This is a genomic window from Streptomyces sp. NPDC001153, assembly GCF_053598315.1.
Genome location: NZ_JBSFJZ010000027.1, coordinates 56,894 through 114,316, shown reverse-complemented (window position 1 = coordinate 114,316; position 57,423 = coordinate 56,894). Strand labels below are relative to the sequence as shown.

At 69.0% G+C, this 57,423-nt stretch carries 46 protein-coding genes and 9 pseudogenes (2 of these 55 only partly in view); 31 read left to right on the top strand and 24 right to left on the bottom strand.

All coding sequences use genetic code 11. The annotated features are described in order from the left end of the window. The 3 genes from ACWDEN_RS28595 to ACWDEN_RS28585 form a co-directional block, all read left to right on the top strand. Positions 1–1,008: the 3' portion of a cytochrome P450 gene (locus tag ACWDEN_RS28595; RefSeq protein WP_351602243.1), read on the top strand. It extends 267 nt beyond the left edge of the window; only the last 1,008 of its 1,275 coding nucleotides appear in the window; its start codon lies beyond the left edge, outside the window; it ends in the stop codon at positions 1,006–1,008. 23 nt (positions 1,009–1,031) lie between these two features. After that, complete coding sequence (locus tag ACWDEN_RS28590; RefSeq protein WP_450860571.1) at positions 1,032–2,075, top strand: NAD(P)-dependent alcohol dehydrogenase; 1,044 nt, start codon at positions 1,032–1,034, stop codon at positions 2,073–2,075. 222 nt (positions 2,076–2,297) lie between these two features. Continuing rightward, on the top strand, positions 2,298–2,975 hold the full coding sequence (locus tag ACWDEN_RS28585; RefSeq protein ID WP_351602237.1) for an HdeD family acid-resistance protein: 678 nt from the start codon (positions 2,298–2,300) through the stop codon (positions 2,973–2,975). A gap of 395 nt (positions 2,976–3,370) precedes the next feature. Here ACWDEN_RS28585 and ACWDEN_RS28580 read toward each other — a convergent pair whose 3' ends face one another. After that, positions 3,371–4,474 carry an AI-2E family transporter gene (locus ACWDEN_RS28580; protein ID WP_351602234.1) on the bottom strand — a complete coding sequence of 368 codons (1,104 nt, stop codon included), beginning with the start codon at positions 4,472–4,474 and terminating at the stop codon, positions 3,371–3,373. Positions 4,475–4,969: 495 nt separating this feature from the next. Here ACWDEN_RS28580 and ACWDEN_RS28575 point away from each other — a divergent pair, with 495 nt between their 5' ends. From ACWDEN_RS28575 to ACWDEN_RS28560, 4 genes are all read left to right on the top strand, one after another. Beyond that, the gene (locus tag ACWDEN_RS28575) at positions 4,970–5,899 is read left to right on the top strand and encodes a diacylglycerol/lipid kinase family protein (protein WP_450860569.1); all 930 of its coding nucleotides are present in this window, start codon (positions 4,970–4,972) and stop codon (positions 5,897–5,899) included. Positions 5,900–6,218: 319 nt separating this feature from the next. Then, on the top strand, positions 6,219–8,681 hold the full coding sequence (locus ACWDEN_RS28570) for a SpoIIE family protein phosphatase (protein WP_450860567.1): 2,463 nt from the start codon (positions 6,219–6,221) through the stop codon (positions 8,679–8,681). 67 nt (positions 8,682–8,748) lie between these two features. Further along, positions 8,749–11,187 carry a SpoIIE family protein phosphatase gene (locus ACWDEN_RS28565; protein ID WP_450860565.1) on the top strand — a complete coding sequence of 813 codons (2,439 nt, stop codon included), beginning with the start codon at positions 8,749–8,751 and terminating at the stop codon, positions 11,185–11,187. Between the two features lie 579 nt (positions 11,188–11,766). Continuing rightward, the gene (locus ACWDEN_RS28560; protein ID WP_450860563.1) at positions 11,767–12,861 is read left to right on the top strand and encodes an IS110 family transposase; all 1,095 of its coding nucleotides are present in this window, start codon (positions 11,767–11,769) and stop codon (positions 12,859–12,861) included. 204 nt (positions 12,862–13,065) lie between these two features. Here ACWDEN_RS28560 and ACWDEN_RS28555 read toward each other — a convergent pair whose 3' ends face one another. After that, positions 13,066–13,659, bottom strand: coding sequence for a TetR/AcrR family transcriptional regulator (locus ACWDEN_RS28555; protein WP_351602347.1), 594 nt, complete (start codon positions 13,657–13,659; stop codon positions 13,066–13,068). Between the two features lie 259 nt (positions 13,660–13,918). On the opposite strand from ACWDEN_RS28555, the gene ACWDEN_RS28550 reads away from it, so the two are divergent. Next, on the top strand, positions 13,919–15,088 hold the full coding sequence (locus ACWDEN_RS28550) for an FAD-dependent oxidoreductase (protein WP_450860561.1): 1,170 nt from the start codon (positions 13,919–13,921) through the stop codon (positions 15,086–15,088). On the opposite strand, the gene ACWDEN_RS28545 is transcribed toward ACWDEN_RS28550, so the two are convergent. Then, positions 15,080–15,935 (bottom strand): IS5 family transposase gene (locus tag ACWDEN_RS28545; RefSeq protein WP_450860606.1). Its coding sequence is split into 2 segments (ribosomal slippage): positions 15,080–15,763 and positions 15,765–15,935, totalling 855 coding nucleotides; the frame shifts between segments, so codons are not numbered across the junction. The genes ACWDEN_RS28550 and ACWDEN_RS28545 overlap by 9 nt on opposite strands. Before the next feature lie 207 nt (positions 15,936–16,142). Then, complete coding sequence (locus ACWDEN_RS28540; RefSeq protein ID WP_351602216.1) at positions 16,143–16,562, bottom strand: MarR family winged helix-turn-helix transcriptional regulator; 420 nt, start codon at positions 16,560–16,562, stop codon at positions 16,143–16,145. A gap of 92 nt (positions 16,563–16,654) precedes the next feature. Between ACWDEN_RS28540 and ACWDEN_RS28535 the strand changes: the two genes are divergently transcribed. Together ACWDEN_RS28535 and ACWDEN_RS28530 are read left to right on the top strand one after the other, a co-directional pair. Next, positions 16,655–17,575, top strand: coding sequence for an alpha/beta hydrolase (locus ACWDEN_RS28535; protein ID WP_351602213.1), 921 nt, complete (start codon positions 16,655–16,657; stop codon positions 17,573–17,575). Next, positions 17,572–18,360 (top strand): SDR family NAD(P)-dependent oxidoreductase, encoded by a 789-nt coding sequence (locus tag ACWDEN_RS28530; RefSeq protein WP_351602210.1) that lies wholly within the window; start codon positions 17,572–17,574, stop codon positions 18,358–18,360. Before ACWDEN_RS28535 ends, ACWDEN_RS28530 begins: the two co-directional genes overlap by 4 nt. Positions 18,361–18,460: 100 nt before the next feature. Here the strand turns inward: ACWDEN_RS28530 and ACWDEN_RS28525 are convergent. The 3 pseudogenes from ACWDEN_RS28525 to ACWDEN_RS28515 form a co-directional block, all read right to left on the bottom strand. Further along, positions 18,461–18,852, bottom strand: a pseudogene (locus tag ACWDEN_RS28525) (YbhB/YbcL family Raf kinase inhibitor-like protein); the annotation flags it as partial. A gap of 65 nt (positions 18,853–18,917) precedes the next feature. Further along, positions 18,918–19,176 (bottom strand): annotated as a pseudogene (locus ACWDEN_RS28520) (Tn3 family transposase); the annotation flags it as partial. Continuing rightward, a pseudogene (locus tag ACWDEN_RS28515) lies at positions 19,074–19,682 on the bottom strand (helix-turn-helix transcriptional regulator); the annotation flags it as partial. The pseudogenes ACWDEN_RS28520 and ACWDEN_RS28515, both read right to left, overlap by 103 nt. On the opposite strand from ACWDEN_RS28515, the pseudogene ACWDEN_RS28510 reads away from it, so the two are divergent. After that, positions 19,676–20,344, top strand: a pseudogene (locus ACWDEN_RS28510) (DNA glycosylase AlkZ-like family protein); the annotation flags it as partial. The pseudogenes ACWDEN_RS28515 and ACWDEN_RS28510 overlap by 7 nt on opposite strands. 283 nt (positions 20,345–20,627) lie before the next feature. Here ACWDEN_RS28510 and ACWDEN_RS28505 read toward each other — a convergent pair. After that, a complete protein-coding gene (locus ACWDEN_RS28505; protein WP_351602207.1) occupies positions 20,628–21,680 on the bottom strand; it encodes an amidohydrolase family protein in 1,053 nt (350 codons plus the stop codon). Positions 21,681–21,776: 96 nt separating this feature from the next. Here ACWDEN_RS28505 and ACWDEN_RS28500 point away from each other — a divergent pair, with 96 nt between their 5' ends. Beyond that, positions 21,777–22,523, top strand: coding sequence for a TetR/AcrR family transcriptional regulator (locus tag ACWDEN_RS28500; protein ID WP_450860558.1), 747 nt, complete (start codon positions 21,777–21,779; stop codon positions 22,521–22,523). 111 nt (positions 22,524–22,634) lie between these two features. Here ACWDEN_RS28500 and ACWDEN_RS28495 read toward each other — a convergent pair whose 3' ends face one another. Both ACWDEN_RS28495 and ACWDEN_RS28490 read right to left on the bottom strand, forming a co-directional pair. After that, positions 22,635–23,177 (bottom strand): GPP34 family phosphoprotein, encoded by a 543-nt coding sequence (locus ACWDEN_RS28495; RefSeq protein ID WP_450860557.1) that lies wholly within the window; start codon positions 23,175–23,177, stop codon positions 22,635–22,637. Positions 23,178–23,587: 410 nt separating this feature from the next. After that, positions 23,588–25,243: an FAD-dependent monooxygenase gene (locus ACWDEN_RS28490; protein ID WP_450860555.1), complete on the bottom strand. Its 1,656-nt coding sequence runs from the start codon at positions 25,241–25,243 to the stop codon at positions 23,588–23,590. 87 nt (positions 25,244–25,330) lie between these two features. On the opposite strand from ACWDEN_RS28490, the gene ACWDEN_RS28485 reads away from it, so the two are divergent. Together ACWDEN_RS28485 and ACWDEN_RS28480 are read left to right on the top strand one after the other, a co-directional pair. After that, positions 25,331–25,939, top strand: a complete 609-nt coding sequence (locus tag ACWDEN_RS28485) for a TetR/AcrR family transcriptional regulator C-terminal ligand-binding domain-containing protein (protein WP_351602200.1) — start codon at positions 25,331–25,333, stop codon at positions 25,937–25,939. 760 nt (positions 25,940–26,699) lie between these two features. Further along, positions 26,700–27,515 (top strand): alpha/beta fold hydrolase, encoded by an 816-nt coding sequence (locus tag ACWDEN_RS28480; protein ID WP_450860553.1) that lies wholly within the window; start codon positions 26,700–26,702, stop codon positions 27,513–27,515. 257 nt (positions 27,516–27,772) lie between these two features. On the opposite strand, the gene ACWDEN_RS28475 is transcribed toward ACWDEN_RS28480, so the two are convergent. Then, positions 27,773–28,195: a winged helix-turn-helix transcriptional regulator gene (locus ACWDEN_RS28475; protein ID WP_450860551.1), complete on the bottom strand. Its 423-nt coding sequence runs from the start codon at positions 28,193–28,195 to the stop codon at positions 27,773–27,775. 131 nt (positions 28,196–28,326) lie between these two features. Between ACWDEN_RS28475 and ACWDEN_RS28470 the strand changes: the two genes are divergently transcribed. Continuing rightward, on the top strand, positions 28,327–29,199 hold the full coding sequence (locus ACWDEN_RS28470; protein ID WP_450860549.1) for an aldo/keto reductase family oxidoreductase: 873 nt from the start codon (positions 28,327–28,329) through the stop codon (positions 29,197–29,199). 56 nt (positions 29,200–29,255) lie between these two features. Here ACWDEN_RS28470 and ACWDEN_RS28465 read toward each other — a convergent pair. From ACWDEN_RS28465 to ACWDEN_RS28455, 3 genes and pseudogenes are all read right to left on the bottom strand, one after another. Then, positions 29,256–29,413, bottom strand: a pseudogene (locus tag ACWDEN_RS28465) (IS5/IS1182 family transposase); the annotation flags it as partial. Positions 29,414–29,531: 118 nt separating this feature from the next. Next, positions 29,532–29,752 (bottom strand): annotated as a pseudogene (locus tag ACWDEN_RS28460) (transposase); the annotation flags it as partial. A 304-nt stretch (positions 29,753–30,056) separates the two neighbouring features. Then, positions 30,057–31,109, bottom strand: a complete 1,053-nt coding sequence (locus ACWDEN_RS28455; protein ID WP_351602191.1) for an Lrp/AsnC family transcriptional regulator — start codon at positions 31,107–31,109, stop codon at positions 30,057–30,059. Between the two features lie 173 nt (positions 31,110–31,282). Between ACWDEN_RS28455 and ACWDEN_RS28450 the strand changes: the two genes are divergently transcribed. The 5 genes from ACWDEN_RS28450 (at position 31,283) to ACWDEN_RS28430 (ending at position 36,754) form a co-directional block, all read left to right on the top strand. Then, complete coding sequence (locus ACWDEN_RS28450) at positions 31,283–31,999, top strand: SDR family NAD(P)-dependent oxidoreductase (protein WP_351602188.1); 717 nt, start codon at positions 31,283–31,285, stop codon at positions 31,997–31,999. Positions 32,000–32,068: 69 nt separating this feature from the next. Beyond that, positions 32,069–33,043, top strand: coding sequence for an amidohydrolase family protein (locus ACWDEN_RS28445; RefSeq protein ID WP_450860547.1), 975 nt, complete (start codon positions 32,069–32,071; stop codon positions 33,041–33,043). A gap of 391 nt (positions 33,044–33,434) precedes the next feature. Continuing rightward, a complete protein-coding gene (locus ACWDEN_RS28440) occupies positions 33,435–34,679 on the top strand; it encodes an FAD-dependent oxidoreductase (protein ID WP_351602185.1) in 1,245 nt (414 codons plus the stop codon). Between the two features lie 228 nt (positions 34,680–34,907). Then, positions 34,908–36,125, top strand: a complete 1,218-nt coding sequence (locus tag ACWDEN_RS28435; RefSeq protein ID WP_351602182.1) for an FAD-dependent oxidoreductase — start codon at positions 34,908–34,910, stop codon at positions 36,123–36,125. A 269-nt stretch (positions 36,126–36,394) separates the two neighbouring features. Then, positions 36,395–36,754: a hypothetical protein gene (locus ACWDEN_RS28430; protein WP_351602179.1), complete on the top strand. Its 360-nt coding sequence runs from the start codon at positions 36,395–36,397 to the stop codon at positions 36,752–36,754. Between the two features lie 62 nt (positions 36,755–36,816). Here ACWDEN_RS28430 and ACWDEN_RS28425 read toward each other — a convergent pair whose 3' ends face one another. Further along, the gene (locus ACWDEN_RS28425; RefSeq protein WP_351602176.1) at positions 36,817–37,767 is read right to left on the bottom strand and encodes a LysR family transcriptional regulator; all 951 of its coding nucleotides are present in this window, start codon (positions 37,765–37,767) and stop codon (positions 36,817–36,819) included. 231 nt (positions 37,768–37,998) lie between these two features. On the opposite strand from ACWDEN_RS28425, the gene ACWDEN_RS28420 reads away from it, so the two are divergent. Further along, complete coding sequence (locus ACWDEN_RS28420) at positions 37,999–38,901, top strand: SDR family oxidoreductase (protein WP_351602173.1); 903 nt, start codon at positions 37,999–38,001, stop codon at positions 38,899–38,901. A gap of 18 nt (positions 38,902–38,919) precedes the next feature. Further along, positions 38,920–41,064: a DUF6351 family protein gene (locus ACWDEN_RS28415; RefSeq protein WP_351602170.1), complete on the top strand. Its 2,145-nt coding sequence runs from the start codon at positions 38,920–38,922 to the stop codon at positions 41,062–41,064. Positions 41,065–41,314: 250 nt separating this feature from the next. On the opposite strand, the gene ACWDEN_RS28410 is transcribed toward ACWDEN_RS28415, so the two are convergent. After that, positions 41,315–42,046, bottom strand: a complete 732-nt coding sequence (locus ACWDEN_RS28410) for a MerR family transcriptional regulator (protein WP_450860543.1) — start codon at positions 42,044–42,046, stop codon at positions 41,315–41,317. A 54-nt stretch (positions 42,047–42,100) separates the two neighbouring features. Here ACWDEN_RS28410 and ACWDEN_RS28405 point away from each other — a divergent pair, with 54 nt between their 5' ends. From ACWDEN_RS28405 to ACWDEN_RS28395, 3 genes and pseudogenes are all read left to right on the top strand, one after another. After that, positions 42,101–42,388 carry a hypothetical protein gene (locus tag ACWDEN_RS28405; RefSeq protein ID WP_351602165.1) on the top strand — a complete coding sequence of 96 codons (288 nt, stop codon included), beginning with the start codon at positions 42,101–42,103 and terminating at the stop codon, positions 42,386–42,388. 77 nt (positions 42,389–42,465) lie between these two features. After that, positions 42,466–43,599 carry an IS630 family transposase gene (locus ACWDEN_RS28400; RefSeq protein ID WP_450860541.1) on the top strand — a complete coding sequence of 378 codons (1,134 nt, stop codon included), beginning with the start codon at positions 42,466–42,468 and terminating at the stop codon, positions 43,597–43,599. A 98-nt stretch (positions 43,600–43,697) separates the two neighbouring features. Continuing rightward, a pseudogene (locus ACWDEN_RS28395) lies at positions 43,698–44,806 on the top strand (IS630 family transposase); the annotation flags it as partial. Between the two features lie 83 nt (positions 44,807–44,889). Here ACWDEN_RS28395 and ACWDEN_RS28390 read toward each other — a convergent pair. Both ACWDEN_RS28390 and ACWDEN_RS28385 read right to left on the bottom strand, forming a co-directional pair. Further along, positions 44,890–45,267: a nuclear transport factor 2 family protein gene (locus tag ACWDEN_RS28390; protein WP_351602343.1), complete on the bottom strand. Its 378-nt coding sequence runs from the start codon at positions 45,265–45,267 to the stop codon at positions 44,890–44,892. 81 nt (positions 45,268–45,348) lie between these two features. Then, on the bottom strand, positions 45,349–46,341 hold the full coding sequence (locus ACWDEN_RS28385; protein ID WP_450860539.1) for a 4,5-dihydroxyphthalate decarboxylase: 993 nt from the start codon (positions 46,339–46,341) through the stop codon (positions 45,349–45,351). Between the two features lie 97 nt (positions 46,342–46,438). Here ACWDEN_RS28385 and ACWDEN_RS28380 point away from each other — a divergent pair, with 97 nt between their 5' ends. Then, entirely contained in the window at positions 46,439–47,080 is a 642-nt protein-coding gene (locus tag ACWDEN_RS28380; protein WP_351602157.1) for a TetR/AcrR family transcriptional regulator, read from the top strand. Between the two features lie 153 nt (positions 47,081–47,233). Next, entirely contained in the window at positions 47,234–47,626 is a 393-nt protein-coding gene (locus ACWDEN_RS28375) for a group II intron maturase-specific domain-containing protein (protein ID WP_450860537.1), read from the top strand. Positions 47,627–47,753: 127 nt separating this feature from the next. Here ACWDEN_RS28375 and ACWDEN_RS28370 read toward each other — a convergent pair whose 3' ends face one another. Then, complete coding sequence (locus tag ACWDEN_RS28370; protein WP_351602152.1) at positions 47,754–48,191, bottom strand: glutaredoxin domain-containing protein; 438 nt, start codon at positions 48,189–48,191, stop codon at positions 47,754–47,756. A 109-nt stretch (positions 48,192–48,300) separates the two neighbouring features. On the opposite strand from ACWDEN_RS28370, the pseudogene ACWDEN_RS28365 reads away from it, so the two are divergent. The 3 genes and pseudogenes from ACWDEN_RS28365 (at position 48,301) to ACWDEN_RS28355 (ending at position 51,984) form a co-directional block, all read left to right on the top strand. Continuing rightward, positions 48,301–49,784: pseudogene (locus ACWDEN_RS28365) on the top strand (NF041680 family putative transposase). Between the two features lie 305 nt (positions 49,785–50,089). Further along, a complete protein-coding gene (locus ACWDEN_RS28360) occupies positions 50,090–51,463 on the top strand; it encodes a M20/M25/M40 family metallo-hydrolase (protein ID WP_450860535.1) in 1,374 nt (457 codons plus the stop codon). Then, complete coding sequence (locus ACWDEN_RS28355) at positions 51,352–51,984, top strand: M20/M25/M40 family metallo-hydrolase (RefSeq protein ID WP_450860533.1); 633 nt, start codon at positions 51,352–51,354, stop codon at positions 51,982–51,984. The genes ACWDEN_RS28360 and ACWDEN_RS28355 overlap by 112 nt, the downstream gene beginning before the upstream one ends. A gap of 119 nt (positions 51,985–52,103) precedes the next feature. Here the strand turns inward: ACWDEN_RS28355 and ACWDEN_RS28350 are convergent. Both ACWDEN_RS28350 and ACWDEN_RS28345 read right to left on the bottom strand, forming a co-directional pair. Continuing rightward, positions 52,104–52,742, bottom strand: a pseudogene (locus ACWDEN_RS28350) (S1 family peptidase); the annotation flags it as partial. Between the two features lie 115 nt (positions 52,743–52,857). Further along, a complete protein-coding gene (locus ACWDEN_RS28345; protein ID WP_450860532.1) occupies positions 52,858–53,088 on the bottom strand; it encodes a hypothetical protein in 231 nt (76 codons plus the stop codon). A 256-nt stretch (positions 53,089–53,344) separates the two neighbouring features. Between ACWDEN_RS28345 and ACWDEN_RS28340 the strand changes: the two genes are divergently transcribed. Further along, positions 53,345–53,779: a hypothetical protein gene (locus ACWDEN_RS28340; protein ID WP_351602144.1), complete on the top strand. Its 435-nt coding sequence runs from the start codon at positions 53,345–53,347 to the stop codon at positions 53,777–53,779. 308 nt (positions 53,780–54,087) lie between these two features. On the opposite strand, the gene ACWDEN_RS28335 is transcribed toward ACWDEN_RS28340, so the two are convergent. The 3 genes in view from ACWDEN_RS28335 to ACWDEN_RS28325 are tightly spaced (at most 11 nt apart) and all read right to left on the bottom strand, a layout consistent with a single transcriptional unit that may run on beyond the window. After that, on the bottom strand, positions 54,088–54,852 hold the full coding sequence (locus tag ACWDEN_RS28335) for an SDR family NAD(P)-dependent oxidoreductase (RefSeq protein WP_450860604.1): 765 nt from the start codon (positions 54,850–54,852) through the stop codon (positions 54,088–54,090). 11 nt (positions 54,853–54,863) lie between these two features. Then, the gene (locus ACWDEN_RS28330) at positions 54,864–56,315 is read right to left on the bottom strand and encodes a condensation domain-containing protein (protein ID WP_450860530.1); all 1,452 of its coding nucleotides are present in this window, start codon (positions 56,313–56,315) and stop codon (positions 54,864–54,866) included. Continuing rightward, positions 56,312–57,423, bottom strand: partial view of a type I polyketide synthase gene (locus ACWDEN_RS28325; protein WP_450860529.1) — the end only. Its footprint extends 4,273 nt past the window's final position; the window shows 1,112 of its 5,385 coding nt (coding positions 4,274–5,385); its start codon lies off the right edge, out of view; it ends in the stop codon at positions 56,312–56,314. The genes ACWDEN_RS28330 and ACWDEN_RS28325 overlap by 4 nt, the downstream gene beginning before the upstream one ends.

The following is a 57,423-nucleotide window of genomic DNA, read 5'->3' as shown; positions in this document are numbered from 1 at the left end:
GAGCCGAACATCATCACCCAGGATCCCCCCGAGCACGATAGGGACCGCCGGACGATGATGCCGCATTTCGTCGGGCCTCCCCGTTCCCCTCACCTGATCTCCGACCTGGAGCCCGAGATCCATCGCATCGTGGCCGGGCTCCTGGACGGCATGAAGGGCAAGAACCGGATCGACGCCGTCGACGACTTCGCCTACCCCCTGCCGGTGACGGTGATCTGCAAGGTCCTGGGCGTGCCGCTGGAGGACGAGCCACGCTTCCACCACTGGATCGAGACCGCCCTGGACGCCCTGGACTTCGGCCCCGAGGCCGCGTCCGAAGAGATCCGGAGCCGGCTGGCCGGCGGACGGCGGGCCGTGCAGGACTTCGGGCAGTTCGCAGCCGACCTGCTCGACCGGTACGCCGACCAGCCCGGCCCGGGCATGCTTTCGGCCATGGTGAACGAGGACGGCACGGAGGGACGGATGTCCAAGGGCGTGCTCGCCAGCAACGCCCTGCTCCTGATCTTCGCGGGACACGAAACCACCGTCAACCTGATCGCCCACAGCGTGCTCACGCTGCTGAGGCACCCCGAAGCGCTGGAGGAGCTGCGCCGCCGTCCGGAGCTGATCGTGCCCGCGGTGGAGGAACTGCTGCGCTTCGAGTCGTCCGTGCAGTTCTGGCACACCCGCTCCGCACTGGAAGACATCGACATCGCCGGCACCACCATCCCCAAGGGGGCTCCGATCTTCCTGGCGTACGGGTCGGCGAACCGCGACCCGGAACGGTTCACCGACCCCGACCGGCTCGACCTCGAACGCCGCGACAACGAACACCTTGGGTTCAGCCAGGGCATCCACTTCTGCTTCGGCGCCCCGCTCGCGCGACTCGAGGTTCAGATCGCGGTCGGCGAGTTCGTCCGCCGGGTACAGAACCCCCGGCTCGTCGAGGATCCGCCGCCGTACCGCCACAACCAGATCTTCCGCGGACCCCGCCACGTCCTCGTCGACATCGACGGCATCCGCGACTGACCAGCGTCGCGTAAAGGATCGCCATGCGGGCTTTTCGACTCGTCGGCTGGCGGCAGCCGCCCGAGCTGCGCGAGGTGCCGACACCGGAGCCCGGGCCGGCACAGGTCCTGGTGAAGGTCGCGGGTGCCGGTGCCTGCCACTCCGATCTGCACATCATGCAGGCACCCGGACCGCTGCCCGGCTTCACGAATCCGCCCTTCACGCTCGGGCACGAGAACGCCGGGTGGGTGGAGCGGCTGGGACCGGGCGTCACTGGGTTCGCGCCCGGGGACCCTGTGATCGTTTACGGCGCCTGGGGCTGCGGAGGGTGCGCCAACTGCCTAGAGGGCAGGGAAAACTACTGCCAGAAGTGCGCGGGTGAGGGACCGGGCCTGCGCGGTGGACACGACGGCGGCATGGCCGAGTACCTGCTGGTCCCGGCGGCGCGCTACCTGATTCCGCTCGGCACCCTCGATCCCCGCCAGGCCGCCCCGCTCAGCGACGCCGGACTGACCGGCTATCACGCTGTGAAGCGGTCGCTGCACCTGCTGGGACCGGGCTCGACCGCGGTCGTGATCGGGGCCGGCGGTCTGGGCCAGATGACCATCCAGATTCTGCGCGCGCTCAGCGCGGCGACCACCGTCGTCGCCGTGGACACCGACGCCGGCAAGCTGGAGACCGCCCAGCGCTTGGGCGCCGAGGAGGCTCTGCTGTCGGGCGACGAGGCGATCGCGCGCATCAGGGACATGACGGAGCAGCAGGGCGCTCAGCTCGTGCTGGACATGGTGGGCATGGACGCGACCCTGCGGATGGCTGCCCGGGTGGCCAGGATGCTCGGGCACCTGACCATTGTCGGCCTCGGCGGCGGAGCCCTGCCCGTCGACTTCTCCAGCCCGCCGCACGAGTGCTCGGTCGCCTCGCCCTACTGGGGGTCCCTCACCGAACTGATGGAAGTGATCACCCTCGCCCAGCAGGACAAGATCAAGATGCTGGTCGAGCACTTTCCGCTGCAGCGCGCCAACGAGGCTTACCAGCTCCTGCACGACGGCAGGATCCAGGGACGCGCCGTCATCACCCCACACGTGTGAATGCCGTCGTCAACCCGAACGGGACACCACGACTGGGCCTGGCCGCCGGCATCGGACGGTCCGGCGGATACGCACCCCGGCTCCCGCAGGGCGGAGGAGTTTGCCCGGAACACCTCATGCGCCACGGTCCCCTGCCCTTTCCGCCGAGCGACATGAGGCTGATGGGGTGACGATGGACATGTAGTGACGTGGCCATGCTGCTCGCAGAAGGAGGTAGGTGCCATGACATATCCTTCCGATTCCTCCGGTTCCGTTCCGCCACGTGGCACCGACCCACAAGAAGGTCCTGCGGCCGAAGGCATCGCCGCTCTGGCGAACATGGGCTGGCAGTTCCTGCTCACCATGGGCCTCGCCACCATCGCCCTGGGCGTCATCGCCCTGGTCTGGCCGGGCGAGACGCTCCGCGTCGTCGGCGTGCTCTTCGGCGTCTACCTGCTGGCCACCGGTGTCTTCCAACTCGCCGCCGCCTTCGGCACCCACGTTCCCCGGCATCTTCGCGTACTGCACTTCATCACCGGCGCGGCCTCCATCCTGCTGGGACTGGTCTGCCTCCGGGGCCCCCTCGAGTCGGTCTTTCTGCTCGCCCTGTGGATCGGCTTCAGCTGGCTGCTTCGGGGCACCTTGGAGACGGTCGCGGCGGCCTCCGACCAGACCATGCCGGCGCGCGGCTGGCACGTGGCCTTCGGCATCATCGGCACCATGGCCGGCATCGTGATGATCGTCATGCCGTTCGCCTCCATCGCGACACTCACGCTGGTAGTGGGCGTCATGGCCATCGTCGTCGGCCTGACCGAAGTGGTCCGTGCCATCAGGACACGCGTCGAGATCGGCCATCTGGCTGCCGGCACGGCCCCCCAGCGGCGCCCCCTGTTCCACGCACGTCCGCACCCCCAGCACTGACCGGCCGAGCCGGATCGACCGGACGCGGCGAGCAGCGACATCGCGCGACGTCCGCGGGCCGTCGGCGGCGAGCGGTCCTTCACGCTCATCGCAGTGGACGCGGCCGTGATGGCGACGCTGGCGTCGTGCGGCGCGCCCAACTGGGCAGGGCGATCTCGGGCATCGGCTCATTCATCAGGGCCGCACCCACGTTCCGCCCGAGCCGGAGAAGCGGAGAAGCCCTCCCGGTGACCACCGCAGCGGCAACCGAGGTGTTTGGTCAGTCCGACGTCCAGGGCCGCTCGAACACTGACCGTGTCTGCCTGTCAACCTTCTTTCGCCTGACGGAGAAAGGCGCAGTCGTCGACCTGAGCGAACTGCTCGTTGCGCTTGGGCTGCCGGATTCCGTTAGGCCGTTATTCGGGGGCGTCGGAACGGTCGGCGTTCTCGGGGTTGTTGTCTGTCCGTGTCGGCAGCCCCAGTGTCCGACCGCCGCGGTGAGCCCAGATGTCACCGAGGACGACCTGGACGATGCCGGTGACGGGAATCGCCAGCAGGGCACCGAGGATCCCGGCGACTTCGGCGGCGATCAGGGTGGCCAGCAGCACGGTGAGGGGGTTGAGTTTCACCGTCCGAGACAGGATGACCGGTTGCAGGAGGTGGTTTTCGGCCTGCTGATAGACGATGAAGAAGATGATGGCCCCGATGCCGGCCGGCAGGGAGTGGACGAACGCCACTGCGGAGGCGACGACAGCTCCTATGGTGGCTCCCACCAGGGGAATGAGGTCGGTCACGGCGACGAAGAGGGCCAGCAGGCCGGCGAACGGCACTCCGGAAACCAGCAGCACGACGTAGGTCAGAAGCCCACAGATGACGCTGATCAGCAAGTTCCCGGTCAGATAGCCGTTGACGGTACGGGCGCACGCGGCTCCGACGCGGCGTATGCGGGCCGCGGGCGCCTCGTCCACGAGGGCCAGGGACCGGTCTATGGCCTTGGGGCCCTCCAGCACCATCAGATAGGCCAGCACGAAAATGGTGAGAGCGCCCGCCGCGGTGCTCGCTGCACCGCGGAGGAACTTCGCGACGGGCGTGCTCAGTCCGGTGGCGAATGTGTGGATCTGCGCCTGATGGTGCTGGACATACTGCAGAGCGTGCGTCCGTTCCAGCAGGTTGCCGACTGGCCCGCGGCCGGCCTGGGCGTCCCTGATCATCGCGGGCAGGCGACCGGCGAACCGGCTTCCCTCCTGGGCCAGGGGGATGACGAACAGGGCGATCACCGCGCCGACGGCCGCGGCCGCAGCCAGGAAGACCAGCAAGGCGGCCACCGACCGTCGGCACCGCGGCGCCCGTCGCTGCAGGGCTTCGACCGCCGGATGAAGTGAGACGGCCAGGAACAACGCGATGACCGCCCAGATCAGGACCCGTCGAGCCTGGACCACCAGCTCGAGTACGACGTAGGTGGCGAGCACCAGGCCAATGGTGGCGAGGATGGTTCGCACCGGAACCGGACGCGTCGCCATGGGCATCGGGTGCCCAGCCCCGGTCACGGGAAAACGAGGAGACCTCTTCGCCCGGTGGGCGATATTTCCCGGCGCTATCCTACGTGACCCCCGTCTACTTCGGGCTGCGGTAATGGATGCTTCGGCCGTCCCCAACGGATCGCCCCCGAGGCTGACGCGTCCGTCACTTCCTGGGCGTATTCGCCTCGGTGCGGCTGGCGCTGGAGAAGGGCCCCGGTCGGACTCTCAACCGGGGAGTCGGCGTCGGCTCGGGGGTGGTGAAGGCGTTCGGGGCACCGCCGTATCCCAGGTGCGGATCCCCAGGCCGAGCTGCAAGCTGATGCCGTAGGCCGTAACTGTCGAAGGAAGTGTCATGGTGGCGGTGGCCGCAGGCGCAATCGCCGGACCGTCGGCCCGGTGGGGGAGGGAGCCGTCAGGTGCGGGCGTGATCGCGGCAGTCGTGCTGTCGCCAGTGAGGTGCGCCCGGTTGATGCATGCGGCTTTCGGGTACGCGCCGTGACCGAGAGCGCGCCGCGGCCGACGACTGGCGCGCGGCGGCCCTGCCTGGTCGTGAATCCGCGTTCGGGTGGAGGGAAGGCGAGCCGGTTCCGGATCGCGGAACGCGCCCGCACGCTCGGAGCCCAGGTGGTCCTGATCGATCGTTCCCTCCCCCAGGACCTGGCGACGGTAGCCCGACGCGCGGTGGACGACGGTGCGGATCTGCTGGGCGTGGCCGGCGGAGACGGTACCCAGGCGCTTGTCGCCGAGGTGGCCGCGGAGAGCGGCCTGCCCTTCGTGGTCATTCCGGCGGGTACCCGCAACCACTTCGCCATGGATCTCGGCCTGGACCGTGGGGACCCCTCGGCTGCGCTGGAGGCCCTCACGGATGGCGTCGAGCTGCGCGTGGATCTGGGGTACGCAGGCGAGCGGGCGTTCGTCAACAACGTCTCGTTCGGTGCTTATGCCGCCCTGGTGCAGGACCCGGCTTATCGGGACGACAAGCTTGGCACGGCAGTGCGCATCCTTCCGGAATTCCTGGCCCGGCACGAGGGCCCGGAGCTGGTGGTCCGCACCGGGCTGCTCACCGTTGACGGGCCGGATGCCGTGCTGGTGAGCAACAATCCCTACCAGTTCGACGACCCGGTCGGGCTCGGCAGGCGGGCGCACCTCGACTCCGGCCTCCTGGGAGTACTGGCCGCCAGGGCGGAGACGCCCGCCGAGACGGCCACGAGGCTGCGCAGCGGGCAACCGCACGGCCTCACCCGTCTCGCCACGCCCGACGACGTCGTCGTCTACGCCGACGTCCCGGCCCTCCCCGCCGGGCTGGACGGCGAAGCCGTCAGCCTGCCGACTCCCGTGCGGTGCCGCATCAGCCCTCGGGCACTCCGGGTATGGGTTCCCCGGCATCGTCCCGGCGCCCAGCCTGCCGAGCGATCGCCAGGGTGAGCCGCCATTCGCCGGGTGGTCTGAACCTTGGGGAGCCGCTCCCGCCCGCCGCGCATGCCCGGCGGAACCCGCTACCCGTCCATTCACCTGCGAAGCCGTGACCTGGAGCCCCAGCATCTGACTTTTCGATCACCTATGAGGGTCTTGACGTCCAAGCCATTACATCTGATGATTTCATCAGAAAGAGCGAATTTCTCTGATATGACACATACCGCACCGTGTGCCGCTCACCGGGACATCGCTGTTCACCACCGCTGCACACAGGGTCGCCGGACCACATGCCGACGCTCCTACTTCCGCACCGATGGGATGGACCGCGATGACCAACACTGACCACACCCTCCTCGCCGAGCCGGTGAGCCTCCCCGAGGTGCCCGATGCCGCGATAGCGATGATCGATGCCGAGGGCATCGTCGTGGGGTGGACGCACGCCGCCCAACAGCTCGTCGGTTATGCCGCCGGGGAGGTGGTGGGCCGGTCCGCCGTACACGTGCTGCCGCCTCCCGAGGACGCACGGCGGGCTTCGGCGTTCGCCGAGCAGTGCCGTGCGCGGGGCGGCTGGTCCGGCACCGTCGCGATACGCCGCCGCGACGGCCACACGCTCAGGATGACGCTGCGGGTCTCGCTGCTACGGGGACAGGGCGACGACACCCGGTGGCTGGCGTCCGTGACGGACATAGGATCTCTGTCCTCGGGGGCGACCGGGGGACCGGTGCGCGAGTCGCTCCTTGCCCGAGCCCCGATCGGCATCGTCGTCTATGACGCGCAGCTGCGCTGTGTCTGGGTGAACGACGCCATGGAGCGGCACGACGGCGTGCCTCGTCACCGACGCTTCGGGCGCGGTCTGAAAGACTCACTGCCCGCCGTCGAGGCCGAAGCGCTCAAGGTCGTGATGCGACAGGTGCTGGAGAGCGGTACGACGACGGTGCACGAGTACCGTGCGTGGCCGCCTGCGGACCGGCCCCGCGAGCACGCGTTCTCCGCCTCCTTCTTCTGTCTCCAGGGCGCGGACGGCACCCCGTTGGGCGTGTGCTCCATGACCGTGGGCGTCACCGGAAACAAGCGGGCGCGCGAGCGCCTCGCCATCCTCAGCGAGGCCAGCACGCACATCGGCAGCACCCTCGACGTGATGCAGACCGCCCAGGAACTGGCAGAGCTCACCGTGCCCCTGCTGGCCGACCACGCCGTCGTCGACCTGGTGGAGTCGGTTCCGTTCGGACTCGAGCCCGCCGCACGGATCGGCACGACGAGCGGACGCCGCCCTGTGTTGCGCCGTGCCGGGGTGGCCTCCGTCGACCAGGGTGTCCTGGAGATGCCAGCGGTGCGTGAAGAGGTGATCCACGTCCCCCCGACCTCGTCGTTCGCCGCCGTCCTGCGCACGGGCAGATCTCACCTGGAACCGGTGCTGGACACTCATGCCGGCCCCTGGGTCGACCACGATCCGACGCGTGCGCAGAAGGTACGCGACAGCGGCGTCCACTCCTTGATGGTCGTACCCATCCGTGCCCGGCGCTGCGTGCTGGGACTGGCGCTGTTCGGCCGTTCCACGGAACAGACGCCGTTCCAGGAGGACGACCTGCTCCTCGCCGAGGAGCTGGTCACCAGGGCCCCGCTCTGTTTGGACAACGCGCTCCAGTACGCGCGCGAGCGCACCGCCGCTCTTGCGCTGCAACGCGACCTGCTCCCTCACCGGGTGCAGGGCGGTGCTGCCATCGAGGTCGCCTCGCGCTATGTGCCCGCCGACATGGACCACGGTGTGGGGGGCGACTGGTTCGATGTGGTCGAGCTGTCCGGCGCACGGGTGGCCCTGGTCGTCGGCGATGTGGTGGGACACGGCATCAACGCCGCGGCGACCATGGGCAGGTTGCGCACCGCCGTGCGCACGCTCGCGGACCTCGACCTGCCCCCGGACGAACTGCTGGCGCACCTCGATGACACGGTCCGGCGACTGAACGACGAGGACGCCGACGACACCGACCGGCTTCCCGCGGTCGTCGGTGCCACCTGCCTGTACGCCGTCTACGACCCGGTCTCCCGACGGTGCACGCTGGCACGGGCCGGGCATCCGCCGCCCCTGGTCGTCGACGCACAGGGCGGGGTCACCGTCCCCGACCTGCCGGCCGGAGCCCCGCTGGGCCTCGGTCTCGGCCTGGTGCCTTTCGAGTCCGTGGAACTGGAACTGCCCGAAGGAAGCGTGCTCGCCCTCTACTCCGACGGCCTGGTGGAGTCCCGCGGCGAGGACATCGACGTCGGCCTGCGGCGTCTGGGCGCCGCCCTGGCACAGCCCGGTGCCGCCCTGGAGGACCTGTGCTCGCGGGCGATGGAGACCTTGTCGGCGCAGGCACCGGCCGACGACGTCACCCTGCTCCTTGCGCGGACGCGCGCCCTGCCACCCGCCCAAGTCGCGTCCTGGGATCTGCCGAACGAACTCGTCACCGTCCCGACGGCCCGGCGTCTGGCCGCCCGTCAACTCCGTGAATGGGGTCTGGAGCCGCTGGTGACGGCCGTGGAGTCGCTCGTCAGTGAACTGGTCACCAATGCGATCCGCCACGGCGACGGCCCGATCCGCCTACGGCTCATCCAGCACCGGGTGCTTACCTGCGAAGTCTCCGACACCAACACTGGTCAGCCACGCTCCCGCCATCCCGGCAATCTCGACGAGCACGGCCGCGGCCTTCACCTGGTCGGTCGGCTGTCGCACAGGTGCGGTTTCCGCTCCGTGACAGACGGCAAGGTCGTCTGGGCCGAACAGGACCTGCCATCCCCAACAGGTGCCCGCTGAGCGCCGACAGCCGCCACAGGATCCCCATCTGCCGTAGTCGCGGAACCTCGTAATGAAAGCCAGAGACATGGACCCATCGGATGTTGAAATCGCCGACCCGGCAGGCGCCTTTCGAGGTGCGACGAGCGTCTTCGGCGCCGACCCCGGCGGCCGGCCGCCCGCCTTCGACGGTCTGGCCGCGGCAGTGCTCGACGATCGGGGCACGGTGGTGGGGTGGACCGGCACAGCACAGGACCTGACCGGGTTCTGCGCCGACGAGGTTCACGGCCGCCCCGTGCGGGAGCTCGTGGCCGACCTCCCGCACGACCCGCGCAGTGCCGCACAAGTGCCGGCGACCGGCCGGGTACGACTGCGTCACCAGTGCGGCAACACGATCGACGTTACATTCCGGACCACACGGGTGAGCGGCTCGGCGGACTTCCTCGTGCTCGCAGCCCCCACTCCTCACGTCGCCGACCACCGGCACGGCGCAGCCCTCCTGCGCGCACTGACCGCGCAGAACCGGATCACGATCGCCCTGCACGACACGGATCTCACCACCGTGCAGACGAACGCCATGCCGGACACTCCCGACGGCCGTCCCATACAGCCCGGCGCCCGACTGAGCGACGTGCTGTGGGCCGAGGACGCCGAGACCATCGAAGTGGTACTGCGGCAGGTGCTCGAGACGGGCGTCCCGGTGATCCACAGGCACCAGCGAGTGAGCTGGCGACACCATCCGGCGCGGCGACACGCGCTGTCGCTGTCCGCCTTCCGACTGGAGGACGCGCGAGGACGCCCTGCAGGAGTCGCAGCCCTGTACATAGACGACACCGACCAACTGCGTGCCCGCCGACAGCTGGATCTTGCCCACGCGGTCGCCGAGCGGGTGGGGGGCTCCCTGGATGTCTTGCGGACCGCCCAGGATCTCGCGGACGTCCTTGTACCCACCTTCGGTGATCTCGCAGCAGTCGACCTTGCGGAAGCCGTCTTTGACGGTGACGAACCCGCCGAGCGGCTGGGCGGAGGAGATCCGCATCGACGCAACGCGGCCCTGGCGCCGGCCACCGCGGACTGGCCGCCCGGCATCCAGCGCGGCAACCTCGTCCCATCCCTGTCCGACCACCCCCTCCTGCGCCGCTTCCAGCACGGCGAGACGGTCGTCTACGACCGGGACGACTACATCGCCCTGATCGGCGGTCCACATTCGGCCGAGCAGTTCCTCCCGCACGACGTCCAGGCGGTGATGGTGGCACCGCTGCACGCCGGCGGCCTCACACTCGGAGCGATCGTGGTCTGGCGAACCGGCCCCTCCGAACCGTTCACCGCGGACGAGGTGGATCTCATGAGGCAGATCGCCTCACGGGGAGCACTCGCCATCGACAACGCCCGCCGCTACACGCGCGAGCACAGAGCGGCCATGGCCCTGCAGCAAAGACTCCTTCCCCCGGCCACGACCGACACTCCGGCAGCCGAGACCGCCGGCGTCTACCTGCCCACAAACCGTGGGGGCGGCACCAGCGGCGACTGGTACGACGCCATACCCCTGCCCGCTCTCCGGCTGGCCCTCGTCGCCGGAGACGTGATCGGCCGCGGCATACCCGCCAGTGCCACCATGGGCCGTCTGCGCGCTGCCATCCAGACCCTCGCCGACCTCGAACTGGAGCCGGACGAGTTGCTCACGCGGATCGCCGACCTGGTTCAGCGCCTTGCGGCGGAAGCACCGCCTGGCGACCACGACGGCACGGGCGCTACCTGCCTGTACGCGGTCTACGACCCGGTCACACGACGCTGCGCCATGGCCAGTGCCGGGCACCCGCCGCCCGTACTCGTACGGCCCGACGGTAGTGCCGAAGCCGTCGACATCCTGCCGGGGCCACCCCTCGCCGTCTGCGGCATGCCGTACGAGACGACCACGATCGATCTCGAACCGGGCAGCGTCCTCGCGCTCTACACCGACGGCCTGGTCCACCGAGGTGCGCACGACGTCGGCGACGGGCTCCAGCGGCTGACCGATGCGCTCGCCACCTCCTGCCGCCCGGACCGCGCCCTGGACGAGACCGGCAGGGCCCTCCTCGACAACCTGGTGGACGCAGCACCGCGTGACGACGCGACCCTGCTGCTGGCACGTACCCGCGCCGTACCGGCCGAGGACACCGCTCACTGGCGGATATCGGCTGATCCGGCTGCCGTCTCGGGCGCTCGGGCATGGGCGACCCGCCAACTCACCGCGTGGGGGTTGGACGACCTCCTCTTCCCCACCGAACTCATCGTCAGTGAACTGGTCACCAACGCGATCCGCTACGGTCGTCCGCCGGCGGAGCTGCGACTGATCCGCCACCACGTTCTGGTCTGCGAGGTCACCGACTCCAACACCGCCCAACCCCGTCTGCGCCGCGCTCACACCACCGACGAGGGTGGACGCGGCCTGTTCCTCGTCGCCCAACTCGCCGAGCGCTGGGGCTGCCGCCACGGCCAGAACCACAAGACCATCTGGTCCGAACAGCCCATCGCGCGCGCCCACTGATCACGCCCGGAGCCGGCTGACGTGGCTGCAAGCCGGATAGACAGAGAACACCAGGTGGGTGCTGCCCTACGGTGGGGTCTGACTCCTGAGGTCGCCGGTCCAGTGGAGCCTTCCTTTCAGCGCGGTCCGTGGAAGTGCGGGCAGGCCGGACCGTGACGCTCGTTTGACGCTCCGAGAGATGGTCGATGGAGGGCGACCGTAAGGCGGCCCAGACCGCTGTCCGCCATTGCCGGTCACGAGTGGGCGGGCAGTCAACTCATTCTCAGCCTGCTCCGGCCAGGTTGGGCATTGGTTCGGGCGAAGCCATCCGGCTGTGGTCGGGACGTGCCGATGCGCCGGGATCGATGGGACGGTTGCGCGATGCCGTCCCGGACGGGGGTCTGACTCTTGAGATCTTTGACCGAAGTGTCCAGTCACAGGCTTGTCGACCGTCGTTGCGGGATGGCTTCTGCTGTCACCGAGCCACAGGGCGTGTCCCAATAGGGGCCCTGCCGAGTTCCAGGCGCCATCACGGTTCAGACCGCCCGAGCGGGCCGGTGCCATCCACCCAGCACGTCACCACGTGGGAGGCGAACCACCATGACGACCAGAGAGCGCAGTACCTCCAGCACGGATCCGCCCAATCGGAGTGAGGTCGTCCTGGGCGTGGACACGCACGGCGAGGTTCACGTCGCCGCCGTGGTCTCCCCGCTGGGGAAGGTCCTGAGCACAGAGTCCTTTCCGGCGACGGCCGTTGGCTACCGTCGGCTGTTCGTGTGGGCCCGCAAGCGGGGGACGGTGCGCCGGGCCGGTGTGGAGGGCACCGGTACCTTCGGCGCGGGCCTGTCCCGCTACCTGCTGACCCAGCAGATCCAGGTGTTCGAAGTGAACCGGCCCGACCGCACGGCCCGCCGTCTGCTCGGCAAGTCGGACCCGCTCGATGCGCAGGCCGCAGCGCGAGCCGTGCTCAGCGGTCGCACCCGGGCCCAGGCCAAATCCGGCGACGGACCCGTGCACAGCGCCCGGATCTACAAACTCGCCAAGGACTCCGCAGTCAAGGCCCGCACACAGGCGATCAACCAGCTCAAGGCCGTCCTAGTGGTCGCCGACCCCGCCCTGCGGGAACGGTTGTCGAGCTTGGGCAATGCCGAGCTGTTCCGCACCTGCGCGACCCTCAGCCCACCCGATGGTGGGGGAGACGAGGACGCGGTGGCCCAGGCCACCCACATGTCATTACGCATGCTCGCCGAACGCATCGAGCAGCTCACCGGGCAGATCAACGAGCTGAACCAACGCCTGACCCGGCTCGTCGAACGCCACGCGCCGCAACTGCTCGTACCGATGGGCATCGGCCCGGACAGTGCCGTCACTCCCCTGATCACCATGGGGGACAATCCCGAGCGGCTGTGCTCCGAGACGTCCTTTGCTGCCCTTTGCGGAGTCAGCCCCATCGAATACTCCTCCGGCCGGCGGAGCACGCGCCGGCTCAACCACGGCGGCGACCGGCAGGCCAACGCCGCCCTGTACCGCATCGTGTTCACCCGCCTGCGCCACGACCCCCGCACCCAGGCGTACTACGAACGCCGCACGAAGGAGGGCAAGACGCGACCTGAGATCATCCGATGCCTCAAACGGTATGCCGCCCGCGAGGTCTTTAACCTGGTCAGACCGGTGCCCAGCACCCCCGCGTTATAGGGGCGTCTGTGAGAGCGGCACTCGATGAGAAGCCCCGCGGGTGCGGCCTGGCGGGGCTTCTGAACAGGTGGGTTACAACGCCGGACACACGACCCAGGGACTTGATGCGATCAATGACGGGCTGCCAGTTCTCGTTGCCAGGCAGGGGTGGGTGCGGCCAAGACGCGCGGTGGGGGCGGGCGGGCTCAGGAAACAGCCCAGGCGCTACGGCGTGGGCGGCTTGCTTGGCGGTTCCCAGCCCTGGGTGAGGATGTCGAAGATTTCCTCGACGGCGGCCCGGCGGTCCTGCCGGCCGCGAGCGAGAACCGGGATCTGGAGTACGAATCGAGCAAGAGCCGCACATGCGAGGTTGTCGTGGTCCACGCCGATCTCGTCGGCGATGGCTGCACTGAGGCCGTCGGTGTGCCGGGTCCACATGCGTTCGGCGTACTCGCGTAGCGCCGGCGTTGAGTCGACCAGGTTGGTGAACTCGGCCATCTGTGGATGCGCCGCGATCGGCAGCCAGGTGTCGAGGACGTGCTGTCGGAGGGCATCGAGGATGCTCTGGCCGGATGCCCGCTGCCGCACTGCGGCGGTCAGTTCTGACTCCCGGTCCTCGTCCTCGTCGAACACCAGCGCTTCCTTGCCGCTGAAGTGTTTGAACACCGTAGCGGTCGACACGTCGGCGGCGTCGGCGATGTCACGGATGCCCACCTGATCGTAACCGCGCTCCAGAAAGAGCTGCAGCGCGGCGTCGGCGATCGCCTGTCGGGTGGCCGCCTTCTTGCGTTCGCGGCGGCCGACGGGGGGAACGGTCATGACTTGAGTGTATCCGATAGTCGAACCATTAGAAAAGTTGACTCGTTGCACTTTTTGATTTGATCTGCTTTTGTGGGTGTGGCTGTTGGCCGAGCGGCACATCCTCGCCGGCATGCAGATCGCCTGCACCGCACAGTTGGTCGCCGTCTCGTTCATCAAGGGCACCCCCGCTGCGGGGCCCGTCCGAGACCGAGGTTGACCCGGAACGCCCTGGTCTGCTCGCCCGATGCCCCCTCTTCGTCGACTGAAAGGAACAACCATGAACTCCCCAGAGCCCGCCCGCGCCGGCATCAGCATCATCGGCGCCGGACCCGGCGGCCTGACCTGCGCCCGCATCCTCCAGCAGCGCGGCATCGCGGTCACCGTCTACGACCGCGACCCGAGCCCCGACGCACGCAACCAGGGCGGAACCCTCGACCTGCACGCCGACAACGGTCAAATCGCCCTGCGCGAAGCCGGGCTGCTCGACGAGTTCTTCCAGCTGGCCCGCCCCGAAGGGCAAGAAATGCGCCAGATGGACCCCACCGGCCAGATCACGTCCCATGAAGTCCCCGAGACCGACGAGCTCTTCAAGCCGGAAATCGACCGCGGCCAGCTGCGCAGCCTGCTCCTCGACTCCCTGCACCCGGGAACCGTGCACTGGGGCCGCGCCCTCGACACGATCAGCGGGCCCACCGACGGGCCGCGGCAGTTGCGCTTCGCCGACGGTACGACCATCGAGACCGATCTGGTCATCGGCGCCGACGGCGCCTTCTCCCGGGTACGCCCGGCCGTGTCCCCCGCCGTCCCCCAGTACACCGGGGTGAGCTTCCTGGAGGCATGGTTCTCCGACGTCGACAACCGGCACCCCGATATTGCCGAGCTGGTCGGTTGGGGCAGCGCCCACGCAGCCGACGGCAAGCGTGGCCTGTTCGCACAGCGCAACAGCGGAGACCACATCCGCGTGTACATCATCCAGCGAGTCCCGGTCGACTGGATCAGCACGAGCGGCCTGACCACCGACGACACTCACGGCATCCGCACCGTGCTCTGCGACGAGTACGCCCACTGGTCGCCCCGCATGCGCCGGATGATCACCGAAAACGACGGCCCCTACGTCCACCGCCCGCTCTTCGCCCTCCCGGTGCCGCACACCTGGGAACACAACCCGACGGTGACCCTGCTCGGCGACGCCGCCCACCTCATGCCCCCGCTCGGCGTCGGCGTCAACCTCGCCATGCTCGACGCCAGCGAACTCGCCCTCGCCCTCGCCAACGCCGCCACCGTCGACGAAGCCATCCGCACCTACGAGAAGACCATGCTCCCCCGCTCCACCGAGACGGCCAAGGTCCTCGAACACGGCGCCGAGCACCTGCTGTCCACTGACGTACCCGACTTCGACAGCGACAGCGACAGCGACGCCCCGCCCCAAGGACCGGGATCACAGTGAGGTCTTCAGCCGACGCCAGCAGATGATGGCGCAGCCAAGGGTGACGAAGGCTTGGTGGATGTCGTCGCGAATCTCCCAGCGGCTACGCAGGCGCCGGAACCAGTGCAGCAACGCGACCGCGCCCTCCACGACCCAGCGGTGGATTCCGAGACCGGAGCCGTGCCCGGTGCCGCGTCGAGCGATGATTGGGGTGATTTCCAACCGGCGGACCCGGTCACGGTGCACGTCATGGCCGTAGCCGCGGTCGGCGTAGAGGCGCTGGGGGCGACGCAGCAGTTGGCCGCACCTGCCGTGGATCGGTGGAACGGCCTGGATCAGCGGGATCAGCTGGGTGACGTCGTTGCGGTTTCCGCCGGTCAGGGTCACCGCCAGAGGGATGCCATGCGCGTCGACAATCACGTGGTGCCTGCTGCCGGTCTTGGCCCGGTCCACCGGGGAGCGTCCGGTGGCCGGCCCGCCTTTCAGTGCGCGTATCAGTGCGCGTACGTGCGAAGAGCCGACGGCGGCCCGGGAGAAGTGCAGCATCCGGGCCGAACGTAGTTCGGCGAGCAGCAACTCGAGCAGGCGCTGCCACACCCCGGCATCGTTCCAGTCCCGCAGCCGCCGCCAGCAGCTCATCCCCGAGCCGAAGCCGAGCTCCTGCGGCAGGTGCCGCCACGGGATGCCGGTGTACAGCAACGAACAGGATCCCGCACGGCACCCGGCGGTCACCGATCCGCCGCCGCCCCGGATACCGGAAACGCCGCTCGACCACCGGCAGCAGCGGCTCGATTCGCTCCCACAGCCCGTCCTGGACCAGCCACGGCTTGCTCCCACCACGCGTCTCGGCCGCACCCGCCCCCTGCATGGCACGCACAACGAACTGACAACCCGTCATTCCCCAGCCGCGAACACGTCATTCTGATCCCAGTCCTTAGCCGAGTCTGCATGGCTGCAAGCACCTCCGCTCGTCCAGACAACTCCTGCCGATCAAGCGGTGAGTCCGGTGCCTGTGAGGCTTCCTTCGACGAGACCGGGTCGGTACCGGACCTGGCACGGGATTCGTGGGGTCACTTCATCGGTGTTCGGTGAGCAGCGCGGTGAGGCTGTCGGTGATCTGGTCGCGGGCGGCCGGCGGCAGTGAGGCCAGGCGGTGTTCGATCTCCTGGTCGAGGGTGGTGGCGGCGGCGTCCAGGAGCGCGCGTCCCTGCGCGGTGAGTTCCACGATGGAGGAGCGCCGGTTGGTGGGGTGAGGCCGGCGCTGGACGTGGCCGGCCTTTTCGATCCGGTCCACGGCTTGGCTGGCGCCGCCGCTGGTGATGGCGAGTTGGTCGGCGATGTCCTGGACACGGCAGTGGGGGGTCTGGGCGATGACGCGCATCGGCAGGTAGTGGGCGAGCGGCAGGTCATGGGTCGTGCGCAGGGCGGTGTCTGCTTCGTTCCACAGGTGGATCTGGGCGCGCACCACAAGCCGCAGGAAGTCCTCGTTGTTCACCGATCCGCTCCTCAATGCCTTGCCGTCATGGTTCATAGTGCTTAATATCTTAGCTCTAATGAACCTGGCTTCCAACACTGAGGACGACAGCCATGAGCACCATCCAGATGGACAAGGTCACTGCCCTGCTGCGCGGCTCTCCGCTCGACCTGGCACAGGATCCGCTGAAGATGCGTCCGGTGTACCGCGCCATGCTCACCGCCGCTCCGGTACCCGCCGACGTGCAAACCGAGCCGACCGTACTCGGCGGGGTCCCCGCTCTGCGGGTGCGTATCGAGGGGACGGTCCCGACCGCCACCATCGTGCACTTCCACGGCGGCTGCTACGCCGTCGGCTCCCCGGAGACCAGCCTCAACCTGGTTGCCAACCTCGCTCGCCGCACCGGCGCCGAGGTCATCTCCGTCGACTACCGGCTCACCCCTGAGCACCGCTACCCAGCCGCCGTCGACGACGCCCTCACGGCCTACCGTGCATTGCTGGACGCCGGAGGCGACCCGTTGCGGATCGCCGTCGCGGGGGAGTCGGCCGGGGCCGGTCTGGCGATGGCGACCCTGCTGGCCGCCCGGCGCGCAGGGCTGCCGCAACCCGCCGCGGCCCTGCTGCTGTCACCGTGGGTGGATCTGACCCAGTCCGGCCGCAGCCTGGAGTCCAAGGCCGAGGTCGACCCGTCGATGACGGCCACCGCCCTGCGCGTGCGGGCCGCGGACTACCTGGGCGACGCCGACCCGCGCGGCGAGCTGGCCAGCCCTGCCCTCGCCGATCTGCGCGGCCTCCCACCGATGCTCGTCCAGGCCGGCAGCCACGAGGTCCTGCTCGACGACGCGGTGCGCCTGGCCGCGCGTGCCGCGGAGGGCGACGTCGACGTCACCCTTGACGTCGTGGCCGGGGCACCGCACGTCTTCCAGGCGTTCGCCGCCGTCCTGGACGAGGCTGCCGCGGCACTCGACCGCGCCGCGGCCTTCCTGCGTGACCGTCTGGACCCGGCCGCCTCGCCGACGCAGGTCGTGGCATGACCGGCCGGCCCACGGCGCTGGTCACCGGAGCCAGCAGCGGCATCGGTGCCGCCACAGCACGGCTGCTCGCAGCACAGGGCTACGACCTGATTCTGGTGGCCCGCCGCGAGGACAAACTGGCCGCCGAGGCCGAGTCCTTGCGCCAGGCGGGAAGCCGGGTCGAGATCCTGCCCGCTGACCTGGCCGACCATCAGGGCCTACGCACCGTGGCGGACCGCGTCCAGGACGGCCCGGTGGACCTGCTGGTCTCCAACGCCGGTACCAGCGCTTACACGCCGCTGGCCGACCTCACCCCCGACGACGTCGACCACCTGTGGAGGCTCAACGCCACAGCGCACATCACCCTCACCCGGGCGGTACTCCCGGCGATGCTGCACACGGGCTCCGGCGGCATCATCACCGTCGCTTCCCTGCTGGCCTTCAGCGCCGGCCTCGACATGGGCTTCCCGCGCACCCTCTACGTGGCCGCGAAGTCCGCCGTCGTGGGCTTCACCCGAAGCCTCGCAGGCGAACTGCGCGGGACCGGGGTCAGTGCCACCGTCGTGTGCCCCGGCCTGGTCGACACCGAATGGTCCGGGGGCGCCAACCACGGCGACCCGCGGGCCATGCCCGCCCCCGACGTCGCCCAATCCCTCCTCACGGCCCACCGGCAGGGCGAAGTGCTGTGCGTTCCCGGCATCGAGGACCGCGACGTGATCCGACGCTGGACAGACACCGAACCCACCCTGCTGCTCCAGGGCAACCATGCCGAACTCGCCCCCAGATACAGGCGCCCAGCCCCGTGAACCGGGCTCAGGCACCGGCGGGCAGCTGGATCGGCCAGCTGACGGGCGGGTCGGCGAGCGGGCGAAGCCGAAGGTGGAGAAGCTCGCAGACGCTGCTCCGGTACCCGGCCGACAAGGCGGCGCCGATGAAACGGGCGGCGGGGCGTCGTTGGGCAGCTGGAAGGCACTCTCGGGCAGGCCCGAGCCGGTGTCGTCACCGACGCCCTCGGGCGGAGCGGTGACGATGGCGGGGATGTCGGCGACCGCCCAGTGCCAGAACCCCGACCCGGTGGGGGCGTCGGGGTCGTAGACGGTGACGGCGTAGCTCTTGGTGCCTTCCCTTCCAGGGCGCCGCTCCAGGAAAGCTACGGGGAGACATCCTTCCCGCCCGGGACGCCGAAGATCCCGGAGAACTGCTCGGGCGATCCGGCCGCGCCGTCAGTGACGGTGGCGCTGATGACGGTGAAGGGAAGCCGCCTCGGGGAGCCGGGTGAAGGGGTCGGTGGCGATCATCGCGTCGTTTCTTTCATGCCGTGTTGTGTGGCGGGGTGGCGATATGCGGCCGACAGGGACCCCAGCGTCGTGCAGAGCACCATGGCCTTCAGGCCAGGCCGAGCGTGCCGAGTTGTCTTCCATCCCATCCCGGTATGCCTGGTGGATGATGCCCTTCTTGCCAAGGCAGATGCCGCGTGGCAGCTTCCGGCTCGACTCCTGGACGGTGAGCTGCTTGTGCATCAGCCGCCGGTAGGTGTCGTCGGCAGGGTCGACGACGGCCGTGCGGCGTTGGCGTAGCGCACGGCGAGTGCGGCGAACGCAGTGGCCAGTTGGGGTGGGCCGATGACTTGGATGTCGGTGTCGAAGCGGCCGATGGCGGCGGCGAGACCGGTCCATGACCAGGAGCCGAGGGTGAGGCGGAAGCGGTCGGGGCCGGGTTCTTCGACGATTCCGTCGTGCGCGAAGGGGACCACGGCCTGGGCGGGGAGGTTGAGGATGACTTCGCCGTGGCAGGGCCAGTCGGCGGTGGAGCCGTCAGTTCCCCGGAATCGGCCGGTGATGAACGCGGCCACGTCATCGGCGGCGAGATCGCGTGGGGTGAAGCGTGGGCCGGTGGGGGTGCGGGGGCGTATGCGGTCGACGCGGAAGGTGCGCCAGTCGTCACGGTCGAGGTCCCAGGTGATCAGGTACCAGTGGCCGGGCCAGGTGACGAGGTGGTGGGGCTGTGTCCGGCGGGTTTGCTCGACGGGGCCGGTGGCATCGTGCCCGTAGTCGAAGCGCAGCTCCTCGCGGGCGTGGACGACACGGCTCAACTCCGCGAGGAGCTGCTTGCCGATCCTGGAGGCGTTTGGGCGAACTCATTGTCGCCGCCCTCATCCCGATGGCCCAGCTTCCCCCACGCGGTCTGTGGGAGACGACAGCCGGCGTGCGGAATCTGCCCCTGACCAGCTGGCTCGGACGAGACATCGTCCCGCTGCCCGACGACGCCGACGATCCTGTCGGACAGCAACTGGGTGCGCCGCTACCTCGCCGCATGCGGGCCCGCCGCCGCGGCGGACATCCGCGCCTGGAGCGGTCTGGCCGGGCTCCCCGCCGCGGTCAAAGCCATCAGGGACGAGCTGGTCACCTTCCGCGACGAACGCGGCCGAGAACTCCTCGACCTGCCCGACGCACCACGCCCGGCCCCGGACACACCCGCCCCCGTCCGGTTGCTCCCGGCATTCGACAACGCGATCCTCGGCCACCACGACCGCGGCCGCATCATCGACGACGCCCATCTCGGCCTGTCCGTCGCAGGCCAACGCGCCGTGCTCGTCGACGGACGCGTCGCCGCCACCTGGACCATGCATGACCAGCAACTCCGCATCACGCCACTGCAGCCTTTCTCCCCCCAGGAGCAGGAAGCGGTCGAAGAAGGGCATACGCCCTGACCACCTTCCTGGATCAGGGCATCGACCATGTAGAGATCACAGTTACCGCGGCACTGTCCGACCTGCGGCAGCAGCGGTGAGGCGCCAAGGCGCTGTGGAGTTCAGCCGCCTCACGCTCGGCAGGCGTACGACAGGTACATCGAGGTCGGCGCCGCGCTCTACCGAAGCGGGCCGTGTCCGCACCCGCCCCAGCAGCGGACGCGAAGGTGACGAGGGCGCGGTCGAAGACGGTGATCTCGCCCGGGGCCGCGAAGTCCGAGGTGAGGGCGGTCCGGTCAGCCGGACGTGCCGGCCGGGGTCCAGAACGTCGATGCGCCACCGCCCGCCCTCGTGGCCGCCCACACCCTACGTGCAATGCACACATCACACCGACCGTCGGCCTCCCCGGCCCGTGGTCACGTGGCCGGTCAGCCCTTCCCAGTTGCCGGAGCCGATGGCGGCTTTCTCCGCCTCAGTGAACCGTGCCTGCTCGAGGAACGAGCGCGCGACACCACCACTGGTGTCGAGGTACGGGAAGCCGCCGGGCCGGGTCCCGAAGGTGTACGGGTAGTCGGTCGAGTACAACATGCGGTCGGTCCCGACCACCTCGGCCGTCCACCGGAGGTAGCGCTCGCTGACCGTGCCGCTGCCCGCCACCCAGAAGTTCTGCCGGAAGTAGTCGGCCAGGGGCCGCTCCAGCTTCGCCATGTCCTGCAGGACGCCGATGTGGTCGAGGTAGAAGAGAACGACCTCGCCCCAGTGGCCGGCGATGACCTGGAGTCCGGGGTGGCGGTCGAAGACGCCGGAGAAGATCATTCGCAGATACTGCACGCCGAGGTCGTAGTACCAGCCCAGTCCGGCGGTCGCGAGCGCGCGTCCGACTCCGCCTGGCAGACCTGAGTAGTACGCCTCCTGGACCGCCGGCACGGGGGTCTGCGGGTGGAAGTGCAGCGGCACCCGCAGGCGCTCGGCGGTGGCGTAGAGGTCGTCGAACTCCGGCGCGTCGGCCGGCTTGTCGCCGGTGCGCCCGTAGAGCATCGCACCGCGGAAGCCGAGGTGCGTGACGGCGCGCTCCAGTTCCGCCGCCGCGGCTTCCGGCGAGGGTGTCGGGATGGCCGCGAACGCCTGGAACCGCTGCGCGTTGGCATCGACGATCTCGGCGAGCGCGTTGTTGGCCTCACCCGCGACGTGCACGGCGTCCTTGGCCGCGAGGTTCTGCACGCCGGGTGAGGCCAGGGACAGCACCGCGACGTCCAGGCCCTGGTCGTCCATATCGGCCAGGCGGCGCTCGCCTACGTCGCGCAGTCGCTGGGCGAACGGCTCGTCGCCGTATCCGAGTTGCGGAATCCGGGGTACTCCCGCTCGCGCCCAGGCATCGAGTAGGACCGGCAGGGCCACGTGTTCCTCGAGTCCTACGATGCGCAGCTTCTCGGGCATGTCACTCTCCTCGCGTCAGCCGTTGTTTCCATTGATATCTCAGGAACGCTATCACGGGAAACATCAGTGATACGGGCTCGGTGATATCGTTGATTCATGCATGAGGGGTCCAAGGTCGGCGACACACCAGCCACCGAGTCGGAGGGCGGGGTGGGCACTCGCGAGCCGGTCCGGCGGCGGGTGGTCGACGCCGCGGCTGACCTGCTCGCGCGCGAAGGGCGCGACGCGGTCACCACCCGCGCGGTGGCGGCGGCGGCCGGAGTGCAGGCGCCGACGATCTACCGGCTGTTCGGCGACAAGGACGGCCTGCTCGAGGCGGTGGCGGAACACGGCTACGCCACCTTCCTTGCGGCCAAGCAACCGCTCCGCGAGGAACTGGACCCGGTCGCGGACCTGTGCGCGGGCTGGAACCTCAGCGTCGAGTTCGGACTCGCCAACCCCGCGCTGTACGTACTGATGTACGGCGAACCCAAACGCGGCACGACATCGGCCGCCTTCCAGGCCGGCATGCAGATCCTGATGGGGCGCATCCGCCGCCTCGCCGCCGGCGGCTGGCTACGCGTCGACGAGAAGCTCGCTGCCGCCCTCATTCACGCCACCGCGCGCGGCGCCGTGCTGACCTGGCTCTCTCTGCCCGAGGACGAGCGCGACCCGGCTCTGCTCATCGCCATGCGCGAGTCGATGGTCGCCGCCGTCACCCACCAGCAGCCTGCCGTGCAAGTCGCAGGTCCGGCCGAAGCGGCCCGGACCCTGCGCGCTTTGCTGCCCGAGCAGACGGCGCTGAGCGGCGCAGAGCAACTCCTCCTGGGCGAGTGGCTCGACCGCCTGTCATCGGATGGTTAGACGTCAACTGGTCCGTCGGCCAGGATGCTTGCGGTCGGCGCACAGTCTTGGCCGGGTCACGGGTCCAGCTGCGGATGGCCTGCCCGCTCCAACGGGCAGGGGATACAACACCTATGTACTCATTTGCGTGGGGCCAGGTCCGTTGTTCTCCCGAGTCGGCACCAAGGCACCGAGGACGATGCTGGCGTCCCGCAGGTCTTCAGGGAGATGAGCCGCCGGCCCCACGCCGTCCACCACGCCCGGCTTTTGGAGTCGGCTCCAGCTAAGGCCGAACTCCCGGCTCAGCTGGGCGCCCTTTACGAGGGCGAGCGGGAACAGCATGTGCGCATCCAGCGGACTCTCGCCCTGGCAGACCGCCTGCAGGTGGCAGATCAGCGCATCGCGGACGCGTGAGTTCGGGTGGTAGCGCGGCCTCCTGAGAATCGGGCTATGTCCCGGGCTCAGCAGACCCTGCTCGACAAGGGCGTTGCGGTGCAGCGCGAACGCCGCGTGGGAGCGTCGTCGGACCCACCGGTGAACAGGCACGGGCTTCTGGGCAGGGGTGCGCTCGCCTTCGAGTTCCATCACCAACTCGTCGCCACAGGCAAGACCTGTGGGACCCGTGTGCAGCAGTTCGATCCTGCTGTTCAGGTGGTAGACGTCGAGACCGAACACCCTGGACTTCTTCCGCGGCGGGGTGAGCAGCGTTCGGCGGAGCGCGAGTCACCGAGTTCGGCCATCGCACACCCCGTCGCCGTCTGCCAGAAGCGACAGGTGGCGTGTGCTCGATATATCGATCACCAGACCCCACCGTTTCCTGGCAGTGTGGACACGGGACTCTACGGGCCGTGCGAATCCCACGACAGCGTCAGTGAACTGACCCTGCATCGCGTCATGGACCAGGTCACCGTCCCTGGAATGGTGACAATCCGGCAGTCCGGGAAACGTCCGGCCATCTCTTTGATCCGAGGTCCTGCGGAACCAGGTCGTCCCACGTGCGTTCGACGGAGTACCGGAGCGGGTCGCTCGACCGGTGGCTGCGCAGGTCGACCGCGTACATGGTTGTCGCCGCCAGTCGAACCTGCTCAGCATGGTGCGGGACGGTCGGCCCCCAACGCTCGTCGCGTGGCGGCGGCGAGGACCGTGAGAGCGTCCGGGGCGGCGTGGGCAGTGCGCCAGGCAATCACGTGGTCGGGGCGGACCAGCAGTGCGCCGTGGTCGCCGATGCCGCAGGTGTCGGTGGGGCGTGCCGTTGCAGGGGCGATCCGACGGGGCAGGAGTGCCGTGTCGAGGAAGGCGCGGTGCGGATCCAGCTCGCGTGCGGCTCTGGTCCAGGGGCGTCCTTCGGGGCCGGCGAGCATCAGGTAGCGGCCGGCGCGGACCAGGTCGAGCGTGGAGCGGGGCCCGTCCTTGCCGGGGAGGAGCACGTGCGGCAGCCGGGTGCCGGGCTCGCCGTGCCAGCGGTCCGGTTCGTCGGCCGTCGGCAGGCCGGCGACCGTGGCGGCGCCGGGTATGGGGTAGCGGTAGCCGATGGCCACTGCCGCCTCGCTGAGCAGTGGGCGGTCCTCGATCGGGACCTGGGCGCGGTCGCGGGCGCGCAGTAGCGCCTGTTCCACGGTGATCCGGCCCACTGCGCGGCGCTCGGGTTCGTAGTCCTCCAGAAGCCTCGGGTCGGCGTGGCCGCGCAGGACCGAGACCAGTTTGGTGGTGAGGTTCCATGCGTCCTGGATGCCGGTGTTGGCGCCGAATCCGCCGGTCGGCGGGGTGACGTGGACCGCGTCGCCGAGCAGGAAGATCCGGCCGACACGATAGGAGTCGGCCAGCCAGCCGCCCATCTGCCAGGGCCGGTGTCCCGTGAGCGTGAAGTGCGATGGCGGCAGGCCGAGCGCGCGAGAGACGATGCCGCGGCAGCGCTGGTCGTCGAACGTGGCTGGATCCGTGGTTTCGGGGTAGGCCACCGACACCGTCCCGCGGTCCTGTGCCGTGTTCCAGCTCAGGAACGCGTGCTCGGGCGGGCCGGTAAAGGCCAGGGCGAGCCGGCGGCCGTCGAGCACTTGGCGCAGGTCGGCTTCGAAACCGATCTCCATGATGTGCGCGACCGCCTCGGTGCCGCTGCGGCCGATGCCCAGGCCCTCGCGGATGGCGCTGCCGTTTCCGTCCGCGGCCAGCAGGTAGTCGGCAGACACGGTGTAGGTGGCACCGTCGACGCCGCGGATCACCGCCACGACGTGGTCGTCGTGACGGCGCAGTTCGAGAAGTCGGTGGCCAAGGCGCAGGTCGGCGCCGGCAGCACGGGCGTGCGCGCGGACGACCTCCTCCAGATCGGCCTGTTTGACGAAGGCGCTGGGGCAGGGGGAGACGCTGCTGAAGTCCTGTGCGGCCGGCAGCCGCCAGCGCCGCAACTCCGGGCCATTGAGTGAGGCGACCGCCGCGGCGTGGTCGGCCGGCGGGAGCCGGTTCTGGATGGCGTACACGTCCCGGTCGGCGCCGACCGAGCGGTATGCCTCCATCGTGCGCGGATAGAACAGCTTGGCGCGCAGCCTGGTCGAGACAGCGGAGTGCTTCTCGACCAGGACAGGGGTGATGCCCCGGGCCGCGAGAAACAGCGCGGCCGAAGCCCCGACAATGCTGCCGCCCACGATCAGGACCGGGACACGGGCGGCCAGCGGTGGAGCGGCAGTGGCCGAAGCAGTCTTGGTGCCGACTCCGGTGGCCGGAACGGTGGAACCGGGCAGAGACATCGGAACCCCCAAAAGAAACAGAACAGGTCTGTTCCATTATTTCCTCAGGGCGGCACCCAAACGCAACAGGGTTGTATCGTTACCGGGGTGACCACGGAACTCCCCAGCCGCCGCGGGGGCCGCCAGCGTGACCCTGCCACCGACACGGCCATCATCGACGCGGTCCTCGACATGGTGGCCGCCGGCGCCACCCTCACCGGCCTGTCGCTGGTGACCATCGCCAAGCAGGCCGGCGTCTCGCGCAACAGCGTCTACCGGCGCTGGAAGACCAAGGACGAGCTCTATCTTGACGTGCTTGAGACGATCAACAAACGGCGGCCCTCGCCGACCGGCGCAGACACCCGCGGCGACCTCGCACTCCTGCTGCAGGCTCTGGCCGAGCGCGTCGCCGACAAACGAGCCAGCAGCATGCTGCGCGCCCTCAACGCCGAGGCCGCAACCTTCCCCAGGCTGCACAGTCGCTACTTCGAGGAGATCGTCACCCCCCGCCGGGAAGCCATGAACCGTGTCCTACGACGCGGCGTAGAACGAGGAGAGATCCGCCCCGACGTCGACCCCGACCTGATCTCCGACCTGCTCGTCTCCCCCCTCCTCGCCCGCATGGCATCGGGCAGCACCGACCAGCTCGACCCGGAACAGGCAAGCCGGCGGATCATCGACCTCGTCCTCGACGGTGCGGCGCCCGCACCGAACTGACGGAAAATCAAGCGAACTGGGACACAGCCCCGACGCGCCGAAACGACCCCCAAGCCAGGGCCCGTGACGCCGCCATCGGCGCCAGCCACACCGAGTTGCCTTGAACGCAGGGTTCGTGGTCTCGGAAAAGGGCTCCCCTGACACGAAGCTGAGCCCGCCGTCCTCCTCCGCGGCGATGTTGTCGACGGTAACCCACTGCTGGACGATGAGTTTGCGCGTGACTGTCCTGCCGGTAGGGGGGATGGTGCGCCCACGCTGACCGCATCTGCCCCTGAAACGGAGCCCCCACGCCGGTCTCGACATCCCGGCCCATCTTTCGTCGAGAGCCTCCAGCCCCCAGCCCGGAGGGCACCCAAGTCAAGGCCGTTCAAACGCTGATCCTCGCCGACCGACATGAGCTTGAAGAGCCTCAATGGGTGAACGTTCTCCGTGGGCACCCACTCAGCCTTCTGCCAAATGCGCAGCCAGTCTCTCGTGGTGGGGCTGTCCCCCCTCACTTCTCGGGGGCGTGCACCGTCGCGGTCGTCTCTGCGGACGACGAGGCTTGGGACGTCGAAATCTTTCGACACATCGAGGTCGCCGACGGTCGGCCTCAACCTCCTCCTCCACTCTCGCGGAAGGAACCCCCATGCCCAGTCCCACCGCACGGCGTCGGCGACGACGGCACGCGACGCTCGCCCTGGCCTCCATCGCAGTCGCCGCCTGTGGCCTCACCGCCTGCGACGCAGCCACTGCAAAGAACGCGCAACCGGCTACAACCGTGTCCCGAACCAGTGCAACGGCGTCCTCGGCGTCCCCGACGGCAACGACCGTCGCCCAGCCCTCACTGCACATGATCACCAACCACGGTCACAAGCTGGCGTTCTACGTGACGCCTGGCCATGGCCCGGCCATCGTCCTCGACGCCGGCGGAGGCCTCGACGCGTCGTACTGGAAGAAGATCGTGCCCGTCCTCGCGAAGCAGACCGGGTCCGAGATCATCACCTACGACCGCACCGGGGAAGGCAGGAGCAGCGACGTACCCGGGCCATGGAGGGCACAGAACGCCGCCTCCGACCTCACGGCCGGCCTGACGCAGCTGGGAGTCACCAAGAACGTGGTCCTGGTCTCCCACTCCCTCGCCGGGGAGATCGCGACATACTTCGTCAGGCAGCACCCGCGCTGGATCAACGGCGCCGTCCTCGTGGACGCCAGCCTCCCCGAGTTCTACACCGACGGCGAGACCGCCAAACTGGTTGCCGCGAACGAGCAGCAGATCGTAGCGCTCAAGAAGCACCCGCAGACCCGGGCGACCCGCCAGCTCCTCGCCGAGGCCGACCACTACGGGCCCGTACACCGCGCCTACCACAAGCTGTCCTGGCCCCAGAGCGTGCCCGCCACCGCGATCGTGTCCGCCAAGACTCCCTTCCCCACACCCGTCGACGCCCAACTGTGGCGACAAGCCCAGCAGGAGTTCGTCAGCGCAGAACCCAACCGCCGCCTGGTCGTGGCGGATCGCAGCTCTCACGACATCCCGATCGACCGGCCCGACGTCGTCATCAAGACGATCGAGGACATGGCGAACCGGGTCCGCTAGGCAGGCGCACAGGTGATCAGGGCCGACGGCGCTGTGCGCAAGGCCCTGGCGAGGTGGTGGGCGGCGCGAAGTACCGCGGAGAAACCTCATGGCCCGCATCAACCAGGCGTCTTCGTTTGGATCAGCCGCTCGTCGTTCCGGCCTCAGCCCAGTCGCAGCGTCCGGTCCCGGAACAGCGGCTCGATCCGCGTCCACTGCACGTCACGCAAGGTCAGGTTCATCTCAGCCCGCAGCAGAGACGGAGAACGCCGTCCACGCTAGGAAGCTCGTGCGTCGTGCTTCTCGCGGTTAGCGATGACTTGGCCCATGTGGGTCTGCGCCCACTGTCTGAGCTCGCGTGTCAGATGGTGAAGTGAGAGGCCGAGGTCGGTCAGCTCGTAGGTGACGGTGACGGGGACCGTGGGTGTCGCGGTGCGGGTGAGCAAGCCGTCGCGTTCGAGGGCTCGTAGGGTCTGGGTCAGCATCTTCTGGCTGACGCCGGCCAATAGCCGGGCGAGTTCGGAGAAGCGCATCGCCGTCGGGGCGTGCGATGCGCCGGGCTGTTCGGACGCGTCACCGCCCAGTGCGCACAGGATCAGGACGACCCACTTGTCTGAGATCCGGTCGAGGAGCTGACGGCTGGGGCACACCGCCAGAAACGCGTTGTACTCCGCCTTCTTGTCGGCCTTCGTCGTCGCCATTGATCCCGCCTCGCACCCTCTGGGTTAGTTAGGCACTTCAGAGTGCCTACTTCCCGATGGGAAGTTTGTCTCCAATGCTGGTTCAAGGGGGCCGGAGACACCACCCCTCGCAATAAGTGAAAGGCATCACGATGAACACGCCCTCCACACCTCTTCCCGGCGGAACCTGGACGCTCGGTGACTCGACCGTCACCCGATTCGGCTATGGCGCGATGCAGCTCGCCGGACCGTGGGTCATGGGGCCGCCCGCTGACCACGACGGCGCCCTGGCCGTCCTGCGCGAGGCAGTCAGCCTCGGGATCACCCACATCGACACCAGCGACGCCTACGGACCACGCATCACGAATGAGCTGATCCGCGAAGCGCTGCACCCCTACCCGGAGTCTCTGTTCATCGCCACCAAGGTGGGCGCGACCCGCGACGCGCAGGGCGGCTGGCCCACGGCCCGGCGCCCCGAAGACCTGCGCAAGCAGGTCCACGAGAACCTCGAATCCCTCGGCGTCGAGGCGCTTGACCTGGTCAACATGCGTATGGGCGACACTGAGGGCCCCCAGCCCGGCTCGATCACCGAAGCATTCGAAACGCTCGTCGACCTCCAGCGAGAGGGCTTGATCCGTCACCTCGGCGTCAGCAACGTCACCGCGGAGCAGATTGCCGAGGCACGCGGCATCGCCCCGATCGTGTGCGTGCAGAACATGTACAACCTCGCCCACCGCCACGACGACGACCTCGTGGACCACCTCGCCGCCGACGGCATCGCCTACGTGCCGTTCTTCCCCCTGGGAGGCTTCACGCCGCTGCAGTCCGAAGCCCTCTCGCAGGTCGCGAGCCGGCTGGAGGCGACGCCGATGTCAGTCGCGCTGGCCTGGCTGATGCAACGCTCGCCGAACATCCTGCTCATCCCTGGTACCTCGTCAACCGCCCACCTGCGCGAGAACATTGCAGGCGCCGGGCTCTCCCTCTCCGACGAGGACGTGGCTGAACTGGACAGCATCGGCCACTGAACAACACACAGGTCGTCGACCGAACCAAGCGGTTTCACTCGGCTCATCGGGCGCAGCAGGTGGATTTTGCTGGTCAGTCCGCCCCGTGAGCGCCCCAGTGCCTCCCGCCCATCCGCTTCCACACGCGCACCGCCCCCTTTTGCGGGTAGTCGCGTGGCGGCCGACGCCGGGCCCCAGCCGCATGCTGATGTGCCCGGCAGGAGGTGGAGTCGATGTTCACGGCCCATTCGCGCCTGCGCTGCGCTCTCTCCGCTTCTACCGCCTTGGGCCAGTGCCCCGTCGGGATCGGCGGCGTCGGCCTCGATCTGTAACTCGGCCAGGATCTGCCGCCACGTTGCATCCGCCGACCAGCGGCGATGCCGTTCATAGACGGTCTGCCAGGGGCCGTACCGCTCAGGCAGGTCCGGCCAGGGCACCCCGTACCGGCCCGGAACAGCACTCCATTGAGCACCTTGCGGTGATCGGACCACTGCCCGCCAGGCTTGCCGTTCGCGGGCAGTAACGGCTCGAACTTCTGCCACTGCCCGTCCGTGAGCTCGTGTCGCCGCACCATGACACGCACCTGCCCAGCCCAAGAGCTGATCCACCCAGCCCAGCAAGAGCCATCAGAAACGGCCTAGCCGGCAAGCAGTGGACGGAGGTGACGGCCGCCATCGGCCTGCGTCCGGCCACCGGTGCGGAAGGGATTTAATGCCTTAGTTGCACGAGGCCATCGTTCTTCCGCGGTCGCGGCTCGGCACGAGATGAGCACCGAGGCCGTGGCCGCCCTTGAGTCGCGGCGCGCCTCTTCCGACTCGCGGTGGAAGACGCCTCAGCAGGTTCGGCACCCGTCGAGCGGCTGGTCGCGGCACAGCCTCTCAGCGTCGCGCGCGAGCGCTGGACGGCTCGACGAGGCGATCGTCCAAGAGACGGGTGCCGGCCTGTTTGACGTACTTCAGCACGGGTGAGACCTCCATGCTCTGCAGTCCGGTCAGGGACCCGATGCGTTCCGAGGTGAACTCGAACAGTTCGTCGAGGTCCCGGGTGTGTGCGACGGCATGGACGTTCCAGGGCCCGGAGATGGCTGCGGCGAAGGCGATCTCGGGTTCCTGCGCGAGTGTGCGTCCCGCGCTCTTCACCGCCGACGGGTGCACGCGAAGCCAGAGGTGAGCGCGAGCGTGATAGCCCAGGGCTGCTGCGGCGATCTCGACGTCGATGTGGACGACGCGATGCTGGAGCAGAGCCTCAAGGCGCCGCGAGGCGCGTCCCGGAGTGAGGTCTGCGGCTGTGGCGAGATCGACGAGACTGGCGCGGCCATCGGCGGCGAGCGTATCGAGCAACTTCTCGTCCTCGGGGGTGAGGCGCAGTGGCTCGCGGGTGACGACCGGAGACTCGGTGAAAGGGGGCCCGCCGCTCCCCAACGCTGCTTCCTCCCGAGGGGACAGTGTGCCCTGCAGGGCGGACCAGTAGTGGCCGCGACCTCCGAGGAACTGCCGGAGCATGGCGACGGCGTTGATGTCGATCACCGCCGCGGTGCGGGGAAGCCGCTGCACCAGGAGGTCCTCGCGTTGTTCCCGCGTCCGGGATTGCGTCGCGCAGGTGACCTCACAGCCCGCCGCACCCAGGGCTACCCAGTTGATGTCGTCACGCTTGGCGAGCGCGTCGGCGATCGCCGCGACACTGCCGGGACGGCAGCGCAGCCGCACCAGCCACCTGCTCTGCCCCAGGGCACCCGGGTTCACCACGCCGGCCACGCGTATGACGCCGTCGGCGCGGAGCCGGCGATACCGGCGGTTGACGGCGCTCTCGGTCAGACCGAGGGCGGTCGCGATGGCGGCGAACGAAGCCCGCGGAGCGATCTGCAACGCACGAATGATTCGCACATCGTCGGGCTGAATCGAAGCGGATTCCGTCATGAGCGCCCTTGCCATGTCGCCAATCCTACAAACGAGCCCTCGTAGCTCGCCTGCGATGCGGCGCGGACGAAACACTTGAACCGCACGGGTTGAAGGGCCGCGGCAGCGGGCACCGCGCTGTGCCGATCCCGGGGCCTCGACCGATGCCCGAACGGAGTCCAACGCTCGAAGAACGGAGATGACGCTGCATGTCATCGACCTCCACCGAACAACACCCACCGACCGCTCTCATCGTCGGGGCCTCGCGCGGCCTCGGTCACGCGATGGCGGCGGAGTTCCTCGGCAGGGGCTGGAACGTCGTCGGCACCGCTCGCGACACCACTGCCCGAACGCCGCTGCACGACCTCGCGGACCGCGCCGACGGGAGGGTGACCATCGAGCATCTCGACATCAACGACCCCGGCCACCTGCCCCCGCTGCACGAACGTCTGGCGCACCGCCGACTCGACGTGCTCTTCGTCAACGCGGGCACGACCAACAATGAGCAGACGCCCATCGGCGGGGTTGCGACGGCCGACTTCATCGACGTGATGGTCACCAACGCGCTGAGCCCCATGCGCGTCATCGAAGCCCTCGAAGACCTGGTGTCCCCGGCGGGACTCATCGGGGCGATGTCCTCCGGACAGGGCAGCATCACGAACAACGCGACGGGAGGCCGCGAGGTCTACCGGGGGAGCAAAGCAGCCCTGAACATGTTCCTGCGGAGCTTCGCGGCCCGGCAGGGGGAGACGCGGCGCGCCTTCGTGCTCATGGCGCCGGGCTGGATACGCACCGCCCTGGGCGGTCCGGATGCGCCATACACCATCGAGGAGACCGTCCCCTTGCTGGTGGACGTCCTGCTCTCCCGACTGGGCACGCCCGGCCTGGCCTATCTGGACCGCTTCGGCCAGACCGTCCCCTGGTGATCCCTGCGGCCCACCCCAGCGCTCACCGCTCGCCACCGGCCGGCTTGGAGCGGCCTCAAGGAGGAGATCGTGCCGATCATCGCCATCGAAGAACACTGGAGCATGCCGGATCTGACGGCGGCCCTCCACACCCTGCCGCACCCGGATGAAAGTCTCGTTTTCGGGGAAATGGACGACAACCAGGAGCGCTTGGAGGACCTGGAGGCGGGCCGGATCGCGGCGATGAACGCGCAGGGTATCGACGTGTCGATCCTCGCCCTGACACCGCCGGGAACCCAGCCGCTGCCACCCGGAGAAGCCCTGGCGCTGAGTCGCGCCGCGAACGACGTGGCCGCGGCGGCCGTCGCCCGAAACCCTGCCCGTCTTCGCTCGATGTCCACCTTGCCCATGTCCTCACCGAAGGACGTCCCAGCCGAGCTTGAACGCGCCGCGAGTATGGGGCACGTGGGAACCATGGTGTACGGCCGAGCAGGGGAACTGTTTCTCGACGATCCCGTCTACGACGATTTTTTCGGCGTGGCCTCGGAACTTGGTCAGCCCGTGTTCATTCATCCCCAACTGCCATCGCGAGCTGTCCGTGACGCCTCATACCGAGGATTCGACCCCATGACGGAACTCGCCGTGGCCACTTTCGGCTGGGGATGGCACCTGGATGCCGCAACAGCAGCCTTGCGGCTGATCCTCCGAGGTACTTTCGACCGTCATCCCGACCTTCAGATCGTGCTCGGCCATTGGGGAGAGACGTTGCTTTTCTGGCTCGATCGGGCCGACAGCATCTCCCGGACCGCTGGCCTGCAGCGCTCCGTGTCCGACTGCGTCCGATCGAATTTCCACATCACCGCCTCCGGCATGCTCAACCCGGCTCACCTGCATCATGCTCTGTCGGTGACCTCGGTCGACCGTTTGATGTTCGCCACGGACTACCCCTTCCAACGGCCGACCAAAGAGGAAATTGGTTCTTTCTTGGGTCACTTCTCCTCCGAGACAGAGCGCCAACAGTTCTCTTCCGGAAACGCTGCATCCTTGTTCGGTATCGGCCTGTAGACCGGGATCTTTCATCATCGGCGGCCCTTCTACGGCTCGGCCTGGTGTGACGACTCCCGACCGCGCTTTCCGAGCGGGGCCTCGTCCTCGCCCAGACGGGCGTCGTCAGCACTTTCGTCGACGCCTTCGTGAGGCCCGGCCGGTCCTGAGTTCCACGCCCCGCTTCCATGTGCCGGCCCCAGCGGGCAGGCACATGGAAGCGGCATCGGGACAACAGGTACCGCCTCGGTGCGGGGTTGACGAGGCCCGGTTGTCTGTTACGGTCATTGACGGACGTACGAAAGTCACGGTCCGGTAGGTAGTCCGGATGGCGATCACTCGCTCGTACGGTGCCCATTGAGGCACGTCCGGTGCGTCCCTTTTCGTAACATGATCGAGAAGGGACACAACTGTGTCGGACCTGCATGCCATCATCGCCGGGGGCGGCCTGGGCGGCCTCGCTCTCGCACAAGGACTCCAGCGGGCGGGCATCAACGTCGCCGTCCACGAGAAGGACCCCGGCCCCGACTTCCGCAGCCAGGGCTATCGCATCCGCATCAATCCGGACGGCATCACCGCGCTCAAGGCGCTGCTGACGCCGCAGGCGTTCGAGGTGTTCGCCGCCACCGCCGGAACACCCGGGGCGCGAATGGACTCCTTCGACCACCGGCTGGGCCTGCTGCACGCGCAGGAACTGCCGGTGGTGGAGGACCTGCCGGGCGGCGGGCACCTGGCGGTCAACCGCAGGACCCTGCGCCAGATCCTGCTGGCCGGACTGGAGAAGTCCGTGCACTACGGCTCCGCGCTGACCCACTATGAAACCAATCACTCGGGCACGGTGACCGCGCACTTCGCGGACGGGACGAGCGCCACCGGGGACGTGCTGATCGGTGCCGACGGGGTCAACTCTGCAACCCGAAGGCAGCGTCTGCCCAAGACTCAGGTCGTCGACGCGGGGCTGCGGCTGCTGTACGGCAAGGTCCCGCTCGTCGGCGATGCTGCCCAGGAACTGGTCCCCTCCGACTTGTTGGGCCTGTGGACCACCGTCATCGGCCCGCAGCGGCGCTTCCTCGGGCTCGCGCCGGTGCAGTACCACGAACCGCAGCACGAGGTGACCGCGAGGCTGGCTCCCGGGATCGAGCTCAGCGACGACAGCGACTACCTGGCCTGCATCTTCGGCGCCCGTCGGGAGCAACTACCCTGCAATGACGAGCAGTTGTTCGTCATGCGCGGCGCCGAGCTCCGGGCGATGACCCTGTCGCTGCTGGAGGGCTGGCACCCCAGGCTGGCGGAGATCGTCTCCCGCCAGGACCCGGCCTCGATCTTCCCGGTCTCGGTCCGCACCAGCGTGCCCGCCACCGCATGGGAAACGAACGCGGTCACGCTCCTCGGCGACGCCATCCACGTCATGAGCCCCGCCATCGGTGTGGGCGCGAACACCGCGCTGCGCGACGCCCGCGTTCTCACGTCCCGCCTCGTCGAGGCCGCCGCCGGTCGACCGCTCACAGACGCCCTACGGGCCTACGAGGACGAGATGCGCGACTACGGCTTCGGCGCCGTCCGCGAATCGGCCGAGCGCGGTCACCGCCTCGTCGGCCAGGACCGGCTGCCCGCACCGCAGTTGCCGCCGACGGGCAACGCCCACCCGCAGCACTGACCGGCCCGCCCAGGCCCAACCCCAGCCGGTGCGCCGGGCACCCCCGGGCTGCTGCCGGGTTCCCTCCGGCCTGACAGCAGCCCGGACATCACCGGGACCGCACCACTCGCCCACCGCAGGCGCTACCAGGCCCCTGCTGCACCGGCCTCCCGCCCGCAGTCACCTCGGTTGGGATGCGGGTCGGTTCCCGGCAGTTCCGCATGTCCCAGCGCTTGAACTGGAGAACTCATGCCTACTCTCCGTGTCGCCATCGCCGGCGCCGGCCTCGCCGGTCTCACCCTGGCCCGCCGACTGCACCACAACGGCCTGAATGTCACGGTCTTCGAGCGCGACCCCGACCTGATCACCCGCAACCCCGGCTACCGACTGCACATCAACTCCACCGGAACCACGGCGATCAATGACGTTCTGGACCCCCGCACACGTGAACTGTCCCTGGCCACGGCCGGAATCCCGCGCCAGGACGCGCTTCTCTTCGACGAGCAGCTCAATCCCGGCCCGGTCCGTGAGCTCACCGCATCCCGCGGCACCGGAAACCCTCATGCCGACGTCCCCGAACACCTGGTGGTCGACCGCTCGACCCTGCGCAGGATCCTGTACTCCGGCCTGGAGGAGACAGTCCGCTTCGGTGCACGGGTCACCGGTTACCAAAGCCATCCCGACGCCACCATCACCGTACACCTCGCCGGCGGTCGTACCGCGGAAGCCGACGTGCTGGTCGGCGCCGACGGCATCCACTCCGCCGTGCGCGCACAACGCCTGCCGGACCACCGGACCGTCGACCTTGAGGCCCGCCACATCGCGGCGAAGATCCCACTCACCGAGGAGACCAAAAGCCGCATCCCCACGCAGCTGTACTCCGCCTTCACACTGGTCAACGGCCCCCACCACGACATCGTCAGCTTCGCGCCCCTGGAACGCAGCAACCCACGCACACCCCTGGTCCGCGAGCACGACCCGGCGTTCCGGGACGAGATCGGCCGCGACTTCGCGCTGGGCATCTTCAGCGCCAAGGCCACCCGGATGCCTGACGACACCCAGCTGTACACGTCCTCTCCCGCGGATCTGAAGCGCTACGCCCTGCAGCGGGTTGCGTCCTGGCATCCCGACCTGATCCAACTCGTCCGTCTGTGGGACGTGGCCACCGTGCAACCCCTGACCCTGCGCAGCCATGTCCCCGCAGCACCATGGGGACCGACACAGGTGACCGTCGTCGGCGACGCGGTCCACGCCATGAGCCCGGCTCTGGGACTGGGCGCCAACACCGCCCTGCGCGACGCCCAGGCGCTGGGGACCGAACTCGTCGCTGCTGCCTCCGGCGCGAAACCCTTGCTGTCCGCGATCGGCGACTACGAGAGCGCGATGCGCGCCTGCGGATATGACGCCGTGCGGGCCTCCGCCGCAGCCGGCGAGCACCTCATCGGACACCGTTCCCTGCCTGCATGACCCGTACGAGTGTCGGCCACGGCTGAAGGCCGGCGCACGCTGGTTGCGGAGGGCGTCAAGTGACTTCGGCGGGCGGGCGGCGACATTCCCTTTCACGGCGGCTTGGGTCAAGGCGGTCGCGCTACGGACGGCGCTGACAACGGCAGCGCCGGGGTCAGCGCCGAGCGGGTCGGTGAGGGCGAAGAGTGTCTTGGCACTGACGACGACGGCGAAATCGCTCTTCCACTGCGTCTCGGCCGGGCTCGGCCACTCCCCGACCATCAATCGGAGTGGACATCGGCGCCGACCTGGCGGGATGCCTGCGCGTTGGCCTGGCGACCAACCCGGCCGACTTCAGCCACACCCCGGATCCCCGCACCCGGCCCGACCAGGCCGACGCCGGCCCCGGCCTGCGCTTCGGCCTGATAGAACACGCGCTCGCCCCACTGGTCGACACCCTCGGCGCGGACACTGCCGCGATGGAGCAGCTCAACCGCGACCTCGCGATCGTCGTCAGCGCCGAACCGCTCTTCAACCTGACCGACCTGTACGGGCTGGACCTCGAGGACGCGATCGCGAGCGTCGTACACACGGCGACGACCCTCACCCGGGCCGTCGTCCAGGAGCACATGGCCGCCGACGCTCAGTAACCGGCGACGGGCCCGCAGCCGCCGCGCGTGACCACCGCACACCCGCGCTGTGCCGAAGACACCTAGTCATGACGCTGCGGTGTTCCCGCTTCGGCCTGAGCGGCAGCTGCGACGGCTGTGGCCACACGGACGAAGGCCGCGACGGCCGGCGAGTGCGACTCCTGGGGCCAGGCCACGGCCAGCGTGGCTGCCGGAAGGTCGCTGACGGGCTGGTAGGCCACCCCCGGCCGCGAGTAGCGACGCGCCACCGAGGCGGGGAGGAAGAAGACGACACTGCCCACTTCGATCAGTTTGAAGATCTGCGCCAGATTCATGGCGGTGGGCGGGGCTTGGGTCACGAGCCCGCGTTGGACCGTCTGCGGCTGGTCCTGGCCGTCCCGGGTGACCATGCCGAGCGAGCGTAGTCCGGCGATCTGGTCGGCGGGAGTTCCGTCGGGAAGACTTCGGTCGGCCAGATCGGCAAGGCGCAGACACGAGCGGGAGGCCAGGGGGTCGGCAGCCGCCAGGACCACCACGCCGGGCTCCGTCAGTACCACTTCGACGTCCAGACCGCGGTCGTCGAACGGGGCGTACAGCAATGCGACATCGGCACGGCCGTCGCGTAGCGCCTGCGCCTGCTCCTTGCCGCTCATCACCAACTCCACCGGCGTCGCCGCGACCTCGCCCTGGTACGCGGTGAGGATCTGCGGGAGCAGCCCGGCGTCGTAGTCGGCCCTGAGCGCGAGCCGCAGCCGCGGCACGGGCCGGCCTGCGTGCCGGGCCCGCCTGCCGGCCGCCGTGACCGCGTCGAGCGCGGTCCGGGCGTCGCGCAGGAAGACCTCTCCGGCCGCGGTGAGCCTGACCTGACGTGTGGTGCGCTCCAAGAGTCGCACCCCGAGCTGGCGCTCCAGTTGCCGGATCGCCCGCGAGAGCGGGGGCTGTGCCATGCCCAGCCGCTCGGCCGCACGCCCGAAGTGCAGCTCCTCGGCAACCGCCACGAAGTACCGGAGTTGCCGCACCTCCAGATCATTCATACCGACAGGGTATCAACGGGGACCGGATCGGTCCTTCAGGTCCGCTGCGGGGCCGGATTGACTGGACAGGCCATCCACCGACGACCGAAGCCGGGCCGTCCCGCGAGGCGGGACGGGACGCGGGGACGCGTGGCGTCACGATGCGTGCGAGCCGGTGGACCACCCCTCGGCCGCATTCTGCGGCCGTACCGACCAGAGCCATCAACTCGAAGCAGCCAAAGGAAATTGACGGTGCGTATCTTTGTTACAGGCGCGACGGGATACATCGGATCCGCGGTCGTGCGCGAACTCCTCGATGCCGGACACGAGGTTGTCGGGCTTGCCCGTTCGGACCGGGCTGCGACGGCCTTGGCGGCTGTCGGGGCCGCAGTGCACCGCGGGGACCTCGACGGCGTCGACAGTCTGCGCCGCGGTGCCGCCGCGGCGGAGGGCGTCATCCATCTCGCCTTCAGCCACGACTTCTCGGACTATGCCGGCGCCGGCCGACTGGACCTGCGTGCCGTCGACACGCTCGGGGCGGCGCTCGAGGGTACGGACAAGCCCCTGGTGGTCACGTCGGGCACCTTGATGCTCACGATGATCGCGCCGGGACGCCTGGGGACCGAGGAGATCGCACCCGCCCCGGGGTCAGTGCTGCCCCGGGTCGCATCGGAGAGCGCGGCTGTGGCGCTGGCCGAGCGTGGGGTGCGCGCGTCGATCGTGCGGCTTGCGCCGTCCGTGCACGGTGAAGGCGACAAGGGCTTCGTCCCGCGCCTGATCGACATCGCCCGCGCCAAGGGCGTGTCGGCCTTCGTCGGCGACGGATCGAACCGCTGGCCCGCCGTGCACCGCCTCGACGCGGCGCGCCTGTACCGGCTGGCGGTGGAAGCCGCCCCGGCCGGCGCGATACTCCACGGAGCCGGCGAGGAGGGCGTGCCCTTCCGCGACATCGCCGAAGCCATCGGCCGTCGACTGGAGCTACCGGTCGTCAGCATCACCGCCGGGGAGGCGGGCGAACATTTCGGCTTCCTCTCCGCCCTCGTGTCGCTCGACAACCCGACCTCAAGCGCCCTGACCCGCAAGCAACTCGGATGGCATCCCGCTCACCCGGCACTCATCCCGGACCTCGACAACGGCCACTACTTCAACGACTAGCAGGACGAGAGCTTCCCCATGAAGTCGATTCCCATCCCGCTGGCCGGCGTGGCCTCGGCCGGCGCCGTGCTGCTGGGCACAGTGCTGCCGGCGCCCGTTCCTGCGTCGGTGGTAACCCGCATGGCCGGTCCGCCCTCCATGAACATGGCCACCGTGTCGAATCCGGACCCGAGGTTGATCACTGGCGGCAGGGCGCTCGTGCGGATCACCGCGACCGGCGACGGCCCGGTGCGGGTGAGGGAGAACGGACGAGAGGTCGGCGGGTTCGTGCGCCAGCCGGACGGTTCACTGCTCGGATCGGTCACCGGCCTGCGGCCGGGCGCCAACCACATCACGGCCACGTCCCGAGGGCGGGCTGCCGAGCTGACCGTGGTCAACCACGCTGCGTCCGGCCCGGTCCTCTCCGGGCCGCGGCAGCGGCCCTTCTACTGCGAAACGACAGCGTTCGGCCTTGCCCCTGCCGTCCAGCCGCTGTGCTCCACACCCACCGTGGTCAGCTACCGGTACCGCACCTCCGGCGGTACGTTCGCCCCGCTGGCCCACCCTGCCGACCGCCCTGCCGACCTGGCCACCGCGACGGTCGACGGGCGTGCGGTGCCGTACATCGTCCGGGTGGAGAGCGGCACCATCGACCGCGCCGTCTACCAGACCGCCGCGCTCTACGACGGTACCGATCCCTCACCGTTGCGCCGGGACACGAGCTGGAACGACCGGCTGGTCTACACGTTCGGCGGCGGCTGCAACGGCGGCCACCACCAGGGCAACAGTACCGGTGGGGTGCTCGACGACCTGTTCCTGTCCCAGGGCTACGCGGTCGCCTCGTCCAGCCTCAACGTGCTCGACCACAACTGCAGCACCATCGTTTCCGCTGAAGCGGCGATGATGGTCAAGGAACACTTCATCGACACCTACGGCCCCGTGGCCCACACCATCGGCTGGGGCGGGTCCGGCGGGGCCATGCAGCAGTACGACATCGCCGACGCCTACCCCGGCATCCTGGACGGCATCGTCCCCGGGTACTCCCTCCCCGATCCGCTCACCGTGATGAAGGACGTGTCCGACTGCCGTCTGCTCGACCGGTTCTTCGCCAGGGCCGGCTCGTCGTTCACCACCGCACAGCGGCAGGCGGTGGCGGGCTTCCCCGACTACGACACCTGTGTGTCCGCCGATGACTATTTCGCCAACCGGATCACCGCCGCAGACAGCTGCAACAAGGAGATCATCGCGAACGACAGCACCATCCCACCTGCGGCCATCTGGAATCCGGTGACCAACCCGAACGGCGTGAAGTGCAGTGCCGTGGAGTCGTACGCGAACCAGTTCGGCCGTGACCCGGTCACCGGTTTCGTGCGCCGCACACTGGACAACGTGGGCATGCAGTACGGTCTCGCGGCACTGAAGCGCGGACAGATCAGCCCGGCTCAGTTCGTCGCCCTCAACGGCGGAATCGGCGGCTACGACGCGACCGGCACGCCCGTGACGCAGCGCAACCAGGCGGACCCGCGGGCGCTGGAGGCGGCCTATCGTGACGACATCGTCGACAGCGCGGGACTGGGGCTGCGCACCACACCGATCATCGACGGGCGAGTCGGCATGGACAACAGCGGTCCCCTGTGGGACTTCCACACGACTCAGTGGTCGTTCGTCATGCGGGCCCGTCTGACGCAGGCCAACGGCACCGCCGCCAACCAGGTGATCATCGAGAACCAGAACACTCCGAAACAGGTGGCCGCCGCGAGCAGCTATGAACTGGCCGCCATGGACCACTGGTTGACGAACGTCGAAGCCGACCGCTCCACACGCAGCCGGCAGACCAAAGTGATCACGGACAAGCCGGCCGGCCTCGCCGACGGCTGCTACCTGTCCGCCACCAGCCGCATCCAGCAACCACTGACCGACCCGGCGAGCGGGCCGTGCGCGGCCACCTACCCGGTGGGATCGGACCCACGGCTGCAAGCCGGCGAGCCGCAGGCCGAGAACGTTCTCAGCTGTGCGCTGCGACCGCTGAACTTCGCCGACTACCCGGTGACGTTCACCTACGCCGAGCAGAACCAACTGCGCCAGGCTTTCCCGACCGGCGTGTGCGACTACACCCGTCCCGGTGCCGGCCAGAACCGCAAGGCGGTCCCGTGGCTCAACTACGCGCATCACCGCTTGGGTTGACCTCCTGAGGGCTGGCGTCCGGATCGACCAGCGTCCTGGACCACAATGACCGTCCAGCCGATGGTTCGGGACGAAGAGGTCGCCCTGCCACGGCCGTGCCAGAAGCAGGCGGTCAGCAGCGGTCAACAAGGGTGGCTAGCGGGTGCATCCACGCCCGCTAGTGCCGCGTCAGGCAACGTTCGCCCTGTAGATCGCGGCGCGTGCTGACTGTTCTCCGCACGCGCCGGGCCGTGTGCCCGTACGCGCCGAGTTACGCGCTCAGTTGTGTGCGAATGAGGGTGTCGAGTCGCTGCCATGCTGGCGAGGAGGCGTTCACCGTGTCCTGAATGAGGGCGGGGATCGCGGATGTTGCATCCAGCTCGGGCAGTTCGTTGGGTCCGTAGCGGTCTCGGATCGCCTTGGCGATCCGGCGGGCGAGGTTGTCGATGCGGGGATCGTCGGCGTTGAGGTCGTGCGCGTGGTCGTAGTCGAGGAAGAGCTGCCGTAGCGCCGGATCAGCCAGGGTCTCGGCTTGATCGTGAAAGAGGGTGATCGCGCGGTCGGGATGGGTGGCGAATACGAGGATCCACAGGTCGCGTTGCAGGTCCAGCCATCGAGATGTGAATCCCCAGCGGGCCAGGTGCTGCAGGTGGGCACTGACCTCGGTAGGCAGTGGCGCCAGATGCCCGGCGGCGAGTTCTCGCAGGCGTCCCTGCGTTGCCCGCAGGTCACGGATGCGGGTGGTGAGGTTGTCGTCGATCTCGCGCAGCGCCTGCTGGAACTCCTCGTCGGTCGCTGATCTCAGGTCTTTGATACGGGAGAGGGGGACGCCGGCTTCGGCGAGGGTGCGGATCTTGATCAGGTCGATGGCGTCTTTCGCGTCGTATCTCCGGTAGCCAGACGCATCGCGGTCGGGTTCGGGGAATAGCCCCTTGTCGTGGTAGACGCGGATGGTCTTGGTCGACACACCGATGTACCTGGCCAGCTGTCCGATGGTGATCACCTGGCCATGGTCCCACTTGACCTTTCCCCAAGGGCAAGGTTGCATCATGACGTCATGGCGAACGTGAATGTTGATCGGGAGACCCTGCGCGAGCTGGCCGATGAGGGCAACGAGACCGCTTTGGATCGGCTGGCTGATCTCGCCGATACAGCAGGCGACGTGGTGGAGCTGAGCGAGCTGTTGGACGAGGGATGCATGCACGCCGGGTTCCTGCTCACTCAGCGCGCGGTGGCGACCGGCGACCTGCGCGAGCTGCAACGGATCTCCGACGCCGGGTACGACGAGGCCGGGAACGAACTGGAGCGACTACTGAAGGCGTCGGCCGACGAGCCGAGGGATTGAGAATCCGACCGGTCGCTGTGGCGGCGCCATCGTCGAATCCGCCTCATGGCCGACGTGCTGGGGCCAGAGTGTTCGGCATGGCCGAGCTGGTGCGTGCGCGCGAGATAGACGATGAGGAGGGTCGGCGGCTGCTGCGGATTGTCCGACGTGGCACCGGCTCGGTGGTCACCTGGCGGCGGGCTCAAATGGTGCTGCTGTCCGCACAGGGCATGGTGGTGGCGAAGATCGCCGAGGTGTCGTTCACCAGCGGTGACCGGGTCCGGGACGTAATCCACAACTTCAACGCCGATGGCTTCGAGTCGCTGTATCCGAAGTACAAGGGAGGCCGCCCCAAGACGTTCACGCTGCCCGAGCGGCGCGAGATCAAGAAGATCGCGAAGTCGAAACCGACCGAACACGACCTGCCCTTTTCCACCTGGAGCCTGACCAAGCTGGCGGATTTCCTGCTGGCCGACGGGCTGGTCGACGACATCAGCCACGAGGGCCTGCGCATCCTGCTCCGCGAGGAAGGTGTCTCCTTTCAACGACTGAAGACCTGGAACTCCTCCCGCGACCCCGATTACGCGGCCAAGAAGGCCCGCGTGGAACACCTCTACGCGATCGCCGACGACGAGGTCATACCCGAGGACGGCGAACCTGAAGTCGTCTTATGTCTCGACGAGTTCGGGCCGCTCAACCTCCAGCCCCATCCTGGGCGGCAATGGGCCGAGCGCGGCGGACGGCACAAGGACCCCGACCGGGAACCCCGGCCCCGCCGGCGGGCGACCTACACCCGCCCGCACGGGGTCAGGCACCTGTTCGCCGCCTATGACCTGGGCCAGGACAAGCTCTACGGCCACATCAAGGCGAGAAAGCACCGCACGAGGTTCCTGGAGTTCTGCCGCTACCTGCGCAGCCTCTACCCGCCCGAGGTCCGGATCGCGATCGTGCTGGACAACTTCTCCCCGCACCTGACCACGAAGAAGGACACCCGGGTCGGCGACTGGGCCGCGGTCAACAACGTCGAGTTCGCCTACACGCCGACCAACAGCTCCTGGCTGAACCGCATCGAGGCCCAGTTCACCGCCCTGCGCTACTTCGCGCTGGATGGCAGCGACCACGCCAGCCACAAGGAGCAGGGCAGCATGATCCGCCGCTACATCATCTGGCGGAACAAGCACGCCGCCGACGAACGCCTCCGCGCCGTCGTAAACAGGGCGAACGTTGCCTGATGCGGCACTAGCTAGTGCTGTAACCGTATAGGTTCACCGGGTTGGCGGTCGTGGCGGTTGGATGTGGGGCGACGTCCGATCCGATGGCTGGAGGCCCGGTGGCCGAGCCCGTCCGTGTGCGCAGACTGACCGACCAGGAGGGGCAGAAGCTGCGGCAGATCATGCGCAGGGGCAGCACGAGTTCGGTGCGCTACCGGCTCGCGATGATGCTGCTCGCCTCGGCGGGCGGGAACCGGGTGCCGGTGATCGCCCAGCTGGTCCAGGCCGACGAGGACACCGTGCGCGATGTGATCCGCCGCTTCAACGAGATCGGCCTGGCCTGCCTGGACCCTCAGTGGGCGGAAGGCCGTCCCCGCCTACTCAGTCGTGAGGACGAGGACTTCGTCATCCGGACGGCCACCACTCGCCCCACCAGGCTCGGCCAACCCTTCACCCGCTGGTCGATCCGCAAACTCGCCGCCTACCTGCGGAAAGTGCACGGCCGGGACATCCGCATCGGCGGTGAAGCCTTACGGTGCCTGCTTCGGCGCCGCGGCATCACCTTCCAGCGCACCAACACATGGAAGGAGTCGCCCGACCCTGATCGCGACGCCAGGCTCGACCGGATTGAGCAGGTTCTGGACCGCTTCCCGGACCGGGTCTTCGACTTCGACGAGTTCGGGCCCCTGGGGATCCGGCCCACCGCGGGCTCCTGCTGGGCGAAGCAGGGCAAGCCGAACCGGCTGCCGGCGACCTGGCGCCGCACTCACGGCGTCACCTACTTCCACGGCTGCTACTCCTTGGGCGACGACCGCCTGTGGGGCGTCAACCGACGTCGCAAGGGCACCGCCAACATCCTGGCCGCGCTGAAGTCGATCCGCGCCGCCCGACCCGACGGCGCCCCGATCTACATCATCCTGGACAACCTCTCCGCCCACACCGGCGCGGACATCCGCCGCTGGGCGAAGAAGAACAAGGTCGAGCTGTGCTTCACCCCGACCTACGCTTCCTGGGCCAATCCGATCGAGGCCCACTTCGGCCCGCTGCGGCAGTTCACCCTGGCCAACTCCCACCACCGCAGCCACCCCGCGCAAACCCAGGCACTGCACCGCTACCTGCGCTGGGCAATACCAACGCCCGCCACCCCGACGTACTCACCGCCCAACGCAAGGAACGCGCCCGCGTCCGCAGCGAGAAGGGCATCCGCTGGGGCGGACGCCCCTCAACACCGCAGCCTGACCAACCGCGAACCGCAGCCCCCGAGCGCCGAAGGGGGCAAGTTCAGGAGAAGGACAGCGACAGAAGGATGACTCAGGAGGCGGACGGTTCGATCTCCCCCGCAAAGACGATGACCTGGTCGATGAGGCTCCGCCGCAGATGGACGACGTCCGTTCCCGCCAGGCGGGGACCTCCGTCCGGCGTGGCAAAGACCCACTGGTACCGGGCCCACTCGTCAGGCATGTCCACCGCCGAGCAGCGCACCATCGTGCCGGTCCCCGCCGGGTGGCGCCGGATGTCCAGCACGAACCGCTCGACCGCCGCGATTCCTTCGCTGCGACCCAACGGCCCCCAGAAGACCACGTCTGAGGTCAGAGCCTGGGAGAGCAGGGCAGTCACATAGCTGTCGTCCGAGGCGTTGAACGCGGAGATGAACGTGTCGATCGCGGAGCGTGCAATCTCTTCCTGCATGCCCTAGTAATACCAGTCGTTGCGCGTGCGCTCGTCCCGCGAGCCGCCTTCCGATCAGGGTGAACCATCCCGGTCACAGCACTAGGTGTCGAGGAACTCGGGGATGAAGATGTCGCGGGTGGTCAGCAGGCGCTTGGAGAGGCCCTGCTCGTGGTGGTAGCGCAGGAAGGTGTCGACCGCCTTGCGGTTCGCGCGCATGCCGTAGGGCCACCAGTCCTCGCCGAGCAGGCTGCGGTTGTGTTCGAACAGGCTGCTGAACCAGGGGGTCACCAGGCTCATGTGCTGCTTCGCGGCGTCCTCGATGTATTTGCGTTCGGCCAGGTCCTTGGCCTTGACGAAGGCGCGGTAGACCGAACGCAGATCCTCGGAATGGTGCACCAGGTCCTTGCGGACCGCGACGATGTGCATCGGGGGGAAGATCCCGGTGCGCCGGTAGTAGTCGCGCTCGACGCTCTCATAGTCGGGGAAGAGCCGGACGATCTTCGTCGATCCCCGCAACATGGCCTGGGGCACGTCGACCGAGATGAGCGCGTCGATCTCTCCGGACTCGAGCATCGCGCCCAGGGTCTGGCCGTGGTCGGCGTGCCGCACGTGCACGCCGTCCGGCACTGGCTGCGGGAGCCAGTCGAATGCGGGGATGGGATGGTTGGTGCCGCCGATGACCCAGCGGCACTGGTCGACGGTCACGCCGTACTCGTCCGACAGGATGCCCTTGGGCCAGACGCCGGCGTCGTGTCCGAAGAGCGCGAACTCGCCGAGTGTCTTGCGAGCGAGGTCCTGGGGCTTCTCGATTCCCGACTCGGTGTTCACGAAGATGGCGGAGTGCCGGAAGTTGCGGTTCGGGAAGATCGGCAGCGCCAGGAATGGGGCGTCGTCCAGGTCGAAGGTGCGCAGGAAGTAGGTCAGGCCGAGTTCCGCTATGTCGTAGCGGCCTTCGAGCATGTGCCGGAAGAGGTCCGACACTAGGGGCTCCGTCTCAAGGGTGGCGTTCACGCCGTCGATCTTCACGCGGCCGTCGAAGAGCGCCTCGGTGTGCTCGTACCGGTAGGTGCCGATGGTCAGCTCGATGCTCATCAAGATCCCCGCTTCCGTGAATGGTCTTTCATTTTTACGATGGGTCCGATATGGTTCCATGTCAAGATGAAGGATCATTCACTTTGAGGGGCAGGGCATGCCGCGCATCACGCCCGAGCGTCGGGAAGCCAAGCGAGCGCAGATCGTGGCGGCAGCGCGCCGGTGTTTCGCGCGGGGCGGCTTCCACCAGACCTCGATGCCGGACATCGCCGCCGCAGCCGGTGTTTCTGCGGGTGCCCCCTATCGCTACTTCGCGAGCAAGGAGGAGATCATCCTGGCCATCGCCGCGGACGCCTTCCGGCTGATCTTCGAGCCGATGGAGCGGGTGGCTGTGGCCGCTGACGCCCCTTCCCTGGGCGACCTGGTCGCCGCTTCCCTTCAGGCACTGAGTGCCGAGACCGTCACGGACGCCGCAGGGCAGGTGGTGCCGGTCGAGGAACTGCTGCAGTGCGTCGTGCAGACCTGGTCGGAACTACTGCGCAACGACGGCCTGCACGCCCGCGCCTTGGAGGGCTTCGAAAGGGTCCGTCGCAGCATCGCCGACGCCCTGCGCCGCGGACAAGCGGCGGGCGCTGTCCAAACCGTGGAGCCGGAGAGCGGCGCACGGGTACTGATCGGTCTGCTGCACGGATTCCTGCTCCAGCGTGTCGCCTTCGGCTTGACCGACACGGCGGGATTCAACGACGCCGTCCGGGGGTTGCTCGACGGAGCCGAGCGCCCAGACAACGCTGCGCGGTGAGCGTTCCCCAGCTCAAGCTGCAAATCCGCTGCACATGAGGATGCGGCACCCCCGCATCCGCCGGCGCCATGATGGCCCACTCCGCGGTGGTGTTCCGCTGACAGGCCACGGACGGCGGCGGGGGAGTGGCGCCCAGGCTGGGTTTGGGCCTGTGTGGGCCAAGGTCAGCACCAATGTCGGTCCACGACTGTCGCCCCGCGTCCGGCAGGCTCGCAAGGCGCGGTATCCGGACGGCAAAGCACTCATGTCGCCAGCAGGTCCGCGAATGGCGTATTCACCGACGCATCAGACGAACTCATCGAGCTCGCCGACTGGATCAATCCGATCGTGTCGGGCTGGATGACGTACTACGGCCGGTTCTACCGGTCGCAGTTGTATCCCTTCCTGCGACGCATCAACACCTACCTGATGCGATGGGCGCGGAAGAAGTACAAACGGCTGCGGGGCTATACACGCTTCCGTGCGTGGTGGACCGGACTCGTCCAACGAGCCCCGGGACTCGTCAAGCACTGGGCGTGGGACCGCGAGTTCGTGTGGACTCGATGAGAAGAGCGGAGTGACGGGAGACTGTCACGCTCCGTTCTGTGGGAGCCCGGGGTGAGATTCCCCCGGGCCACCCGACCCTCCGTGCGCTTGGGGCTGCGGGTAGCTCTCCGTAGGGTGCGGTTTCTGATCACGCGGAAGGGGAGAGCTGTTCGCGAACCCATTCGGGGTCGGGGTTGGTGTGTGGCTGGCCCGCCACGATGACGGTTGGCACGGTCTCGTTGCCGTCGTTGGCTGCTCTTACCGCTGCGGCTCCTGCCGGGTCGCGCCAGATGTTGACCCAGTGCAACTGGCGGGCGCTGCGGCCCAGCCGGATGCGCAGTCGGATACAGTACTTGCAGCCCGGCCGCCAGAAGACGACCGGTCGGCCGTCGACCGTGCTGCGGCGTTGTGCCTCCTGCGCGCCGATCGACCTCGGGAAGATCAGGGGTGAGTTCACGCCGGCGAGCGCCAGGAACGCCAGCAGGAGTGCTGTGGCTGTGTCGGGGCTCCCCTGGAAGATCTGCCCGGCCGCGACGGCTGAGCCGCTGAGCACAAGCAGTATGGGCAGGATCCAAGCACGCATCATGGTGACGCAGGCTATCGATGAGTCGAATTGCTCCTCGAACTAGGTCGTTCACCTGGGTGTTCGCCGCATGCTGAGGCGGCCTTCGTCTGATCATGTGCTCCGACCAAGGATGCACGTGACCACGACGAAGGCCGTGAAAGTGAGTCTGCTGCCTGACCATGCTCCGGGGGAAGCGTTCGCGAAAGCGTCACGCTTCCGGGAGGACCTATTCGACTGTCTGACCCGCGCGGGGACGAACCGTTCGACCTCACCGACGCGCTGTTGTGCGCGGACGGACCGGTGACGGCCCCGGTCGACCTGACGCTGGTGGCCGAGCACCGGCGCGGGCACGGCGCGATGTACGACGCGCTGAACAACGGGACCATCGACATGCCCCGGCTGCGGCAGGTACTGGCGGGCCTGCCCATGCCGCAGGCCGCCGACGGACGCCTGGTCCTCGCGGTCGACGTGAGCAGCTGGCTCCGCCCGGACGCGCCGACCAGCGCGGAGCGTCTGTTCTGCCATGTCTACGGCCGCAGCGGACGGTCCTCGGACCAGTTCATTCCCGGCTGGCCGTACTCGTTCGTCGCCGCGCTGGAGTCGAGCCGGACGTCCTGGTGCCAGCTCCTGGACGCCGTGCGCCTCGGTCCGGACGATGACGTCGCGGAGGTCACCGCAGCTCAGGTCCGCCGGGTGGTCACCGACCTGATAGAGATGGGCCGCTGGCACGCGGGCGACCGCGACATCCTCATCGTCTTCGATGCCGGCTACGACGCCCCGCGCATGGCCCACCTCCTCGACGGCCTCCCGGTCGAGGTACTGGGACGGATGCGCTCCGACCGCGTCATGCGACGGCCGACGCCCTCGCTCAAGGAGTACGCCCTGGCTTGCCCCCAGGGCGGGCGACCGCCGAAGCACGGCAAGGAGTTCCGCTTCGCCAGGCCGGAGACCTGGGGCGAGCCCGACGCGGCAACCGTGCAGGTCACCGACCGATACGGCACCGCCCGCGCGATGGCCTGGGACCGCATCCACCCCCGGCTGACCACCCGCTCCGCCTGGATCGACCACACCGGCGAACTCCCCATCGTCGAAGGAACGTTGATCCGCCTCCAGGTCGACCGCCTGCCCGGCGGAAGCGACCCGCTGCCCCTCTGGCTGTGGTCCTCAAAGACCGGGATGACGACCATCGACGTCGACATCCGCTGGCAGGTGTTCCTAAGGCGCTTCGACCTGGAACACACCTTCCGGCTCATGAAGCAGACCCTGGGCTGGACCCGGCCGAAGCTCCGCACCCCTGAGGCTGGTGAACGCTGGACCTGGATCGTCATCGCCGCCCACACCCAGCTCCGCCTCCTCCGTGAGGCAGCGGCCGATCTGCGACGGCCGTGGGAGAAGCCGGCCGAGCCCGGCCGACTCACTCCGGCCCGAGCCCGCCGGGGGTTCAGGAACCTCCGTCCCCACCTACTCTGTCCGGCCCATGCACCCAAACCCTCAACACCCGGCCCTGGAAGGCCAGTTGGCTCGAAGAAGCGGCGACCGGCCACCCGCTACGACGTGGGCAAGACCGTGAAACGACCCGAGAGCATCACCGAACGAAACCGACTCGGACCATAAAGAACAAGCTTACCGTCGGCGCTACGGTCGCCGCCCGAAGGCGGCTGACGAGGCGGGCCTGCGCGCCGCTGAGGCTTTGCTCGGAAGTCTCCTGGATCAGCTGGACGCTCTTCAGCGATAGGTGGCAGCGTGGCGATCCCGCTGCGTCGACGGTGGCTTCTCCCGCCCCTGAGCCGTCGCCCGGCGCCTCCGGTGTCAACGCCCCGGCTTCCGCCGCCAGCCCCGCAGTGCCGGAGCCTGACCGAGCGCCCGGTCCGTCACCTGGTGGGCCGTGGTGACAGCTCACCGTAGTCGGGCTGCTGGGCGTGACCCTGTTCAACACCCTTATCTACATCGCGGGGCGCACCACCTCGGCCACCAACCTGGCCCTCATCGCGGCGGCCTCCCCGGTGGGCATCGCGCTGTTCGCACGCCTCGGCGGTGAACGCCCGTCCCGGAACCGCGTCCTCGGCATGCTGCTCGCCCTGGTGGGCGTGGTGGCGCTGGTGGCCAAGGGCAGCCTCGCGGTGCTGCTGCACCTGGACTTCGCGTTCGGCGACCTCTGGATGGTCGCTGCCATGCTGACCTTCGCCGGTTACTCCGCCCTGCTCAAGCGCAAGCCGAAGGAGATTCCGGCGGTGGTGTTCCTGGCCGCGACGGTGCTGTTCGGCCTGGTCATGCTCGCTCCCGCGCAGGCGGTGTCGCTCACGGTGCAGGGCGGGTTCACCCCCACCTCAGGCAGTCTGTCCGCGCTGGCGTACATCGGCGTCGCCTCCTCCGCGCTGGCCTTCTTCGTGTGGAACAAGGCCGTCGAGATGATCGGCGCCACCCGCGCCGGAGTCATCTACTACCTCCAGCCCGTCTGCGTCGCCGTGCTCGCCTCCCTGAGCATCGGTGAGACCGCGACCCCCGCCCAGTTCGCCTGTATGGGCCTGGTCATCGCCGGCGTCGCCCTCTCCTGGCCAAGCGCTGATCCGCCCCGTCCCTTCGCTCGACCGAGCCGTCGCACAAGCAACCCCACACTGGAGAAGACCTTGTCCACCCTGTACTCCTTCCCCCAGATCAACAGCCGGCGCCTGCTGAAGGACATCAACCGCCTCGCCCAGATCGGTGCCGGAGCCGACGGCGCGATCTACCGGATCGCCGGGAACGACGCCGACATGGCGGCCCGCGACTGGATCGACAAGACCATGCGGGTCACCGGCCTGCACTCCTATTTCGACTCGGTGGGCAACGTGTTCTCCCGCCGCCTGAACACCTCCGGCCCCTGGCTGCTGATCGGCTCGCACTCGGACACCGTCCCCGAGGCCGGCCACCTCGACGGCGCCTACGGCGTGATCGCGGCCATGGAGGTGCTGCGCACCCTGCACGAGCACGACCATCCCATGGCGGACCACGTCGAGACCGTCGCCTGGTTCGACGAGGAGGGTGTCATGGAGGGCAGCAAGGGCGGGCTGACCGGGTCCACCGCCCTCACCCGGGACCCGCACGCCGACGACCTGTTCGCCTATGTCGAGCTCCATGTCGAGCAGGGCCCCCGGATGGAAGGGCCGGGCTCGACCTGGCACCGGTCACCGGCATCCTCGGCGTGCGCCGCTACACCCTCACCGCCACCGGTCAGGCCAACCACGCCGGTACCACCCCCTTCGAGCTTCGGCAGGACGCCGGCCGGGTGGCGACCCGTGCCGCGGCCGAGCTGAGGCGGATCTGCCAGGAGGCCGCCCCGGCGTCGATCGGCAATGCCGGCGTCATCTCCTTCCAGCTGGCCGCCGCCAACGTCGTACCCGGCACCGCCCGGGTGGAGCTGGAGGTCCGTGCGGGGACGGAGGTGCTGGACTCGATCGAGCGCTCGCTGGAGGACTTCGTGGCGAAGGTGGCCGCCGAGGAAGCGTGCGACGCAGTGGTGGAGCGTACGAGCGCCAAGCCGGCGGCCCTGTTCGACGAGCGGGTCTACGGCGTGGTGCAGGACGTGTGCCGGCAGCACACCGACCGGTGCAGGCCGCCGCTGTCGTACGCCGGGCACGACGCCTCGGTGATCTCCACCCGGCTGCCCACCGCGATGCTCTTCGTGCCGTCCACCGGAGGCTTCTCCCACTCCAACCGCGAGCACACCGCCGACGAGCATCTGGTCCTCGGCGCGCAGGCTCTCCTGGACACGGTCGTCCGCACGGGCGAGGCGATGCTGCCCCGGCTGCTGTCCGAAGAGCTGCTCGCCGCCTGACCGGGAGCCGCACCGCCCGCGGAATTCCCCGCGTAGTAGCCGGCCGCCATCTGCACCGCATGCTTCCACGGCGCGGCCGCGAACACGGGGGCGTAGGCAACCTGCTGGATCCAGGGGGACAGGTCGTCGACCCGGGCGGCCACCGCCCCCGTACGCGTCTCGGCCGGATCGGTGCCCGGACAACCGCCCTGCCAGGACAGGCTGCTGACCCCCACGACCGCTCCGGCGGCGCTCACCACGGGCCCGCCAGTGTCACCCTTGCAGATCGCCGCGCCGTCCGACTTTGCGGCCAGATCGAGGGTGGTGGCGGCGGTGTTCTGGACGGTGAACGCGGCCGCGTGAACCTGGCCGGGCACCCACTCGTCCCGGGTCCGCCCGAACCCGGCGGCCTGGACCTCGTCCCCGGCGCCAGGCGCAGCCCCGGCCACCGGGAGCGGGGTGATACCGCTGACGGGCTTGGCCAGTTGGGCCATCACCACGTCCCGGTCCGTGCGCGGCACCAGGTTCACCACCTGCTGGGCGCCGCCACCGATGGCGACGGTCGTCTTCAGCTTCGGCGCGCCGGACGCGAGCGTTGCGCCCGGCGTGTCGGTGAAGCAGCTCGCGGCGGTCAGCAGCCACTGCGCGGCCACCAGGGTGGCCGAACAGCCGCGCTGGCCGCCCACATCCAGGCGTGCGGTGGCGGCCGAGACCGTGGCAGAAGCGGCCGGACCGGACACGGCGGTGGCGGGTGCGGTGGTCACAGTGGCGGCGGCCATGGAGGTGGCGGCGATCAGAGCGCCGGTCCACGCGGTGCGCGGACGAAAGCCGGACATGAAAACAACTTCCTTGCTGTCGTACGAGAGCGGAGAGAGGGCAGGCGGATGGACCGGGTCAGCCGGTGACCCGCAGTTCCAGCAGCACCGTCGGCGCACCGCCGGCCGCGCCCTCGCACCGGACTTCGCCCCAGTCAGGACCATGACCGCCGATCACCTCACCGCCGCCGCTGCCGGTCTCCGGGTTCTCGACCGGTTCGACCGGCACGACTTCGCCGCCGTCACGCAGGCCGCCACCGAACCCCCCCTCCACGTCTACCGGGCCGCCGTCGAACGCCGCCTCTGGCACCGGCTGTCCTCGACCGACCGGGCCGACCTGATCACCGCTCTCGGGGAGGTCCGTTGGCCTGCGGCAGCGAACAGTCCTTCCACGCAATTGCGGCCCGGAACCTGCCGCCACCTGGCCCTCACAGAGACGAGAATCCGGTGTACGAGATTCGCCCAGCCACTGACGACGACGCCAAGGGAATTCACGAACTCCTCCGGGCGCGCGATGACTGGGCTCGCCAGCGTGGCCTGTTATCTCCAGACAGCATCCTCTGCGCGTGCTGATGGGAAACGCCGGCAGCGACATGGCGTTGATGCTGCTCACGGAGGACAAGGCCGTTGTGGGCTGCGGCGTGCTGTACGCCACCACACCGGGGGGGACATGGACCGCCAGCGAGCGCGCCGAGCGGTCGATGAGCCTGGCCATGATGCACACCCATCCCAATCAGCGCGTCGCCCGGCTGACCGGCTTGATGACCCTGTGGGTGTTCGACTACGCCGCCCGGTGCACCAGCCCCGTGCTGCAGTGGGTGCGCTGCTCGGTCCCTGATAACCGGCTAGCTTGCTGGTTCGTGTCGGGAGGTCCGGTCCTTGTGGGTCCGCTGCGGGTGCGGCGACACCCGGCCGAAGCCGCCCGCGGCCCGCGATCTTCGCCGGGACTGCTGCAGTTGAGTGACAGCAAGCGCGGCTCCCCGGAAACGCTCACAATCTGACGAGCCGATTTCTTTCACCTTCTTCTGGGGTTCGATGTGTCACCCAGCAGGCGGTCACCTGCGTGTGCCACCCATGGAGGTCATCGGATGAATCTTCGTGCCTGGGTTGCAGCACCGCTGGCGGGCGCGGCTGTCGCTCTCGTGTCTGCGTCGACGTGCGCCGCTGCGCAGGCGCCTGCACGGCACGCGGCCGCCTTCCGGCGGCTTCATGAAGATGAAGACGACGGGCCCCACGGCCCCTGGCGTCCTGATGTCGGCCCACGCGGTGGGCTGACTCGCCTGAGGTGTCACCAGCCTCGTCCAGGCGCTCAGGAGCTCATCGCTCCGTCCACCACCAGGTCGTGCCCCGCCACGTACCCGGCCTGGGGGGAGGCGAGCCACAGCACCGTCCGGGCGATCTGCTGGGCGGAGCCCACCATTGCGGCGGGACTCTCCGCGGCCATCCGCCTGCGCCGGTCCTCCTGGCTTTCGCCCGGGCGGGACGCCCACATGGGGGTGTCCACGGGGCCGGGCGAGATCGCGTTGATCCGTATGCCCTCCGCGATGAACTCCCGCGCCGTCGCCCGGGTGAGCGACAGGACGCCGGCTTTGGAGGCGGAGTAGGCCGCCAGCGCCGGGACCGTCATGTGGGCCGCGTTCGAGGCATTGTTGACGATGACGCCCCCGCCGTTGTGTCGCATCTGGTTGATTTCGTGCTTCATCAGCAGGAACGTGCCGGTGAGGTTGGTCGACATGATCTCCTCCCAGTCCGCGCGGGAGAACTCGGCGAGAGAACCGACCAGTGAGACGCCCGCGTTGTTGAAGGCAACGTCCAGTGCCCCGTAGACGGACACGGTCCTGCGGACGAGGTGACTGACATCGTCCTCGGATCGCACGTCGCAGGGCACGGCGAGGGCCTCGCCGCCGTCCTCACGGACCGCCGCCACGGCCTGGTCGAGCTTCTCACGGTTGCGCCCGGCCATCACCACGGCCGCGCCCTGCCGCGCGAAGGCGAGCGCCGTGGCCCGGCCGATCCCCGAGCCACCACCGGTGACGAGGACGACTTGCCCCTCGAACTGAGTGCCCTTCTCCATGTCCCGCGGACTCACGCCGACGCTCTCCAGTCTCCGATGATGCCGCGGAACAGGCCGTCCGTTCCCGGTTCCAGCTCTCCCCGGCGGTGGACCGACAGCGCCAAAGTCGCGGGGTCCAGTTTTCCGACCGGGGTGCTGAGATCGGCGGTGGCAGCCGCCAGCAGGCCGAAGAAGGTTCGCGCCAGCCGGATCGCCGTGTCCTGCCCCACGAGCCGCGGCCGGTTCTCCAGTTCGAGGGCCAGCTCCCCGCGGCGCCACCCCAGGGAGAACGTGATGTCGTAACGCGCCGAACCTGTCACCAGTTTGTTGGTGGCGAGCGTCGCGGTGTCGAGGCTCCGCGTGGGCGCCGGGGTGTTCTGCAGGATGAACATCGTCTGGAAGTAGGGCGTACGCTCGGGCTCCACGTGAGGCGCGAGCTCGTCGAGCAGCACGCCGTAGGGGATGTCCTGGTTCGCGTGGGCCGCCATGACCAGGCGGTGGGTGTCCTCCACCAGCCGGCCCACGGGTACATCGGGCCGGAACACATACGGCATCACGAGGGTGTTCACGAAGAAGCCGACCACGTCCCGCCACCGCTGGTCGGTACGCCCGGCGAAGGGCGTACCGACGGCCAGGTGGTCGCAGCCGGTCAGCCGCGACAGCGCCAGCTGGTAGATGGCGAGCCCCAGCACGAAGAACGACGTGCCGCAGGCGCGTGCCGCCTGATGTGCGTCCTGGATCAGGCCCTGCGGGAGGCCCAGCCAAGCCATGTCACCTCCCCACCAGGGCGCCTCGCGGTCCTGGCTCTCCCCGGGCCAGGGCAGGGGCCCGGGCGGGCTCGCCAGCCGCTGCCGCCAGTGGTCGAGCTGCGTCTCATGGACGCCGCGTTCGATCCGCCGGCGCTGCCACACCGCGAAGTCGACGTACCGGTGAACGGGGGCGGGGCGGCCAGGCACGCCGGACAGCAGGGCGCGGTACCGGTCCTCCAGGTCGTCGAAGAAGACCGGGGAGGACCAGCCGTCGAAGGCGATGTGGTGGAAGTTCACGATCACCGCGGTCTCGTCCGGTGCCAGGCTCACGAGGTGGGCCCGGGTGGTGGGCTCCGACCGCAGGTCGAAGGGGCGTGCGGCCTCGGCCGACCCGATCTCCCGCAGCCGCCGGATCCGCTCGGTCTCCGGCAGCCACCGCAGGTCGTGCCTCAGCACGGGTACGTCCCCGGGGGCGTGCAGCCGGGCCGTGAGCCGCCCGGCGGACTCCTCGAAGGAGGCCCGCAGCGATTCGTGACGCGCCACCACGCCCCGCAACGCGCGCTCCAGCGCGCTGAGGTCCACCGCACCGCGCAGCAGCACCGCGATCGGCACGTTGAACGCGGCCGAATCCGGGAACCGGCCCTGATACGCCCAGTGCCGTTCCTGCCCGAGCGAGGCCCGCCAGGCCGACCCGGCGCCCGCGGTGCGCGGACGGTCGTCGTACGCCGTGCTCATGCCTGTGCCTCCTGCTGTCCCGTCCGGCCCAGGACGACCTCGGCGAGCGCCGCGGGCGTGGGGGCGTCGAACAGATCGGCGACGCTCATGGTCACCGCGTACCGGTCCTGGAGCCGGGACACCAGCTGGACCGCGCTGAGCGAGTCGCCCCCCATGTCGAAGAAGTCGTCGTCGGGCTTGATGTCGCCCAGCCCGAGGGTCTCCCCGAGCAGGCGCACCACCTCGGTCACGGCGTCGTCCGCGGGCTCGGGCGCTCGGAGCGCCTCCTGTCCGGCCCGGACGGCAGGCGGCGTCGGGGCCTCCCGCGCCGGAAGCAGCGTCTCCTGCGGCCTCGCCGGTGCGGCGGTAGTGGGCGCCTCGGCCACAGTCCATTCCTCCGCCGGGACCACCGCCACCTGCGGGGGGACGTGCTCTGTCAGCAGACGCATCAGCGCGTCGATCCCCTCGTCGAGCGTGATGCCCGAGGTCAGGCCGATCGGCGCCGACTCGTCGCGGGCGACGCGCTCCGTACGGCCCGGCGCGGGCGCCTCCGGCGTGAGGGCGATCTTGGTGTAGCCGCTGACCGTGACCACCGCCCGGCCCAGCGCGTCGTACAGCTCGGCGTCCACCGTGGACCGGCCGACCCGCTCCGGGCGGCGCACCATGTGAACCATCAGCTGACCGGGCACCTCCCCGTACACGACCGCCCTGCGGCAGGTGAAGGGTACGTAGTCGCCGGCCGGGAGGTTCAGCGCCAGCGAGCGGTCGAGGAGGGCGGGGTGGACCGGGTGCGCGTCGAGGTCGCCGAGGTGCTCCGCGCTCAGCTCCAGACGGCCCACCGTCACGTCGGTCTCCCGGTACGCCTCGCGGACGCACGCGAACCTCTCCCCGAAGGCGAAGTCCGTGGTCGCGCCCTGTGGTGCTCCGGGAGTGACGGCCGGCCAGCCCTCACTGAGCGCGGCCAGGTCAGCGGTCGGCCGGGCGGCGTCCTGGGAGCGGTCCACGGACACCCGGGCCCGTGCGTGCACCGTCGGCCGCGCCTCGCCCGCGGCGGCACGGACCGTCGCGGCCCAGGCCCCCTCGGCCGTCTCCGCCAGGACGACGGTCACCTCCGTCGGCTCCGCCACGA

Excerpts from the sequence above, each read along its gene's own strand:
- ACWDEN_RS28335 (WP_450860604.1), bottom strand. The coding sequence starts at position 54,852 with ATGGAGAAGGGCACTCAGTTCGAGGGGCAAGTCGTCCTCGTCACCGGT.
- ACWDEN_RS28370 (WP_351602152.1), bottom strand. The coding sequence starts at position 48,191 with ATGATGCGTGCTTGGATCCTGCCCATACTGCTTGTGCTCAGCGGCTCA.
- ACWDEN_RS28390 (WP_351602343.1), bottom strand. The coding sequence starts at position 45,267 with ATGCAGGAAGAGATTGCACGCTCCGCGATCGACACGTTCATCTCCGCG.
- ACWDEN_RS28455 (WP_351602191.1), bottom strand. The coding sequence starts at position 31,109 with ATGGCAAGGGCGCTCATGACGGAATCCGCTTCGATTCAGCCCGACGAT.
- ACWDEN_RS28425 (WP_351602176.1), bottom strand. The coding sequence starts at position 37,767 with ATGAATGATCTGGAGGTGCGGCAACTCCGGTACTTCGTGGCGGTTGCC.
- ACWDEN_RS28570 (WP_450860567.1), top strand. The coding sequence starts at position 6,219 with ATGACCAACACTGACCACACCCTCCTCGCCGAGCCGGTGAGCCTCCCC.
- ACWDEN_RS28415 (WP_351602170.1), top strand. The coding sequence starts at position 38,920 with ATGAAGTCGATTCCCATCCCGCTGGCCGGCGTGGCCTCGGCCGGCGCC.
- ACWDEN_RS28435 (WP_351602182.1), top strand. The coding sequence starts at position 34,908 with ATGCCTACTCTCCGTGTCGCCATCGCCGGCGCCGGCCTCGCCGGTCTC.
- ACWDEN_RS28530 (WP_351602210.1), top strand. The coding sequence starts at position 17,572 with ATGACCGGCCGGCCCACGGCGCTGGTCACCGGAGCCAGCAGCGGCATC.
- ACWDEN_RS28565 (WP_450860565.1), top strand. The coding sequence starts at position 8,749 with ATGGACCCATCGGATGTTGAAATCGCCGACCCGGCAGGCGCCTTTCGA.
- ACWDEN_RS28555 (WP_351602347.1), bottom strand. The coding sequence starts at position 13,659 with ATGACCGTTCCCCCCGTCGGCCGCCGCGAACGCAAGAAGGCGGCCACC.
- ACWDEN_RS28405 (WP_351602165.1), top strand. The coding sequence starts at position 42,101 with ATGGCGAACGTGAATGTTGATCGGGAGACCCTGCGCGAGCTGGCCGAT.
- ACWDEN_RS28470 (WP_450860549.1), top strand. The coding sequence starts at position 28,327 with ATGAACACGCCCTCCACACCTCTTCCCGGCGGAACCTGGACGCTCGGT.
- ACWDEN_RS28585 (WP_351602237.1), top strand. The coding sequence starts at position 2,298 with ATGACATATCCTTCCGATTCCTCCGGTTCCGTTCCGCCACGTGGCACC.
- ACWDEN_RS28580 (WP_351602234.1), bottom strand. The coding sequence starts at position 4,474 with ATGGCGACGCGTCCGGTTCCGGTGCGAACCATCCTCGCCACCATTGGC.
- ACWDEN_RS28590 (WP_450860571.1), top strand. The coding sequence starts at position 1,032 with ATGCGGGCTTTTCGACTCGTCGGCTGGCGGCAGCCGCCCGAGCTGCGC.
- ACWDEN_RS28560 (WP_450860563.1), top strand. The coding sequence starts at position 11,767 with ATGACGACCAGAGAGCGCAGTACCTCCAGCACGGATCCGCCCAATCGG.
- ACWDEN_RS28400 (WP_450860541.1), top strand. The coding sequence starts at position 42,466 with ATGGCCGAGCTGGTGCGTGCGCGCGAGATAGACGATGAGGAGGGTCGG.
- ACWDEN_RS28450 (WP_351602188.1), top strand. The coding sequence starts at position 31,283 with ATGTCATCGACCTCCACCGAACAACACCCACCGACCGCTCTCATCGTC.
- ACWDEN_RS28535 (WP_351602213.1), top strand. The coding sequence starts at position 16,655 with ATGAGCACCATCCAGATGGACAAGGTCACTGCCCTGCTGCGCGGCTCT.
- ACWDEN_RS28385 (WP_450860539.1), bottom strand. The coding sequence starts at position 46,341 with ATGAGCATCGAGCTGACCATCGGCACCTACCGGTACGAGCACACCGAG.
- ACWDEN_RS28505 (WP_351602207.1), bottom strand. The coding sequence starts at position 21,680 with ATGCCCGAGAAGCTGCGCATCGTAGGACTCGAGGAACACGTGGCCCTG.
- ACWDEN_RS28550 (WP_450860561.1), top strand. The coding sequence starts at position 13,919 with ATGAACTCCCCAGAGCCCGCCCGCGCCGGCATCAGCATCATCGGCGCC.
- ACWDEN_RS28330 (WP_450860530.1), bottom strand. The coding sequence starts at position 56,315 with ATGAGCACGGCGTACGACGACCGTCCGCGCACCGCGGGCGCCGGGTCG.
- ACWDEN_RS28490 (WP_450860555.1), bottom strand. The coding sequence starts at position 25,243 with ATGTCTCTGCCCGGTTCCACCGTTCCGGCCACCGGAGTCGGCACCAAG.
- ACWDEN_RS28475 (WP_450860551.1), bottom strand. The coding sequence starts at position 28,195 with ATGGCGACGACGAAGGCCGACAAGAAGGCGGAGTACAACGCGTTTCTG.
- ACWDEN_RS28380 (WP_351602157.1), top strand. The coding sequence starts at position 46,439 with ATGCCGCGCATCACGCCCGAGCGTCGGGAAGCCAAGCGAGCGCAGATC.
- ACWDEN_RS28500 (WP_450860558.1), top strand. The coding sequence starts at position 21,777 with ATGCATGAGGGGTCCAAGGTCGGCGACACACCAGCCACCGAGTCGGAG.